General features: G+C 46.9%; 39 protein-coding genes (1 of these 39 running past the window's edge). 19 read left to right on the top strand and 20 right to left on the bottom strand.

Features of this window, described 5'->3' with window-relative positions:
- Positions 1–1,742 (bottom strand): phosphatase PAP2 family protein (locus ACL9RG_RS03405; RefSeq protein WP_422791146.1); only part of this gene is annotated, 1,742 nt, incomplete at its 3' end.
- Positions 1,743–2,338: 596 nt separating this feature from the next.
- A complete protein-coding gene (locus tag ACL9RG_RS03400) occupies positions 2,339–3,268 on the bottom strand; it encodes an AraC family transcriptional regulator (protein WP_422791145.1) in 930 nt (309 codons plus the stop codon).
- A 124-nt stretch (positions 3,269–3,392) separates the two neighbouring features.
- Here ACL9RG_RS03400 and ACL9RG_RS03395 point away from each other — a divergent pair, with 124 nt between their 5' ends.
- Positions 3,393–4,280, top strand: a complete 888-nt coding sequence (locus tag ACL9RG_RS03395) for an SDR family oxidoreductase (protein ID WP_422791144.1) — start codon at positions 3,393–3,395, stop codon at positions 4,278–4,280.
- Between the two features lie 271 nt (positions 4,281–4,551).
- Positions 4,552–5,817, top strand: coding sequence for an oligosaccharide MFS transporter (locus tag ACL9RG_RS03390; RefSeq protein ID WP_422791143.1), 1,266 nt, complete (start codon positions 4,552–4,554; stop codon positions 5,815–5,817).
- A 123-nt stretch (positions 5,818–5,940) separates the two neighbouring features.
- On the opposite strand, the gene ACL9RG_RS03385 is transcribed toward ACL9RG_RS03390, so the two are convergent.
- Both ACL9RG_RS03385 and dapF read right to left on the bottom strand, forming a co-directional pair.
- Positions 5,941–6,939, bottom strand: coding sequence for a LacI family DNA-binding transcriptional regulator (locus ACL9RG_RS03385; protein WP_422791183.1), 999 nt, complete (start codon positions 6,937–6,939; stop codon positions 5,941–5,943).
- 161 nt (positions 6,940–7,100) lie between these two features.
- Positions 7,101–7,943 carry a diaminopimelate epimerase gene (gene dapF / locus ACL9RG_RS03380; protein WP_422791142.1) on the bottom strand — a complete coding sequence of 281 codons (843 nt, stop codon included), beginning with the start codon at positions 7,941–7,943 and terminating at the stop codon, positions 7,101–7,103.
- A 211-nt stretch (positions 7,944–8,154) separates the two neighbouring features.
- Between dapF and ACL9RG_RS03375 the strand changes: the two genes are divergently transcribed.
- Positions 8,155–9,252 (top strand): AbrB family transcriptional regulator, encoded by a 1,098-nt coding sequence (locus tag ACL9RG_RS03375; RefSeq protein WP_422791141.1) that lies wholly within the window; start codon positions 8,155–8,157, stop codon positions 9,250–9,252.
- 205 nt (positions 9,253–9,457) lie between these two features.
- On the opposite strand, the gene ACL9RG_RS03370 is transcribed toward ACL9RG_RS03375, so the two are convergent.
- Positions 9,458–10,837: a glutamine synthetase family protein gene (locus tag ACL9RG_RS03370; protein WP_422791140.1), complete on the bottom strand. Its 1,380-nt coding sequence runs from the start codon at positions 10,835–10,837 to the stop codon at positions 9,458–9,460.
- Between the two features lie 343 nt (positions 10,838–11,180).
- Between ACL9RG_RS03370 and ACL9RG_RS03365 the strand changes: the two genes are divergently transcribed.
- The 7 genes from ACL9RG_RS03365 (at position 11,181) to ACL9RG_RS03335 (ending at position 19,925) form a co-directional block, all read left to right on the top strand.
- On the top strand, positions 11,181–11,534 hold the full coding sequence (locus ACL9RG_RS03365; protein ID WP_422791139.1) for a hypothetical protein: 354 nt from the start codon (positions 11,181–11,183) through the stop codon (positions 11,532–11,534).
- A 254-nt stretch (positions 11,535–11,788) separates the two neighbouring features.
- Positions 11,789–13,105, top strand: a complete 1,317-nt coding sequence (locus tag ACL9RG_RS03360) for a TolC family protein (protein WP_422791138.1) — start codon at positions 11,789–11,791, stop codon at positions 13,103–13,105.
- Entirely contained in the window at positions 13,095–14,675 is a 1,581-nt protein-coding gene (locus ACL9RG_RS03355; protein ID WP_422791137.1) for an efflux RND transporter periplasmic adaptor subunit, read from the top strand. Before ACL9RG_RS03360 ends, ACL9RG_RS03355 begins: the two co-directional genes overlap by 11 nt.
- Positions 14,672–17,869: an efflux RND transporter permease subunit gene (locus tag ACL9RG_RS03350; protein ID WP_422791136.1), complete on the top strand. Its 3,198-nt coding sequence runs from the start codon at positions 14,672–14,674 to the stop codon at positions 17,867–17,869. The genes ACL9RG_RS03355 and ACL9RG_RS03350 overlap by 4 nt, the downstream gene beginning before the upstream one ends.
- Positions 17,866–18,228, top strand: a complete 363-nt coding sequence (locus tag ACL9RG_RS03345) for a copper-binding protein (protein WP_422791135.1) — start codon at positions 17,866–17,868, stop codon at positions 18,226–18,228. Before ACL9RG_RS03350 ends, ACL9RG_RS03345 begins: the two co-directional genes overlap by 4 nt.
- Positions 18,229–18,462: 234 nt before the next feature.
- Positions 18,463–19,428, top strand: a complete 966-nt coding sequence (locus ACL9RG_RS03340) for a threo-3-hydroxy-L-aspartate ammonia-lyase (RefSeq protein ID WP_422791134.1) — start codon at positions 18,463–18,465, stop codon at positions 19,426–19,428.
- Positions 19,429–19,589: 161 nt separating this feature from the next.
- Complete coding sequence (locus ACL9RG_RS03335) at positions 19,590–19,925, top strand: hypothetical protein (RefSeq protein ID WP_422791133.1); 336 nt, start codon at positions 19,590–19,592, stop codon at positions 19,923–19,925.
- Positions 19,926–20,460: 535 nt separating this feature from the next.
- On the opposite strand, the gene ACL9RG_RS03330 is transcribed toward ACL9RG_RS03335, so the two are convergent.
- Positions 20,461–21,774: a deoxyguanosinetriphosphate triphosphohydrolase gene (locus tag ACL9RG_RS03330; RefSeq protein ID WP_422791132.1), complete on the bottom strand. Its 1,314-nt coding sequence runs from the start codon at positions 21,772–21,774 to the stop codon at positions 20,461–20,463.
- 542 nt (positions 21,775–22,316) lie between these two features.
- Between ACL9RG_RS03330 and ACL9RG_RS03325 the strand changes: the two genes are divergently transcribed.
- The 6 genes from ACL9RG_RS03325 to ACL9RG_RS03300 all read left to right on the top strand — a co-directional run bounded on the left by ACL9RG_RS03325 (position 22,317) and on the right by ACL9RG_RS03300 (position 30,607).
- Positions 22,317–22,487, top strand: coding sequence for a hypothetical protein (locus ACL9RG_RS03325; RefSeq protein ID WP_422791131.1), 171 nt, complete (start codon positions 22,317–22,319; stop codon positions 22,485–22,487).
- 166 nt (positions 22,488–22,653) lie between these two features.
- On the top strand, positions 22,654–24,090 hold the full coding sequence (locus ACL9RG_RS03320) for an SrfA family protein (RefSeq protein ID WP_422791130.1): 1,437 nt from the start codon (positions 22,654–22,656) through the stop codon (positions 24,088–24,090).
- A 3-nt stretch (positions 24,091–24,093) separates the two neighbouring features.
- The gene (locus ACL9RG_RS03315) at positions 24,094–27,081 is read left to right on the top strand and encodes a virulence factor SrfB (RefSeq protein ID WP_422791129.1); all 2,988 of its coding nucleotides are present in this window, start codon (positions 24,094–24,096) and stop codon (positions 27,079–27,081) included.
- On the top strand, positions 27,078–29,528 hold the full coding sequence (locus ACL9RG_RS03310; RefSeq protein WP_422791128.1) for a virulence factor SrfC family protein: 2,451 nt from the start codon (positions 27,078–27,080) through the stop codon (positions 29,526–29,528). Before ACL9RG_RS03315 ends, ACL9RG_RS03310 begins: the two co-directional genes overlap by 4 nt.
- A 169-nt stretch (positions 29,529–29,697) precedes the next feature.
- Positions 29,698–30,027 carry a hypothetical protein gene (locus ACL9RG_RS03305; RefSeq protein ID WP_422791127.1) on the top strand — a complete coding sequence of 110 codons (330 nt, stop codon included), beginning with the start codon at positions 29,698–29,700 and terminating at the stop codon, positions 30,025–30,027.
- A gap of 16 nt (positions 30,028–30,043) precedes the next feature.
- Entirely contained in the window at positions 30,044–30,607 is a 564-nt protein-coding gene (locus ACL9RG_RS03300; protein ID WP_422791126.1) for a glycine zipper family protein, read from the top strand.
- A 246-nt stretch (positions 30,608–30,853) separates the two neighbouring features.
- Here ACL9RG_RS03300 and ACL9RG_RS03295 read toward each other — a convergent pair whose 3' ends face one another.
- From ACL9RG_RS03295 to ACL9RG_RS03280, 4 genes are all read right to left on the bottom strand, one after another.
- Positions 30,854–31,303: a DUF943 family protein gene (locus tag ACL9RG_RS03295; protein ID WP_422791125.1), complete on the bottom strand. Its 450-nt coding sequence runs from the start codon at positions 31,301–31,303 to the stop codon at positions 30,854–30,856.
- On the bottom strand, positions 31,303–32,148 hold the full coding sequence (locus ACL9RG_RS03290) for a DUF3289 family protein (RefSeq protein ID WP_422791124.1): 846 nt from the start codon (positions 32,146–32,148) through the stop codon (positions 31,303–31,305). The genes ACL9RG_RS03295 and ACL9RG_RS03290 overlap by 1 nt, the downstream gene beginning before the upstream one ends.
- A 140-nt stretch (positions 32,149–32,288) precedes the next feature.
- On the bottom strand, positions 32,289–32,636 hold the full coding sequence (locus ACL9RG_RS03285; protein WP_422791123.1) for an antibiotic biosynthesis monooxygenase family protein: 348 nt from the start codon (positions 32,634–32,636) through the stop codon (positions 32,289–32,291).
- 2 nt (positions 32,637–32,638) lie between these two features.
- Entirely contained in the window at positions 32,639–33,586 is a 948-nt protein-coding gene (locus tag ACL9RG_RS03280; RefSeq protein ID WP_422791122.1) for a cytochrome P450, read from the bottom strand.
- A 139-nt stretch (positions 33,587–33,725) separates the two neighbouring features.
- Between ACL9RG_RS03280 and ACL9RG_RS03275 the strand changes: the two genes are divergently transcribed.
- Positions 33,726–34,403 carry an ArsR/SmtB family transcription factor gene (locus ACL9RG_RS03275; RefSeq protein ID WP_422791121.1) on the top strand — a complete coding sequence of 226 codons (678 nt, stop codon included), beginning with the start codon at positions 33,726–33,728 and terminating at the stop codon, positions 34,401–34,403.
- A gap of 146 nt (positions 34,404–34,549) precedes the next feature.
- The gene (locus ACL9RG_RS03270; protein ID WP_422791120.1) at positions 34,550–35,221 is read left to right on the top strand and encodes an NAD-dependent epimerase/dehydratase family protein; all 672 of its coding nucleotides are present in this window, start codon (positions 34,550–34,552) and stop codon (positions 35,219–35,221) included.
- A gap of 168 nt (positions 35,222–35,389) precedes the next feature.
- Here ACL9RG_RS03270 and ACL9RG_RS03265 read toward each other — a convergent pair whose 3' ends face one another.
- Positions 35,390–36,061: a GntR family transcriptional regulator gene (locus ACL9RG_RS03265; RefSeq protein ID WP_422791119.1), complete on the bottom strand. Its 672-nt coding sequence runs from the start codon at positions 36,059–36,061 to the stop codon at positions 35,390–35,392.
- A 240-nt stretch (positions 36,062–36,301) separates the two neighbouring features.
- Between ACL9RG_RS03265 and ACL9RG_RS03260 the strand changes: the two genes are divergently transcribed.
- On the top strand, positions 36,302–37,147 hold the full coding sequence (locus tag ACL9RG_RS03260) for a fumarylacetoacetate hydrolase family protein (protein WP_422791118.1): 846 nt from the start codon (positions 36,302–36,304) through the stop codon (positions 37,145–37,147).
- An 87-nt stretch (positions 37,148–37,234) separates the two neighbouring features.
- Here ACL9RG_RS03260 and ACL9RG_RS03255 read toward each other — a convergent pair whose 3' ends face one another.
- The 9 genes from ACL9RG_RS03255 to ACL9RG_RS03215 form a co-directional block, all read right to left on the bottom strand.
- Positions 37,235–38,050, bottom strand: coding sequence for a MetQ/NlpA family ABC transporter substrate-binding protein (locus ACL9RG_RS03255; RefSeq protein WP_422791117.1), 816 nt, complete (start codon positions 38,048–38,050; stop codon positions 37,235–37,237).
- 110 nt (positions 38,051–38,160) lie between these two features.
- Positions 38,161–38,829, bottom strand: a complete 669-nt coding sequence (locus ACL9RG_RS03250) for a methionine ABC transporter permease (protein ID WP_422791116.1) — start codon at positions 38,827–38,829, stop codon at positions 38,161–38,163.
- Positions 38,822–39,847 (bottom strand): methionine ABC transporter ATP-binding protein, encoded by a 1,026-nt coding sequence (locus ACL9RG_RS03245; protein ID WP_422791115.1) that lies wholly within the window; start codon positions 39,845–39,847, stop codon positions 38,822–38,824. Before ACL9RG_RS03245 ends, ACL9RG_RS03250 begins: the two co-directional genes overlap by 8 nt.
- Positions 39,848–40,146: 299 nt before the next feature.
- Positions 40,147–40,956: an AraC family transcriptional regulator gene (locus ACL9RG_RS03240; protein WP_422791114.1), complete on the bottom strand. Its 810-nt coding sequence runs from the start codon at positions 40,954–40,956 to the stop codon at positions 40,147–40,149.
- Between the two features lie 23 nt (positions 40,957–40,979).
- Positions 40,980–42,773, bottom strand: a complete 1,794-nt coding sequence (locus tag ACL9RG_RS03235; protein ID WP_422791113.1) for an FUSC family protein — start codon at positions 42,771–42,773, stop codon at positions 40,980–40,982.
- A complete protein-coding gene (locus ACL9RG_RS03230) occupies positions 42,773–43,630 on the bottom strand; it encodes an efflux RND transporter periplasmic adaptor subunit (RefSeq protein ID WP_422791112.1) in 858 nt (285 codons plus the stop codon). Before ACL9RG_RS03230 ends, ACL9RG_RS03235 begins: the two co-directional genes overlap by 1 nt.
- 10 nt (positions 43,631–43,640) lie before the next feature.
- On the bottom strand, positions 43,641–43,835 hold the full coding sequence (locus tag ACL9RG_RS03225; protein WP_422791111.1) for a DUF1656 domain-containing protein: 195 nt from the start codon (positions 43,833–43,835) through the stop codon (positions 43,641–43,643).
- Between the two features lie 266 nt (positions 43,836–44,101).
- A complete protein-coding gene (locus ACL9RG_RS03220) occupies positions 44,102–45,655 on the bottom strand; it encodes a methyl-accepting chemotaxis protein (protein ID WP_422791110.1) in 1,554 nt (517 codons plus the stop codon).
- Between the two features lie 144 nt (positions 45,656–45,799).
- A protein-coding gene (locus ACL9RG_RS03215; RefSeq protein WP_422791109.1) for an AraC family transcriptional regulator crosses the window boundary here: on the bottom strand, positions 45,800–46,636 show its 3' portion. The gene runs 12 nt beyond the window's last position; only the last 837 of its 849 coding nucleotides appear in the window; its start codon lies off the right edge, out of view — the gene reads right to left on this strand; the stop codon is at positions 45,800–45,802.

Genomic DNA, 46,636 nt, shown 5'->3' with positions numbered 1-46,636 from the left:
ACGCTGTCAAACTGGCCGCTTACCCCTTGTTGGGCGCTGAGGATATTGTACTGCTGACCCAGTAAGCTGCGAACGTCACTTTGCGATAACAGGTTGCTGCTGTTTTCCAGCGACACGGTTACGTTGCCGCCGTTAAGTGTCGCCGTACCCGCACTCTGAATCCGATCGCTGTTGCCATTGTTATCAACTTCTACCGCGTAACGAGAACCCGGATTAAACGTGATGTTATTTGTGATATGTAAATCGCCGACAGAATTACCTGGCGCGACTTGAGCACCAGGATTCACATTAACGTTCTTCAGTGTACCGTTACCAGAAAGTATACCTTTATCATTCACATCAAGATCTGAACCAAGAGTACCATTAACCACTAAATGACCGTCGTTCACTGTTGATTGCCCTTGGTATTGACTATTACCTTGAACAACTAACACACCGCCATTAACCGTCACACCGTTAAATGAGTCATTGCCATTTAATACTAAAGTACCATCGCCGGATTTCACTAATTGGCCAGGGCCAGAAATCGCATTATTCCAAGTATCAAAAGAACCGAAGTTGGCGAAATCAAGATCACCGCTATCCACTTGGTTGACGTACATGTCTTGATATAAATAGCTTGGGCCGTTATAAGCTTTCGGCAAATCAATTAATCCCCAATAACGGTCATTATCGGTGCGGCTAGCATCCCAAGCCGCTAAAGAGTTATTGGGATAGGCAGTACTAGCAATAATAGAAAGACGGTCTGCAGCACTAAGATAAGGGAAGCGTAAACGAAGCAGAGCCTCGGACTCTTTTGGCATATCCTCAACCTTAAGCTGAGTGGCCGGCATATCTTGACGCGTAATACCATAATAACCAATCCGATCATTTTCTGCTTTATACTGGTTATAAAGAACTTTTTTATTAAATGCTAAGCAATTTCTAACCGTATCGCCACACTCCTCTTTTAGCGCATCACGAGCAATACGAGCATTATTGGCAATATCTGCAACAATCTGATTATCAGAAAGTAATTCTGATAATAAGTAGTAATTAGATATTCTTGAGGCGATGGTATCCGTCGGGAAATGGGCGCCAACAATTACACGGCTTTCACCAAACTGTAGCGAACGTGAGATAAATTCATCACCAATTTCAGGAAATGCGAGGGCATAGCTAAGGCCGTTTTGAAATCCTCTCCATGTATGTCCACTCGGGTAGGAAGAAATTGAGTGTTTGGCATCCTTATATTTATTGAAGTTCTGTTTATATTCTCCATTTTCATCCACGATATCCCATGGGCGAACGCGCTTGTATAAATGCTTGATATAAGTAGATAAACTAGACGACTTGCCATTATCTTTAATATAAGAATTGCCTTTTTTAACATAGGCGTAAATGTTTTTAAGTCCTTCATTATCTAAGACATTGATCCTGTCTGCATAATGATTTAATCCTTGCTGAGAAAAGGTATTCGATAAATAAGGCTGGTTTTCATCTTGATCTTCACTCGCTAAATCATATCTTTTTTTATCTGTAACTACATAATTTCGCTTTTCATTACTGACCTTTAAATCACTTTTCGGCGCAAAAGAGTTATCACTGTATTCAGGTGCTGTAGAGAGTACATTAACTAAACGTGTCAGCCAGTCCTTACGCTGTTCTTTAGTAATGGTAATAATTGAATCATCAGATGCTGTTACTATCATGGGAGAACAAGTTCCAAGCAAGACGAGCGCTAGCGAAGATAGTTTAGACATGGATTTCCTTATTTAGTGAGGGTTCCGATTACTTAAATGTATATACAAATAATATGTATCACTACTTTAATCCATTAATAGTTTAATTGGTTTTCTTAATAAATCTAATTTTTATTAGAACTCCGATCAATCTTAATTTCATCGCAGCACATATAACCTCGACGAAATAACACACCCGCGCATCTAGGGTATGTTGTTAATACAAAAGGTAATTTATATATCGACAATAGTAATGTGCGGGCATATAAATGATGGTGTTTTATGGTGGTGTATGGGCATGTAAGCGTGTTATTTAATGATGGTGTGGACATACAAAGGTATTATTAATGTCTTCCATAACCACTGCAATTTTAATTCTGACGATTTTCGAGAACCTGTTGCCAAGTCACGAATATAGTATTGAAGCACAGCTCACAGGGAGAGAATACCAACCTCATGGCCTGGCGAGATTAACACCTCACGAGCTGATAATAGATGAGCTCTACTAACAAGGTCGGAATAGTTTTATTGTTCCTTTAGACACTTTGGCTGAGAACAGTATTATGACGGCTGTATTTCCGTGGCGGCTACTCGTTCGATCACCCCAAGCAGTATGGTTATGAACCGCGACTGATGGCACGGCGGTGCTGTCCGGGAGTCTGTCCTATCACTCGCTTGAAGGCTTTGCTAAAGGCACTTTCTGACTCGTAACCCAGTGAGGTCGCGATACGATAAATCGAATCGCTGCTGCTTGTAAGTTTTTCGCAGGCTAGCAACATTCGCCAGCGCGTCAAATACTCGATGGGTGTGGTCGCAATCACTTCTTTAAAGTGCTGTGCGAAGGTCGAACGCGACATCCCTGCTCGTTTTGCCAACTGTTGTAACGTCCAGGGATAACCGGGTTCATCGTGTATGCAACTTATCGCCGCGCACAAGGGTTTATCCGCGAGGGCAAATAACCAGCCGCTATTTTTTTTATTCCTGTCGGATAAATGCAGTCGCAGTGCCTGAACTAACATCATATAAGCTAACTGCTGGGTAATTAAAGCCCCTCCAGGCTGCGGATAACGAATTTCGGCAACCATACGTTCAATTGACCAACGCATAGCGGCTTTGTCTTGCTCTTTTTTGATATGGACAATGGCTGGCAGCGACCCGAGTAACATATCTGCATGGTGGCCGGTGAGAACAAAATGTCCTCCGGCTAACATGCAATCATTTACCGCCCTATCGTCAACAGCATCCAGCGTATTTTGCCCCCGACGCAATGTATCGCGAACAACCGTAAAATCAACGGGCTTTGCCAATGGGTCTGTTGCCAGGCAAAACGCTGGCCCCGGCGGCAGCAAATAACAGTCCCCCTTAGTTAACGGCACCGATTCGGCAATACCCTCAACAGATAACCAACACTGGCCAGACACTACGGCATAACATTTGATGCCGATATGCTGTGGCCATTGCACGGCCGTGCCAGCAGATATTGTTACGCCACCAGAAACATAGCTTTGTGGTTTCAGCAGAGATAACAATTCTGAGAGAGGATCCATGCAGACTCCGGACGATTAGACCAAAAATAGCGACGATATCGCATTGTTCGTATCAACAACAAAATCTACTGTAATTATCACCGTGATGCAAAAGCGGCTTACAAACCACTTTAAGGATAATTACATGCGTGTTTTTGTTACCGGCGCAACGGGCTTTCTCGGCTCCGCCATTGTCAGCCAACTTATTAATGCGGGACATCAGGTTCTTGGTCTAACTCGATCAGAGGCTGGTGCGCGATCTTTGCTCAAAATTGGGGCGCAAGCACATATCGGCGATACTGATGATCTCGATAGCCTGCGGCGCGGTGTGAGCCTGGCGGATGCCGTGATTCATACCGCGTTTAATCACGATTTTTCGACTTTCGCCGCCAACTGTGAAGCCGACAGACAAGCCATTGAAGCCATGGGTTCAGCGTTATATGGTTCCGATCGCCCGCTGATTATCACCTCCATTGCAGGTTTAGGAGCAATGATAAAGGGGCAACTGGCCAGCGAGGAGTATTTTAATGCCGACTCACCTAACCCACGTAAAGCCTCAGAGTTAGCAAGCATCTCATTGGCACAACGCGGCATTAATGTCTCGGTCGTGAGATTGCCGCAAGTTCATGACAGGGTGAAACAAGGACTCATTAGCCCGCTGATTGAATTAGCCCGTGAAAAAGGCGTGTCGGCGTATATCGGCGAGGGGGAAAATCGCTGGGCCGCGGTTCACATTAGTGACGCAGCGCGGCTTTATGTCCTGGTGCTAGAAAAGCATCTGGCAGGCAGTCGATATCATGCAGTCGCTGAGCAAGGTATTTCATTGCGCAATATCGCCGAGGTTATTGGGCGCGGCCTCAATATTCCGGTAAAAAGCCTCGACGCTCACGAAGGTGCGACACATTTCGGTTGGCTCAATACCTTCATTAGTCACGATATGTCCGCATCCAGTGCACTAACGCAACAGCGATTATCCTGGCGTCCAAGCGGACCCGATTTACTCACCGATCTTGAGCAAATGTACTATCTATAGCCTCTCATGATGGCTTCTGCGGTCAGAGAAGAGTGTCCATTTCTCTGGCCAACTCACACTGCTTTACTTCACGCCTGGCACCCTACCCAATTGACCCTATTTTTAGCCCATACCCGCTGCTAGCTTCCTTTTATTAATTGGCATCATACAGTAAAAATGTTAACGTTAACTTAAGTGATACCTCCGCAAAATGAAGTTTCAATAGCGTATTATCCTAAAAAGTTAATGTTAACAATGCACTTGTAGCAACTTACTGACATGGAATGAATGCATGAAAACACTTAGGGAAAATCCATACCTAATACTGAGTGGGTTGCTTTTTGCTTTTTTTTTCACCTGGTCATCAACTTTTTCTTTGGTCGCAATGTGGCTGAATCAAAAAGTAGGATTAAAGGGGGAAGATACGGCAATGATGCTTGCGGTTTGTGTGCTGGCCGCCCTTTGCAGCCAACCGTTATTTGGCATTATTCAGGATAAATTAGGGCTGAAAAAAAGCCTGCTGTGGTTTATTAGCCTATTGCTACTATGCAGTGGCCCTCTATTTATTTTTTTTGCGGTTCCATTACTTCGCTTTAATATTTTTATCGGTTCAGTAGTCTTGGGAACCTTTGTCGGCGTGACCTTTAATTCAGGCGTCGGCGTCGTCGAGTCCTACATTGAACGTATGAGTCGCCGGCTGAGTTTTGAATACGGCAGCGTGCGCATGTGGGGATCGTTAGGTTGGGCCATGGCAAGCTTATCCGCTGGCCTGTTTTTTAATATCAATCCTGATATTAACTTTTGGATAGCATCATTCTCAGCGGTGGTTTTTTTCTTATTGCTTTGCTTACTCAGAGATTGGTCACTCAACACGCTGAAAACAGAAACGGCCACTCAGTCGGTGTTCGATTGTGCCGAAAAATTAACGCTGGGTGATGCCTTATCTCTCCTGCTGTTACCCCGTTTTTGGGCATTAGTCATTTTTGTTATCGGCGTCAGTATTTACAACACCTACGATCAACAGTTCCCAACCTATTTCGCCTCAAAATTCAGTGAGGCTAATTTGGGACACCAGGTGTATAACTTACTTAATCCGCTACAGTTTTTTATTGAAGCAGTCGGTATGTTTATGGCGCCTTTCTTAATCAATCGCATCGGCGCAAAACAGGGGCTGATATTAAGTGGGTTGCTGATGTCGCTGCGTATCTTCACCTCTGGAGTGACCGACGATACGTTATATATTTCACTACTGAAGCTGTTACACGCAATAGAATCACCAATCCTTTTAATCTCATTATTCAAATATATCACCACGCGTTTTGATCCTCGTTTGTCAACGACGCTCTACCTGGTTGGTTTCCAATTCGCGACCTCTTTATCAGTCAGCCTTCTCTCTTCAACCATAGGTCACGGGTATGAACTATTCGGCTTCTCCGATACTTATATGGTGATGGCTGCCTTGGTATTCGCTTTCACTTTTGTTTCCGGTTTTCTATTGGAATCGGAATCACTGTATGAAGAGTCATCCTTCTCGCAAGCTTTACCAAGCGAGAAATAAGAGGCGAATGCAGAAGCTATTACCGGCGTTGTGATAATTCAATTAAACATGTAGCCGTATCTGTTTGGGCTTGCGAAACGGGGGGATTGGGCGCTCCCCCGTAGGATCAGGGAGCAGCCGTTATTACATTGATTGCCTGACCAACAGCGGGCAACACAGCGTTTGAATACCTTTGGATTCTCGCCCTTCGATCAGATGCAGTACTGCCTCTCGACCAATTTCTTGATGTGGCAATTGTACTGTTGTCAGCGGTGGCAAGAACAAATCACCGATACCCACCAGGTTGTCATATCCCAGCACGGCCACCTGTTGCGGGATGGCAATGCCTTTGGTCAACAACACTTGATAAGCCAAAAATGCAATACGGTCATTACCACAAATTAATAAATCAAAATCAGGAATATTCTGCGGGCAGTGTTGCTCGATAAACGGTACGACGTCAGGATAATGTTCATCGCCATTTTCCATATGAAATTGCCGTAAATCTTGCGGCGGTAACCCGGCCTCTCGCCAGGCTAATTCAGCCCCGCTTCGCCGACACTGGCTGGCAATCGCCGCTTCAGGCAGATAAAAACACAGAGGCCGACGATAGCCCATTTCAATGGCTTTACGCACCGCTTGATATTGCCCATCAAAATCATTGGGAACATACGCTGGAAAATTATTCTCTTTCGTTATGCAGTTGGCCAATACCAGATTTTGATCTTTCAGGAGTTCAGGAATAATGACCTGCCGCAAGCCCATTGAGGTATAAATAATGCCGTCTGGCCGCTGAGCTAATAGGTGATTTATAGTCCGTTTGTCGTCTTCATTTGAGGTGAGGTTGACAAAAAAAGCCGCCCAGCCAAACTCACGGGCGGTATCTTCGATAGAAAGTAGGATTTCAACAGAAAAAGGTGTCGTAGCGGTATCAAGCGATAAAACCCCCAGCGTAGAGACTTTTTTGCCACTATTATTACGTATCTTTCTGGCAGAGAAGTCCGGCACATAGTTAAGACTTGCTATTGCTTGCTGGACACGCTGTAACGTATCTGGCTTCAGTTGCTCGGGGTAATTGATCGCGCGCGATACGGTCATCAATGATACACCGGCGCGTTGAGCTACGTCTTTAAGAGAAACCATATCTTTAGGCGGACTCATCGTGTTATCTGGCGGAAAAATGTGCCGATGAAACTAATGTATTCACCGGACACGGCGTACTTACATAACCTATTAATTTCAATAAATTACTTCACGTAAAGTGCGTATTTGCCATTAAACATCTTACTTAACATAAAAACAACTTACATATCGAAAAAACAGTCCTCATCGAGTGTTGATGTCGATATTTTCTGCACCGGCCCTTCCATCTTGACCATGAAATCATCATAAAAGCTAATGTTTAGTGTGCCGCCAGGCATATGCACCGTGACGTTGTCACCGACCAAACCTAGCTTACGCATTGCACTGGCAGCGGCGCAGCTACTGCTACCTGATGCTAATGTGTAACCTGCGCCTCGTTCCCAAATACCAATATTAATATTGCTGTTGTCGATAACCTCAACGAATTGCACATTGCTACGCTTAGGGAAAATAGCCAGATTTTCAATCTCACTACCGAGTTGTTTGACCAACTCAAGGTCGAGCTTTTCTACGCGTATCACACAGTGAGGATTGCCCATCGATACCAAGGTGGCGCTCAATGTATGGCCGCCGATAGTCAATGGAAGCGCTAAGGCTGTATCACCATCGACCAATGCAGGTAAAGCGGCGGGTGAGAAATTCGCTCGCCCCATCTCCACGACCACTTGATGTGCACCGGCTTTAACTTCACAACGGACTTGCCCACCTAGCGTATTTACCAAGAAGGGATCGTGTGAAACTCGGCCGATATCAAATAAGTAGCGAGCATAAATACGCAAGCCATTACCGCTTTTCTCCGCTTCGGAACCATCTGGATTAATAATGCGCAGGGTTGCGATTTCATCCTCATCAATATCAATGAGCAATCCATCAGAACCGATACCGTAATGACGGTCACAAATACGCTGTATTTGCTGATTACTCAATTGTTTAGCAACGCTCTGATGACAGACAAGGTAGTCGTTACCCAATCCGTGGTACCGGTGAAAAGTCAGTTGATTCATTATTTAGTGGCTCTTTAATTATCTGCTTGCAAGGATAAATCTGTATGTAGGTTGCTATCTTTCCGTTACATCTGGATGTAACCCACTCATAAATCGCATGATATGATGCAGCCCTGTTTCTGGCTGCGTAAAGTAGAATTTAAATCTTGGGAAAATATTGCTTTCTACTCGCCATAAGCCTTTGATTATTCAGCTGCAAAAGGTATGCATAATGAGTCTGTTGAAAACCGCACCCTCCCCAATGCGCGTTTCACTCTATTGGTTATTGTTAATTGTTCTTTCGGTTGTGATGTTCCTGCTGCTGGAGAAAGCCAACATCCCCGCCGCCCCCTTGCTCGGCACCATGATAGTCGCCATTATTCTGGCAACCTGCGGCGGTAAAATTACCATCCCTAAACCTCCTTTTTATCTGGCACAAGCCGCCGTCGGATGTTTAATCGCCGGCAGCATTACCACCTCTATTTATAGTCAAATCGCTCGTGATTGGCCGATATTTATCGGGGGCGTCTTCTCAGTTATTTTTGCCAGTACCTTTTTAGGTTGGTTGCTGACTCGCCTCCAAGTCATGCCAGGATCTACCGCTATCTGGGGCACCTCGCCGGGTGCGGCAACCGCGATGTCTTTGATGGCAGAAAGTTACGGAGCAGATATTCGCCTGGTTGCGTTTATGCAATATTTACGCGTTGGTATTGTCGCGGTGGTAGCAACATTGGTAGCAAAAATTTGGACGCCTGCGGGTGCGCCGACCGCCGCGTTACATATCGAGTGGTTTCCGCCTTTTGAACTGGTTCCCTTCTTATCAACAATTGGCGTGGTGATAGCCGGGGCAACGCTTGGCAAGGTGTTACGCATCCCCGCCGGCCCCCTGCTGTTTACCATTGTGCTCGCCGCTGTTTTACAAGATACGCATCTGGTCACTTTGTTCCTGCCACCCTATTTACTGATCCCGGCTTATGCGTTAGTTGGTTGGAGCATTGGCCTGCGCTTTACCCGCGAGATACTCAAGCATGTGGCACACGCATTACCCCGCATTTTGCTCTCAACGTTTTGTTTGATTGCCATTTGTGGAGGGTTTGCCGTCATTCTGGTGCATGTAGCCGATGTCGATCCGCTCACCGCTTATTTAGCAATGAGCCCAGGTGGGGCTGATTCGGTGGCTATTATCGCCTCATCAAGCCACGTTGATATGCCGTTTGTGATGGCGCTACAAACCATGCGATTGATTTTAGTGATTTTGATCTCGCCAACGTTGGCCCGCTTGATAGCGAAACTAACGCTGCCAAAAAACGAAAAGAGTATGACTCGATAGACCAGCAGAAAAGGCGAATAAGATAATGTATCCCGTTGCTAAAGAGCCCTAGTGCGGCGGGATGCTGATTATCCTATCAGCCTGTATATAGCGTCGCCTGTCGGGGCGACGCTATATTTTTACTACCACTGCTTATTATTATTTACTGCTTGCGCACTGCTATCTTCACTACCTATTACAACATTACCCACTACTGCCTTATCTATTACAACATCCAACTCATTTCTTCATTGGTCACATGTTCTTCAAATTTTCTTAATTCCTGCGTCTTGCAGGTATACCAAAGCGCAGAAAATGCCGGGCCTAAGATCTCACGCAATGCGACATTCTGCTTAAATTGCGTCAATGCTTCTTGTTGGCTCAGTGGCAAAGGTGCTGCATGGGCATTTTCATAACTATTGCCGCTAGACACCGCCGGTAAAGGTACATTGTGCTCTAAGCCGTACAGCATCCCGCACAGGATAACAGCGACGGCTAAGTACGGGTTGGCATCGGCCCCTGCCAGCCGGTACTCGATACGCTGGTTAGCGCTGTCGGCACAAGGCAGACGCAATGCAACGGTTCGGTTATTGTGCCCCCAAGACGCACACAGCGGCACATGCATTCCCTGACGGAAACGACGAAATGCGTTGATATTCGGGGCAAAAACCGCCATTGATGACGGCATTAATGCCAACATCCCGGCCATCACCCGCTCCATACTTTCGCTCAGTTTTCCTGGCGTACTGGCCAGCACATTTTGGCCCAGATCATTTTGTACGCTGATATGAAAATGCAGGCCGCTGCCAGCAGAATGGGCATAAGGTTTCGCCATAAAGCAGGCGTGTTGGTGATGCTTTTCTGCTATTTGTCGTGTTAATCGTTTCAAAGCCAGCACGTGGTCACAGGCTTCGAGCACTTTTTCTGTATGGTGCAGGTTCAATTCATATTGACCAGAAGCGGCTTCGGCGACGATGCCGGTTAACGGTAGAGCCTGCAATTTGGCCTGTTGTTCTATCTCATTGAGCAGCAGGTTATGCTGTTCTGGCGCATCAACGGAGAAGCTCTGTGAACTGCTCGGTGCCTGAGTGACCGTCTGTTGCTGCGGATCGACTAAATAGAACTCCAGCTCTGCCGCAATGACCGGGTAATAGCCCTTATCATGCAAACGCTGTAACACGTTTTGCAGCACTACGCGCGGTTCCAGCTCACAGGCCTCGCCTTCGGCATTTTTCATGGTCAGCAGTAGCTGTGCATGATGTAGCGGATCTTTGGCACAAGGTTTTAAGGTTCCTGCGACCGGCACACATAACCGGTCCGGTTCTCCCGCCTGTTGGCCTAATCCGCTCTCTTCTACCACGCTACCGTGTAAATCCATGGCATAAATAGACAGCGGGAAGTAGCAACCTTTTTCCAGCGAGAAGATTTCGGCAATCGGCAGGCGTTTGCCGCGAAACTGACCGTTAAGATCGTTTAAATAAATATCGACATGCTCAGTATCTGGATAGCGCTGTAAATAACGCTCCACTTCTTTACGGAATGAATCGTTTTTTGCCACAGAAGGATTAATAAGCAAAGGATGAATATCAAAAATATTAGAATACATGATCATCTCCCTGCGACTGGCGGCAAATAGCAACCGAGCCAGTACATTGAAGCTGATTTTTCGAACACGAACGATTTATTGATGACTCATGGTAATTATTTGATAAATCAGATTTTATACACATGAACAACCTATCTCAACAAGCCATATTGGCAATGAGTAGATGTTATCCCTGCGCCGCTTGAGTGTCTGTAAAAAGCCCGTAAGTTTTATTCTGCGGTGAATAAAAATTTTATAAAAATAATCTTATCTGCGACTTTTTTCACCACTTACACTATCGCGGCAAAATTTTTTAACATTCAGACTCTTTGCAGCGGCGCAATTATCTGTATCATAAAGTCCTATGAAAATTATCCGAATCGTCATGCTGTTATGGTTATCGCTGATGCTGCCTATTACCGGGCTGGCAGGCAGCGGTTTGGCCGGACAGTGTCCGATTATGGATAGTAGCAGTGCCATGAGCAGCATGAGTATGGAATGCGGTGACATGGCAATGCACGATATGAGCAGTAAAATGCCAATGAAGAAAGCGCCGTGCAATATGGACGCGCAATGTCATTTTGGTGGCTTGTATCATCCGACCGTGGCACCAGAAACCCATTCTGGCCCGGTACTGTCATATCTCACTCATCTCTACTCTGATTCGCCTCAGGTCGGTTCTACCGACAGCAACTGGCGCCCTCCAAGACTTGTTTGACTCATCGCTGAATTAATCCGTGCCTGCGGTATTTATCGCCGTTAGCAGCCTTTAGCCAGAGTATGCCTGTGGCCTAAAAGCGGGATTATTGCAGCCGGTTTGAGTCAATACGATTGGGTGCCGATATTCCTGTTTATCTGACTCCCACTCAACTGCCTGCTATTTCAGTGCGTTAAGCGCTGTGGCGGCCACTCAAATCATGCTCAGTTTTCTTGCCCATTAGGATCACATGCATCGTCTCTTAGGAGTCGAACATGTCTTCATATTTCAACCGCCATTTTTTAAGTAATGGCTTGTCACCGCATGTCGCCGCGACGTTAGTCGCGTTGAGTTTATTGGGGTCGGGTTCTGCCTTAGCCGATTCTCTCTCTTTCAATACGGCGCTACAGGCAGCCATGAACCACTCGCCTGCATTGCTGGCCGATCAATCACTGATCAACGCCAGCCAGGCGCAGAGCATTATTGCCGGGCAGTTGCCCGACCCGGTATTAAAAGCCGGTATCGATAACCTGCCCGCCGATGGCGAGCATCGCTTTAGCGTTAGCCATGATGATATGACCATGCAGCGTATCGGTATTGAACAAGAGTGGGTATCTGGTGAAAAACGTCATCTGGCAACGGTAGCGGCAGAACGCAAAGTTAATAGTGACCATTCCAGCTATCTGGCTAACCTGGCCGCATTGCGGATGCAAACCGCCTCTTCCTGGCTGTCGGCTTACTACGCGAAGCAGACGCTGGACAGCTATAACCAGTTGATTAGCCAAATGGACAACGAGCTGGCCGCCACTCGCGCGGCTTATCGCGGTTCCAGCGCCACACCAAGCGATGTAGTTGATGCGCAATCACAACTGGCGCAACAAAAAATTCTGCGTTTACAGGCGGAACAACGCTACCAAGCCGCCCTGTTTGCCCTGACTCGTTGGACCGGTGTACCGACCGATGGCGTATTAGGTAATATCCCGGCACTGCAAAGTGATGCCGCCGCATTAAGCTCGCAGCAGCTCAGCCAACGCCAGCCGGAATTAATTGCCGCTTCGGCGGATATTTCGCTGGCCGATGCCAATACCGCCGTAGCAAACAGTGAACGGTCACCCAATTGGACCTGGGATGTTAACTACCAAAACCGCAGCGCGCCGAAAACCAATATGGTGTCAGTCGGCGTGAGCATTCCACTGCCAATTTATCGCAGTAATAAACAAGATCGCGCCGTAGAAGCCAGCGCCGCATTAGGCACCCGCGCCCGCGAGCTGTTCCTGGATAAACAGCGCCAAATACAGGCCAATATCGCCGATCTTTCCTCGCAATTAACGCTGGGCCAGCAGCGTATCGCCTTGTTACAGCAAGGACTTTTACCCTTGGCTGAACAAAAAGTTCGGTTAGCCGACGCGGATTATCGCGCCGGTAATGGCGCACTGAGCCGCGTTTTTGCCGCTCGTCGCGAAAAAATCGACGCCACCCTTTCCCTGCTCGCGCTGCAACAAGATGTAGCGATTGCCTGGGCACAAATGGAATACCAACTCTTACCACCTGCACTTATCACAACCTCAGGAGAAACAGCACATGCAGAATAAATCATGGGGTTTCAAATTATCGATGGTCGCCAGCGCCATTATTCTGACAGTTGGCGGTTATTTGGCCGGACAGCATGCCGCCCCGGCCTCGCAGAACGCAGCACCAACCCAAATATCCGCCGCCAACGCCGGCAAAAAGGTGCTGTATTGGCACGACCCAATGGTGCCGCAGCAGCATTTTGATAAACCGGGTAAATCACCCTTTATGAATATGGCGCTGGTACCGGTGTATGCCGATAGCGATCAGCAACCGGGGTTAAAAGTCGATCCGGCCATGCAACAAGACTTAGGCATCCGCTTTGCCACCGTGCGCCAGACAGAGGTGCATAGCCAGCTCTCAGTTATTGGCACCACGCAGTTTGATGAATCGCTGGCCGAGGTTATCCAGACACGGGCGACCGGCTATATCACCCATCTGTATGCCAATGCACCGCAGCAACGCCTGAAGCGCGGCGAACCGGTTGCCTCGCTGTTTGTCCCGGAATGGTTACCGGCGCAAGAAGAATATCTGGCGCTGAAACACAGTCATCTGGACGCGACAATGTTGAATGATGCCAAAGCTAAAATGCGTGCATTATCGATCCCTGAGGCATTTATTAGTACGCTGGATAAAACCGGCAAAGTACAAAACAACCTGCTGATTACTGCGCCACGCGATGGCGTAGTCAGTGAGCTAGACGTGCGTGACGGCGCGATGGTCGCGCCCGGTCAAACGCTGGCGAAAATTAACGGCCTTGGCAAACTGTGGCTGGTGGTTGATATTCCAGAAACGCTGGCCGACCAGGTGCAAGTGGGCATGCAGGTTACCGCCTCACCAAGTAATCAACCTAATCGCACTATTCACGGTGAAATTCAGCAAATTCTGCCGCAAATCAACGGCAGCAGCCGCACGTTACAAGCGCGACTGGTCATCGATAATGCCAACGATGAATGGGTGCCGGGCATGTTAATGCGCGTGCAACTCTCCTCCAGCGTCGGTAAGCCAGGCTTATTAGTGCCAAGCGAGGCCATTATTGCCACCGGCAAGCGCACCGTAGTGATCGTCAGAAATCAAGATGGACGCTTGCAACCTGCCAATGTGGTGGTAGGCCGTGAAATTGGCGATGACACAGAAGTGCTTAGCGGGCTACAGACTGGCGAACAAGTTGTCGCTTCCGGTCAGTTCCTGATTGATTCCGAAGCCAATTTGAAATCGGTTCTGCCGCGCATTGACGGCGCGGAAGCGATGGCCAGTCATGCGACCACCGGCAGCGACGCATCCACTGCAAATGCGATGCCAATGGCCGCGAATCAAACCACCGCGCCCGCCAATAGCGCTGCGCTAACGCAATATCAATCTACCGGCGTTATCGAACAGGTCACACCTGAGGATATCACCCTCTCGCATCAGCCGGTGCCTGCGCTGCAATGGCCCGCCATGACTATGGCGTATAAAAAACCAGCGGCGGCAAATAGCGCGGCGAATGTTGCCAAGTTCAAAGCGGGTGACAAGGTGAACTTCAGCTTCCAGCAGGATGGCGACGGCTGGCAATTGACCGGCATGACTGCTGCCAACGGAGGCCAGCCATGATTGCTCGTATCATTCGCGCCTCGATTAATAACCGGTTATTAGTGGTCATCGCCACGCTGTTTTTACTGGCGTGGGGCGTCTATTCCCTGAAACAAACGCCGTTGGATGCGCTGCCGGATCTCTCCGACACCCAGGTTATTATCAAAGCCTCGTGGCCGGGCAAAGCGCCACAGGTGATGGAAGATCAGGTGACCTATCCGTTAACCACCACCTTGCTTGGCGTGCCGGGAGCCAAAACTATTCGCGCCTGGTCCTCTTTTGGTGATGCCTTTGTTTACGTGCTGTTCGACGATAAAACCGACCAATATTGGGCGCGTTCCCGCGTATTGGAGTATCTCAACCAGGTGCAAAGCCGCCTGCCAAAAGGCGCAACATTGTCCCTTGGTCCAGACGCGACCGGCGTGGGCTGGGTATATGAATATGCATTGGTTGATAAAACCGGCAAACAGGATTTAGGCCAATTACGCGCATTGAACGATTGGTTCCTTAAGTTTGAGCTGAAAACGGTACCGGATGTCTCTGAAGTCGCTTCACTGGGTGGCATGGTACGGCAATATCAGGTGGTGCTCGATCCCGATAAAATGCGTGCTTTTGGTATCACCCAAAATGAAATCACCGAGGCACTCGCCAAATCGAATCAGGAAACAGGCGGCTCGGTATTGGAAATGGGCGAAGCGGATTACATTGTGAAAACCAATGGCTATCTGCATACACCGGAAGATTTCCGTCAGGTGGTGATCCGCAGTGATGCCAACGGCACGCCGGTGTTACTCGGTGATGTTGCCCGTATCCAGATTGGCCCAGAGATTCGTCGCGGCGTTGCTGAACTTAATGGCCAAGGTGAAGTAGCCGGTGGCGTAGTGATTATGCGCTCCGGCAAAAATGCCCTCGCGACGATTGAAGGGGTGAAAGAAAAGTTGGCCGAGCTGAAGAAATCACTGCCTGCAGGTGTTGAAGTGGTCACCACCTACGATCGCTCAAAATTGATCGACCGTGCGGTCGATAACCTGACCGATAAGTTGATCGAGGAGTTTGTGGCGGTCGCGGTGATCTGCGCCCTGTTCCTCTTCCACTTCCGCAGCGCCTTAGTGGCGATTCTCGCGCTGCCGGTCGGCGTATTGGCGGCCTTTATTGCTATGCATTATCAAGGGGTGAATGCCAACCTGATGTCACTGGGTGGGATTGCCATTGCGATTGGGGTGATGGTGGATGCCGCAATTGTGATGGTAGAAAACACCCACAAGCATCTGGAAAGGCATGAAGGCACAGAACTCACCAGTCAGCAGCGTTGGGCGGTGATTGCCACCTCAGCCGCCGAAGTCGGCCCGGCGCTGTTCTTCTCATTGCTGATTATTACGCTGTCGTTTATTCCGGTGTTTTCACTTGAAGGACAAGAAGGCAAGCTGTTCTCGCCACTGGCGTTGACCAAAACCTACACGCTGGCGGCGGCGGCCTTGCTGTCGATCACGTTGGTGCCGGTGCTAATGGGTTGGCTGATCCGCGGACGTATTCCTCATGAAAAATCTAACCCGCTCAATCGCTTTTTAATTCGGATTTATCAACCGATTTTGGATCTTGCTCTGCGCCGTCCTCGCGCAACGCTGCTACTGGCTCTGTTGCTGTTGGGACTCACCGCCGCGCCGCTATCGCGCTTAGGCGGAGAATTTATGCCGCCGCTCGATGAAGGCGATCTGCTGTATATGCCAACCGCTCTGCCCGGTCTTTCTGCAGATAAAGCCTCGCAATTACTGCAAGTGACCGACCGGCTGATCAAAACCGTTCCTGAAGTTGAAACGGTGTTTGGCAAAGCGGGCCGCGCCGATAGTGCAACAGACCCGGCTCCGCTGGAAATGTTTGAAACGATGATCCAATTCAAGCCGCGTTCACAATGGCGGCCGGGCATGACGCCGCAAAAACTGGTGGCTGAACTCGACCGTATCGTACAGGTGCCGGGATTATCGAACGTTTGGGTGCCACCAATTCGTAACCGTCTGGATATGCTCTCTACCGGGATCAAAACGCCGGTAGGCATTCGCATCTCCGGTCCAAGCTTGGCGCAAATCGATAAAATCAGCGAACAAGTCGCTAAAGCCGTGCGGCCGGTCGCGGGCGTCACCTCAGCCTTCGCTGAACGCTTGAACGGCGGGCGCTATATCAATGTCGATATTGACCGAACTCAGGCCGCACGCTACGGCTTGGCCGTCGGCGATATCGAAGATGTCGTCTCTTCAGCTATTGGCGGTGAAAACGTTGGTGAAGTGCTCAACGGCCGCACCCGTTTCCCGATCAACGTTCGCTATCCGCGTGAAGTGCGTGATTCGGTAGACAAACTGCGTCAGTTACCGATGGTGTTAAATAACGGTGCACAGATCCAGCTTGGCGATGTCGCCAAATTAACCATCGACGATGGACCAACGATGATCCGCAGCGAAGATGCGCGCCTGGCCGGTTATGTCTATGTCGACTTGCGCAATACCGATTTGCAAACCGCAGTGCGTAATATGCAGAGCGTGGTCGCCAAAGAAGTGGTGTTGCCAGCAGGGTATTCGCTGTCGTGGTCGGGTCAGTTTGAATATCTGCAACGGGCCGAGGCCAAGCTGAAAACCGTTATCCCGGCAACACTGGCGATTATTTTTGTGCTGCTGTATCTGACCTTTAGCTCTGTTTCAGAAGCGGTCCTGCTGATGCTGACCATTCCTTTTGCGCTGATCGGTGGCTTCTGGCTGATCTGGGGATTAGGGCACGCGATTTCTGTCGCGACCGCCGTCGGGTTTATCTCGCTGGCCGGCGTCTCGGCAGAGTTTGGCGTGGTGATGCTGATGTATTTGAAAGAAGCCCTCAACAAGCGCTTACAAGCCGGTGAAACACTGAGCAATGAGCTGCTGCTGGCGGCAATTCGTGAAGGTGCGGTACAACGCGTGCGGCCAAAAGCGATGACCGTTGCGGTCATTCTGGCCGGTTTATTGCCGATTATGTTAGGCCACGGCACAGGTTCTGAGGTGATGCAGCGCATCGCTGCACCTATGGTCGGCGGCATGATCACCGCCCCGCTGCTTTCTATGCTGGTTATCCCGGTCGCCTGGTTGCTGCTTCAACGCCGCAATATCAAACGCCAGCCAGATTTAGAACAACAACATTCCACTGAAACTTCGGTTTCATCATCAACAACAAACCCTCATGAGGAATTACCATGAAAATTAAACTTGCTACCCTGATCGCCGCGACTTTTAGCTTGAGCCTGAGCGCAGCAGCCTTTGCCGATAGCAACATGGGCAATATGAAAATGGACGGTATGAAAATGGATGCCACTTCTTCTAGCGCAAAAGCCGCCGATCTAAGCGATGCCACGGTAGAAAAAGTGGACAGCGCCAGCGGCATGATCACCTTAAAACATAGCGCATTAGCCAATATTCATATGCCAGCGATGACCATGGCGTATAAAGCCAAGGATGCACAGATGGTAAAACAGGCCGCCGTGGGTGAAAAAGTAAAAGTGAAAGTTGAAAACGTAGGCAATACGTTGGAGATCACGACACTGGAGAAAGCGCAGTAACCCCTGGTAAATAAATATCCGGGCAGTGATTAGCGCTGCCCGGATAAACGCAGATGCCTCTCAATTTTCGTAACTCCTGCTATATCTTTACTGACCAATCTATTACATGTAAAACGCTGCAAAACCCGATCATTTTGGTGTAGGTTGGTAAACAGGCTATCCCGGTGAGCCATCCATTGGCCGATAATACAAACCTGTTTTAGCATCCACCCATTAAAGACTATGAGGTTGTCAATGAGCGATTTTCCCCTGCCGGAGTATAACGATGTTGCTGCTGCGAGCCATCGTATCAATGAATATGCGCATAAAACTCCGGTTTTGACCTCACGAACAGTCAATGACATGTTAGGTGCAGAAGTCTATTTCAAATGTGAAAATTTCCAGCGCATGGGTGCCTTTAAATTCCGCGGCGCAATGAATGCCCTGTTGCAGTTCAATGACCAACAGCGCAAAGCCGGTGTGGTGACTTTCTCCTCCGGCAATCATGCGCAGGCTATTGCGCTGGCGGCGCAAATACTGGGTATTCCCGCCACGATTCTTATGCCAGAAGATTCACCAGAGGCCAAAATCGCCGCCACCAAAGGTTACCAAGGTAAGGTGATCTTTTTTGACCGTTATAAAGACGATCGTCAGCAACTTTGCCGCGATCTGGCTGAAAAACAGGGCATGACGGTTATCCCGCCTTACGATCACCCACATATCATCGCCGGGCAAGGAACTGCCGCGAAAGAGCTGTTTGAAGAAGTGGGCGAACTCGATGCGATTTTTGCCAGCTTTGGCGGCGGCGGCTTGTTATCAGGTACCGCGCTGGCGGCACGTCACCTCTCTCCAGATTGCAAAATCTACGGCGTAGAACCCGAAGCCGGTAACGACGGCCAACAATCGTTCCGCAGCGGAAAAATTGTGCGTATTGATACCCCTAAGACCATTGCCGATGGCGCACAAACCTCTTACATCGGCGAGTTAAACTTCGCGCTGATCCAAAGATTGGTTGACGATGTACTCACCGCAACTGACGAAGAGTTAATCAGCTGTATGCGTTTCTTCGCCGAAAGAATGAAGATGGTTGTTGAGCCAACCGGCTGCCTGGGCTTTGCCGCCGCGCGTAATATGAAAGCCCAGCTGGCAGGCAAACGCATTGGTATCATCATCAGCGGCGGTAACGTTGACCTTGGTAATTTTGGTCGGTATTTGGTGTAAGCCCATACACTGGTCTTAAGCATATAAATATCGTATTGCGTATAACGTTGACCCGCGCCTAGTTTCACCAACGCGGGTCAACGTTATAGAAAATTGAAAAGCTAACAACTAACGACGCTTAAATTATGATTTCTAATATAAAACCAATACACGATGGCATCTTGGAAAAATTAATCCCTGACCTCAGAGATTTAGTTATAAACGGTATTGATGATAGTAAAAGAATTATTTTTATATGTGGAAAAGATAAAACTGATACTGAAAGTTATAGATTTCGTGTGTCAGCATTTTTAGAGACTTTTAGTCACTATCAATTAGCTTTTCCAGAAGACCTCTTTGAAGATTTACTTGAGGGGCAAGCAAACCATAGTTTATTATCTCTTGAAACACAACTTGCTGATGCTGTGGATTTAATTATATTAATCCCTGAAAGCCCTGGTTCATTTGCTGAGTTAGGAGCATTTACGACGCTTCCAGGCCTAGCTAAGAAAAAATAGTTAGTTAGCCGCATTATATTAATTCTATTTTTCAAAAACACTTACCACTATAAATACTTTCATTAGCTCTACTGAGCATTAGAATTTTTTTATTTTTCTCTATAGTATTAGATTTCTAATTTCAATTATTAATTTATTTTAAATATTAAATACTGACCAAAGGTTTTTTGCCAGTGCTTATTATACATAAATGTTCTTTTGCGAATTTTTTGTCATGAATAATACATCAATGGCATCACCCCCATTACACTTAAGCTTGCTAGCAGCTAACAACTTCTTCTCGATTCTAAAACTCTCAGTTTCAGTAGCTAATAATCGGACTGAACTGTTCCCTGTAACACAGGCTCCAGTTCAGAGGTTTAATAAAGTTATTAACTCAAAAACATAGTTTGTCTTAAGTGAAATATCATTTCAAAACAATGAGTTAACGAGTGCATTTGACGTAAATCATTTGTTTTCAGCCTTAACAAATATTAACTCAGTCAAGATAAAAAATTTTCAATTCATTAAAAATACCACTCATTGATTTAAAAAATTATTTTGCGGACCCGGAAATTTGCTTCGCAATATATGTAGCATAGTTATCAGTCATGCCAGAAACAAAATCAACAACTCTTAAGTAATTATCATAGTGACCAGCGTTAGGATTGAGAGGTTCATCGAGCAATTGAAGAATTCGTTGAGATTTAAAAGATATTCTTTTTGGATCTTCAATACTTTCATTTACTGCTGTTATAAATGCATCAAGTAATATCTCTATTGTAGAGTATGAACCGACTTCTAGCTCAATCTTCCTTCTTGTTGTAAAAATATTTTTTCTAGTCAATTCTTTAATACTATCAATTCCTATTTTGACATCACCATTTATGCAACTAAAAAGATCCCCACTAAAATCACCATCCATAATGGAATTGTAATTATTTAAAAAAGCATTACTTACTTCATTAATAAGTGATTCTATAGCTGATGATCTTAATGGAATAAAGCGCCTCCTAGTAAATACAGCCTCACCATATTCATCAACATCTGCATTTGAAGTTATTTTTTTAAAGCACTCTAAAACATCATCAAACCTCAAAATGCCTAATTCTATGGCATCCTCTATATCAATTATTTTGTAACATATATCGTCAGCAGCCTCCATTAAGTAAGACAGTGGGTGCCTACAATATTCGTCTTTCCCTAAATTAATCAACCCCAATTCATTAGCAATTTCATCAAACGTCATCGCTTCAGATTGCAATATATTGAACTTACCATGTTCGATAGCATAAGAATGTTCGGAAGACCAAGGGTATTTAATCAATGTACCTAACGTTGCATAAGTCAACCTTAACCCACCGTTATCTAAATGATTCTCAAGTTTTGAAACAACACGGAAACCTTGTGCATTCCCCTCAAAACTAGCTAAGTCATGTATTTGTCTTTTATTTTTAACTAGAGATATTTTAGAGGCATTCTCTGTAAACCACTGCCTTATTGCATACTCTCCAGCATGCCCAAAAGGAGGATTGCCAATATCATGTGCTACACAGGCTGCCTGTATTATCGAGGCGATCGTAGATGGAGTAACGCCTGACGGTAATTTTTCTTGTATTTTTTGCCCTACAGAATAACCTAAACTTCTACCAACACTACTTACTTCAATAGAGTGAGTAAGTCGATTATGAACATGGTCATTAAAAGATAAAGGGTGTACTTGCGTTTTTCTTGCCAATCGTCGAAATGCAGATGAAAAGACAATACGATCATAATCTCTAAAGAACTCGCTGCGTATATCCTTACGTTCTTTATCATTATTACCATGTCTTTTATCTGATAATAATTTATCCCAACTCATTCTTGTCATTTAAAATTTCCTTTTGAAGTTAAGTAATTACAGTAATGGGAAAATAATAATCCTTTAGAAAACTTACTTATGAAGAAATGGTTACTATATATACCTTTTGCACGTAAGGGCATCGGGCCATTGGCTGTCCCGATCACTTAGTTATATCAATACCCAGAAATCATCTCGATCACTGACTAACTGTATCTTGAAATTTATTTGGTATAGGTTTATGAAACAAATTCAACTCATGCATTAAGATGCAACATTCGTTATTCCAACTTTATTTAGCATGATAGCTTTATATCATAAATGCAGATTGGAAATATACATTAATATATCATACATATTTTAACCCAAAGAATACAATACCTGCATATGATTTAAAATGATCCTTTTTCAATTTAATGACGTGTTGTTTGAAATGCCACTAAACCTCATATACTCGTTCAAGCCGTTATTTTAGCCGTAATACCAAGCACTATTACTAGGCTGGCGTTTCTTGACTGGTCACCATAACCTTTACTCCAGCGGAAAAAGGTATCGCTCAAGCGGTCAACGATATGACAATTTTTATCGTAGGTTTAGCCTGTTCGTTAAGTGCAGGTAGCCTGCTGCAATATTTCGGTTGGGCGCACCTTAACGAGATATTGCTGCCTTGGATTGGCCTCACTGCGGTGGCGTTGATTTGGCTCTCATTGCATCAAGGAAAACCAGCTTCACCAAAACCCTGATTTACGCCGATAACCACACGATTCTCTGGTTGGACGGCTATAACTCAAACATTTACTACTTTACCCGTCTATTCGTCCGTTTGATTACTCATCTAACCCTTTACAGTAGGGATTATAATAAGGCCGTTTTTGGCCTTACTCCTTCATCAAACAGGGTCTTTTGGGCGTGGCTAAATCATTTTTACGCAGTGGAAGTTTGGAAGATATTCTCGCCCTTGGTGAGAACGGTCAGCCGGTTTACGCTTCTGCACTTCAGTTACGAGAGACATTGCGTCTGCGCAAACAACAGCAACTTGTTGATTGCCTAGCGATCCCACAGCCGAACGAAGACGGGACGCGATTGGACTGGTATGCGCCAATTGCCGGTAAGGTCACCTCTTGGATTGCTGCCAGCCAGACTCAGCGCAACGCGGCAATTCGCCAGTTAGAAACCGTGCAGCAAACCGTCGCTGAGATAAGCCAGCGTGCTCAAACCTCGCCGAAAAGCGCCCAACAACTGTTTGGCGTATTGTTGGCGAAAGCCATTCAATTCCCCGACCAAAACTATGTTTATCTGGTCGGTGGCAAACCTGTTCTCACCTTCTGGGGCTTTACCAAGCTTGATAAGAAACCACATCCTGACGCGTTAGCATGTTTGCGGCAGGTAGAGGAAGAAGCCGAGCCGCTGCCTTTTATTCCGGCACAAAAAGCCATTACGTCAACGGCTGCGCCGGTAAAGATTACGCCGCCTGAACCTGCGCCATCAGAAGCTATCGCGCCTAAAATCATTGAGCCTCAACCTGCTGCGCCTGAAACTACGCCTGTATCTACGGCGAGTAAGCCGACGTTTTGGCGGCTCTGGTGGATGGCACCGGCAGCCGTGCTGGTCGGTATTTTAGCGATACAAACTTATGGCTATTTTTCTACAGCGCCTAAAACGCCACAGCCAACGGCCAAGGTCGCTGCACCGGCTACCCCGGCGACAACAGAGCCAGAAAAAAGGCTGGTTGCGGCTAAAAGTCAGTCAACAGAACAAGATTTACCGCTCAGTGGGGCGACGGTTAAACCAGAAATAGTGACGCCGTCACTTATCGTTGCCACCTCGGGCAATAGAGCGCCAACAGTGAAAGTCGCGGATCATGCCGAGAATGAAGCCAATAAACCGCAGGCAACCGAACTGACTCCCCCTGCCGTTAAAACCGACGAGGCGCCTACTGAGGTCAAGTTAGCACCACCGGCTAAAAATGCGCTTATCCTGCCTGCTGATGAAGTCAAAATAGGTTCCACCAAGTTCCTTAATGGTAAATGGCGCGCGGTGCTCGATAACAAAGATCCGATTACCGGCAAACAACCTATCCTGCACTATCAATTTAAAAACGGTGCTGGCACGCTGCGTGCGGTGATCGGTAATGGCGTCATCTGCCGTGCATCGGTTAAAGCGGGCCTGATGAAATCGGGCAGCCTGGCGTTGGATCGCGCAGGCAAAGGAACGTGTAGTAACGGTTCCCGCTTCCAGGTTCCCGATGTGCTCTGTGTCCAGGCGGCAAATGGCGCTGCTGAGTGTAAAGGCCGTTATGACGCGAATACGGTTATTCCAATGACGATGAAGTACGAAGGTAAATAACGGATGCTGGCGACGATCACCCCTTTTAAACAGAAAATTTCTCTGATTCAGAACAGCGGCGTCCAGTTCTTAGACTTCGCCTTAACGCCAACGGTTGACCATGAGCAACCGGGCAAATTTGTTCGTCAAACGGCCAATGGCCCGCTGCTGCGCCTGATTCATAACCCGCAAACGGATAAATATTTGCTGCCGATAAACAATGGCGGCACGCCGGAAGTAGTTAAACCTGAGTTTAGCTTCCCCTTAGAGCACTCATTATCGTTGTTCAGCAATCTGTGGTTGCCGCTGCCGTTTCTGCGCTTTAACGCCCCGCGCACTTTTATGGGCAGGCCGGAAAACTGGGCGCGGGTGCAGATTTTAGCGCTTGAAACCCCGGACCAAGATGGCAATAGCTATCGCATCTGCCTGGCGTTTGATACCAAAGTTTATCCAGAAGGCAGCGAGAATGAAGCGCTGGCGCTGAGTGAAGAAGATATCAATACCGGCGGCGGTTTTACGCTGGCTTATAACAGCGATGAACTGGCCGAGTTTCTGGATCTGACCTGGGTGAACGGCTGGCTGCGTGAAGCCTTTAGCGAACAAGCCGTAGCACTTGAAAACCGAAGCGCGGTACAGCTCAAAAATGCGTTGAGAGAATTTGAATATCAGGCCCATTACCTGAATATTTTGCAGATGTTGGGCACGCAACTGGACTTGCCTGAAATTAAAATCAGCGCCAGCACTTTGCAAGAACCGGCCGTCAACGTCGATTTAATTCTCGATGTCGGCAACTCACATACCTGCGGTATTTTGGTCGAAGATCACGCCGATGAACACAACGGTTTAAAGCAGAGTTATGAGTTGCAACTGCGCGACCTTAGCCGCCCGCATTACGTTTATAACGAGATGTTTGAAAGCCGGATTGAATTTGCTGAAGCCAAATTTGGTAAATCAAGCTACTCGATGGAAAGCGGCCGTGAGGATGCTTTCATTTGGCCGTCAATCGCGCGCGTAGGACGTGAAGCTAGCCGCCTGGCGCAAGCTCGCCAAGGCACCGAAGGCTCAACAGGTATTTCCAGCCCACGCCGCTATTTGTGGGACGAAGAGCTTTATGCGCCGGGCTGGCGCTTTAGCCAGTCGAACAGTAAAACTATCAGCGAGCCGCCAGCGATTGCGCTGCCGATGTCACATCTTATCGATGATGAAGGTCAGCCATTATATAGTCAGCCGCTTGACGAACGTATGCCGGTATTTTCGGCGCATTACAGCCGCAGCTCATTGATGGCATTGATGCTCTCGGAGCTTCTCTCGCAGGCGTTGATGCAAATTAACAGCGCGGCACAGCGTCAGAAAATGACCCACAGTTCGGCGCCGCGCCAGCTGCGTAATATTATTTTGACTTTGCCTTCGGCAATGCCAAAACCGGAGCGTGAGATCTTCCGCCGCCGGATGGTTGAAGCTATTGGCCTGGTGTGGAAAGCGCTCGGCTGGCACCCTGCCGATGATGATTTCACCACCTTGGCCGATAAAGAAAAAAGCCAAATTCCGGTGCCAGAAGTGCATATGGAGTGGGACGAAGCGACCTGCGGCCAATTGGTCTATCTGTATAACGAAACGCAGGTGAATTTTGCCGGTCGTACTGCGGAGTTTTTTGCCAGTATGGCGCGTCCCGACAAAGCCTTGTCTGAGGGCGAGATCCCCGGTAGAACGCTGCGTATCGCCTCAATTGATATCGGCGGCGGCACCACCGATATGGCCATTACCCAATATCGTTTAGACGATGGCATTGGTAACAACGTCAAAATTATCCCACGCCTGCTGTTCCGTGAAGGCTTTAAAGTGGCCGGTGACGATATTTTGCTGGATGTCGTTCAACTTTACGTCTTGCCTGCGTTGCAACAGGCGCTTAAACAGCGTGGTGTGGTAACACCAGAAGGCCTGATGTCCCGGCTATTTGGCGGCGAAGGAAAAATGGATGCGCAACTCACCCAGCGCCAGCAAATTACCCTGCAACTGTTTATTCCTATCGGCCATGCGGTATTACAAGCTTACGAGCAATTTGACCCGCTCGACAGCGCCGCTGAAATCGATGCCACCTTCGGTGAGTTGCTCGCCTCGGCCCCAACCGACAAAGTACTGGCGTATATCAATAGCGAAATTCAGCGCGAATTGCCCAAGGATGCTGCCGAGTTTGATATTTTGCAGGTGCCGTTGATCCTACGCCTGACCCAGCTGCACGCGGAGTTTTTATCTGACCGTATGAATATCACTCAGCATTTGCGTTCGCTGTGCGAAGTGGTGTCTTTGTATGATTGTGATGTGCTGTTGCTCACCGGCCGCCCCGCTCGTTTCCCTGGTATTCAGGCGCTGTTCCGACATTTGCAGCCGTTGCCAATCAACCGTATTTTGTCGCTCGATGGTTATCACACTAATCAGTGGTATCCGTTTAATAAAGACGGTGCGATTGAAAACCCGAAATCAACCGCCGCCGTGGGGGCGATGTTATGCTTACTGGCGTTGGATCTACGGTTGGCCGGGTTCTACTTTAAAGCTGGCGATTTCAAACCTTATTCAACCGTGCGCTATCTTGGCATGCTCAATAGCAGCCATTCGCTGGCCGGAGAGAACGTCTATTATCACGACATTGACCTTGATGATGATAAATTCCGCCTGCCTGCAGAAACCTATTTCCAAATGCGCGGCTCCCTGTGTTTGGGATTCCGTCAATTAGATAACGACCGCTGGCCAGCCTCACCGCTTTATACCTTGTCGATTATCGACCAGCAGCTGGCCAGAAAACTCACCGCCGACAGTATTTTGCGCGTCCGTTTATCTGTGGAGAAAGGCGACAGCCACAGCGGGCCAGAGCGCTTTAAAATCGCCGAAGCGTTATTAGAAGATGGCAGCCGCGTTCCCGCTCATCACCTTTCGTTGAAATTAAATACGCTGCCCGGCAGCGGCGCTGGCGAAGCCCATTATTGGATCGACAGTGGGAGTATTTTTAGAAAATGACCGTTATAAACTCACAGCTTGATTCGCAACCAGTCGACTCACAGTTAGTCGATTCACAGTTAGTCGATTCACAACTACAGACCCTCGCCGACGGTATTAGCCAGGCGATAGAATGGGTCGAGGTTTCACGCCAGCAGGCGCATCGTCTGGATATTGAAGCCGATGAGGTGATGCTAAAGTTGCGGCGCAGCCGTAATAAAGCCGCAAATCTGCTGCAAGCAGCATCACGCCGTTGCGCCATTGCATTTTATGGTATGCAGCAGGCGGGAAAATCTTATCTGATTTCTGAATTGGCGGGTGACGAAGGCCGTTTAGAAACCACATTAGGTAGCGAGACTTTCGATTTTTTACGCGATATTCACCCGGCAAAGCAATCTGCGCATTTCGTGACGCGCTTTACTTATCATCAACGCGAGCAACATGCTGACTATCCAGTGCGCGTAGAGCTGCTTGATGAAGCCGCATTGATTCAATTGGTTGCCACGGCCTTTAGCCAGGAACCGCATCCCGTTGATAACGCCTACTTACTTGATGAACGCAGCATTAGTCAGCATCTCGCCAGCGTCTCTCTGCACCGACAGCCGCAAATTGTGGCGGGCCTTTCTGGCGACCAGACGTTAGCACTGTGGGATGCACTGGCTCATCAACAAAGCCTCGCCACACAGAGTAAACGTCAACATTTATTGGCTACTGCCTTCTGGCCAACGGCAGTAGAACTGGCGCCTTATTTGAATATCGACCAGCGCGGACAGTTGTTCTCGCTGTTATGGGATGGACGCCGCGAGCTTACCGCAGCCTATTGTCAGTATGCCCACGTTTTACAACAATTCAGCGGTGCGCAAACTCTGCTTGCGCCGCTGAATGCATTGTTCGATGACGCCACGCCACAGGCTTATGGGCTGATGAGTGCCCAGCCGAGTCATTTGCAGATTGATGTGTGCCCGCTGCACGATGGCGTTCTCGCTCCTGTTCGTCAGCTTTCGCTGGATGAACTGATGCTCTTAACCCGCGAAGTGACGATCCCACTAGCGGCATCGGCAACTCACCAAGCGCTCTCTCACGTTGATTTCTTAGACATGCCACCGATTGGCGATCAGATCTCAATCCTTAGCAGCGATCAAGCGAATTTGAGCTCTTCTTTGCTGGCGGCAAAACGCATTGTACTGCTCGATAGATATAGCGAAGAGCAGCAGATGAACTGGCTGCTGGTGTGCAACGCCGTTGGTAAACGCGACGATGTAAAAACCTTAGGTGCGGCGCTGAAAAAATGGGTGTTGCTCACCCAAGGTGAGCAGGCAGCGTTACGTAAAAATAGAAAACCGGGGCTTATCTGGGCGATTACGCCTTACGATCGCGAAAAAGGTTTTGATGCGGCCGTGCAACGTTATGTCGGTAATCCCGGCGATACCTGGGGCGCGATGACCGCCCTTGACGGCAGCAGTTTGCAACGCATGGCGAGCTGGTTGGTGGAAAACGCACAGGAACGAGTGAAATCAACGCGTTTAAGCGAACAGCTGCATGAATTACAGCGGGAGTTGGTTGAAAACCAGCTTGGTATCTGGTGCCTGCCAGCGGCGGGTGAAGAAATTGAACGTAAACAGCATATCGCTAAAACGTTACTGAAAGCTTTGCAGGCCAGAACCGGTGTCCACGGCGAACTGTTGGAGCGTTTGTTGCCAGAAAGAGGCATTATTCGCCGCCTGTATTTGCAACAGTATCGCCCCGAACTGTCTGCGCATAAATCGCTAGCAAGTGTAGACGCTCAGCCTTTTGGTATCGGGGTTGAGATAGATCTATTAGCCGATCTCGATGAGGATATCTTTACCTCTGACGGCGTTGATACTCAGCGTCTGAGTGAAAAAAAGCCGGTGGAAGAAAAATCTCTCGAAGAGAAGTTTGCTGACAATGTGCTGCGTTACTGGATCAATCATCTGCGCAACCTGCCAGAAAATGCCCCATTGATTCATTTATTGGGTGTCAGCAAAGCCAGCATTGAAATGCTGATGGAGGAGTTGATCACCGCCAGTATTCGCCTTGATATTGGCAATAAGCTGACGGCCACCCTCACTCAGTCTGCCCCAACGGTCGATCCGCAAAGTCATGCCGATAGCCAGGTATCTCGCGTGTTAACCGTGCTCGGCGATTTTGTTGCCTGGCTTGGTTTCTTGCAGATACCGGAAGAGGAACGCCCAGAAAGCCGTATCAATCGTGGTTATAAAATTTTTGTCCAACCGCCTAAACCTGCGGTTAATTGGGCGGAGGGTCAACGTCTTACCAAGCTGACTTTAGCCCCTATCAACAATACGGCGTTCTATATTTACGATTGGCTCGTTGGACTCAATCGTATTATTGTCTTGAACGCAGGTTACTCCGCGGCAACAGAAATTGCCCCTGAACAGCAGACAAAATTAGAGGCAATTATTAAGAAAATACGGCCGGTAGCTTAACCGGCTTTACACTCGCCAAGTGGGTAATAACAGTACCAATATTTTCATACAAATACTGGCGATACCTTAGCAGTTCCCTCCTAATATCCATCCTAAAACGCCGCTAGCAGCGGCGTATAGTGATCCTCGTTACCGCGCGCAAGGCGCAATGCGGATTGAGGGGTGTGATATGAAAAAATTGATGCTCATCGTGGCAGCAGCGGCGTTAATGTCTGCGAGTTCTGCCTCATTTGCTTATGGCTATGGTTATTACCACCACGGCTTTTATGGACCTCGGGTTGGCGTGATCATCGGCGGCCCATGGGGACCACCGCCACCACCGGTCTATTATGCACCACCGCCAGTGGTTTATGTGACGCCGCCAGCACCGCAGACCTATGTCGAGAAAACGCCAAGCTATGTGTATTACTGCCCACATCCAGCGGGATATTACCCGCAGATCCCGCGCTGTCCAAGCGGTTGGATGAAAGTGGTTCCTGGCGATTCGGCTCCTCGTTAATTCAGGCGGTTCACTCATGAATATTAAATATGCTATCGCTGCGATGGCCTGTATCACTACGCTTGCAGGTTGTGTGTCACCACCGACTCGCTCAAGCGTGATGGTATTACCTGGCACCGGCAAAAGTTATCAGCAGTTTCGCTATGATGAAATGAACTGCCGCACCGAAGCTGAAAACAGCACGAACGGTAGCGCACAGGCGGCAAATAATTCGGCAACCAATACCGCGGCTGCCGGTACGGTGATTGGCGCAGCAGCGGGTGCTTTGATTGGCGCGGCATCCGGCAGAGCCGGTGCAGGTGCCGCTATCGGTGCAGGCAGTGGATTGCTGATTGGCAGTAGCGTCGCCAGCAACTCAAGCTCGATGAGCAGCGGTGATTTACAAGATCAGTTCGATACTATTTATACGCAATGTATGTACGCCAAAGGTAACCGCGTCCCAGTTTCCGGCAGCTTTAGCCAAACTGATAGCGATCAAGGCGCACCGCCGGATTACTATCCGAACGCAGGTGCCAGCAGCGTACCACCGGATTACACCCCAAATAACAGCGGCACACCGCCAGATTATGTGCCACGTTAATGTGAGTGAGAGTTAGCGTGAAACCGTTGTCTTGAATATCGAGGTAATCAGGCATAGTACGCCTATGGGCGCCACGGCGGGCAAGCCCGCTACGCCCCATACGGCGTACTCTCTGTGATAGTTAACGTTACCGTTGCCTGAATTATTTTATCGTATTAGCGCTGATGGTGCCGTTTACTATCAATTTGGGCGCTGATTGTGGTTTTTCATACTCATTCAAGCAATCGTCAACTCTTTTTCACAGCCTTACTGATCTGTTTCTATGAGCTTACCATCGTTGGTTATGATGTAGGTTGAGCGTTCAAAGCTGAATCGACTCTCTCCATTACGATTGCTGCTAATGGTCATGAGAATATCTTTATCAATGCAATTAACAGGTGCTTTTATATCATCGAAACACAACCTATCTTCTTTACCCTCTTTTTTATAACCATCACCAAAAGCAAAAATCGTAATATAATCAGGACCACCATTATTTTTTGAAATAATATTACTTTTCGAAAATATACTATTCTGGTTTTCTACCCACCATTTGATGCTAGCTGATGCCGATATTGGTAAATGGTCAACTAAAACCTCAACAGTATAATTATCGTGATGTACAGCAATCACCCTTACCTCTCGATTATTCAGGTAACTATATGTTCCTGCAGCGAATATCCCAACGACAGCTAGTATAAAAAGCCACTTCCTCATTACAAACTTCCTTCAATATCAACTGTCGCTTCTAAGCTAGTTAAAAAAGGACGAAAACCAAATTTATCATAACGTTGCAAGACGAACCAAATTCTAAAGAATTGAAATTGATTAAATTTTGGCTTACAGATGTCATCAATATCCAAACCAAAATGATCTTGTCCCGTATATTTTATTTGCGCTTTCCACCCACTGCTATTTACTACCAAGTCTACAATATCGATACGAGTAGCGTGAACATCATGAATCGTGATCCCCATACCATTAATGTTATCCATTATTAGGGAGTCAAATTTCGGTAGAACCCTACTGCTAATTATTTTTGTAAGTTCAGAGAGCCTTTCCTGCGGATATCCGCAATTTTTATAATCAATGTGATCATTTATTTCCTGCTGAATAGCTAGTTTTGTGCTGTTAGGTGAATTATCATTAACGATTCTCTGTTTATATGCATCGTTTAGTTGCATATCTTTAAATGGAGCACCGGTCGACTGCTCGAAATGTCTTAGCATTTTGTTAATCAAATATTTGTATGGACCTACACATGCAAAAGGAAAAGATGTTACTTGCATTTCTTCGAATAGTAATTTTGTGCATTCTTGAACACTTATTGAATTTTTCGCTTTTCTTTTTCCATATACGCCTGCAAATCTTGATTGAGGATTGTTAAATGCGGTTAATCTGGTGAGATTGTAGGGATCTACTAAGTTGGAGATGTTAGTGAGCCTAAACTCATTCTTCAATCGTGATTCAGAAATATCCCCAAATTGCATATCAGCTGCGCCATAATCATTGAATGTACGCTGTGTGGTATAGAGCCTCTGGGGGAATGTCGCTATTGCCATAACACTGTTACTCCTTCAACAAGTTATCCTAACCTTCTTATGAGGTTAATTCCTTTCCACATACTACTCTAATTGCAGCTTAACAAAAATTCATCAACAACTCGCCCCGCCCTTCAGCAATATTAAAGGAGTAGGTCGTATCAGCGCTGATGGTAATGCCGGCTATCAACCGGTGCTTCCGCCCTTTCCTTCATACCATAATCACGTATCACGCTTGCGACACGCAGTCGATAATCGGCCAGGATTTGTCCCCTTCCTACGGCTTGCGCCAGCCGGTGAGATTCCAGATTACGCCACTGTTGAATGGCGGCCTCATCGCGCCAGAATGACAGAGACAATAATTTCTCCGGCTCGGTCAGGCTTTGAAAACGCTCAATCGAAATGAAACCGTCAATTTGTTGTAATAACGGTTTAAGCGCCTGAGCCAGTTGCAGATAAGTGTCTTGTTGTCCTTCGGCAGCTTGTAATTCAAATATCACGCACAGCATGGTTATGCTCCTTTTGGTTCTTCTACCACGAAAGTGAAAAATTCAGCGACGCGAGCGTTCAGCGATTCGCGCCAGCGATAATGCTGTATTGCCTTATCAATAGCGCCGCGTGAGGTAAGAAAACGGATAGCACTTAAGGCCAGTAAGCTCGCCCAACGTTCACCCGGACAGGCGTGTGCGCCGCTGCCAAAGGCATTGCCTTGTGCAAGTGATAACACCAGCGGCTCAGGGCTTTTATGGTTAAAACGGCGCGTGGTCATTATTGGCGGTGTCTGTGATAACACCCGTTCGATGACGTTTTGCAAGCCATGGTTGTAATTGTCGCCAAGCAGTAAAGCCTGGCTTATCAAGCCTGCCGTTCCCTCACAAGTTTGAAATAGCAGCCCCATTGCATTGGCAATCACCACATTAGGATCGGTAATCTCCTGCTGATGACATGCCTGCTGCAAATGTTTCAACAACGGCCCGGGAACTTTCAGTAGTAATGCAATACGTTGAAATAGACGCTCGCTGGCGGCCACGCCTAAGGCCAACTGTTCGGCGTTGCTGCCCGGGGCAATACAGCGGATAAACGGTAATACTTCGTTGAGTAACTCGCGATGAGATTCTGCGGCAACACCCAATAATTGGGCCACCGCGCAAACCGGCAGTGCGTAGTTAAAATAGGTCACATTCTCCGCTGTCATTTCGGCAGGAAAATCGGCACAGATGTGCCGTGCGCAATGCTCAGCAATCTGCGAAATTTCATCCGGGGTAAAGGCCGCTAATGCAGCAACAATGGCCGTTTTTAACGCCTGATGAAATGCCCCGTCATTCATTCTCACCAAGTGGGAAAATACCTCACCGGCCCGCGTGTTTTGTAACGCGTGCGGTATTGGCTCATCGATGGGTCTGACAAATAAATCGGTGCGATTGAGTTGCTGCTTAACGGCGTGCGGACAGCTCTGCATAGACTCCCTTTCGTTTATATCTGGCATAAAGTCGTGAAGCTCTGAATGTAGAGTTATCACTTCGCCGATACTTCGATTAATCTCGAAGTATTGATGGCGTGACGCCGAGTAAAATAGCCTGATGAAAACGATAAACTCCATGAGCCTTGAAGAGAGTCTGGCGACATTAGCCGCCGCGATTGCAGACCGCACCAGAGCGCGCATGCTCTGTCTGTTAATGGATGGACGCGCTTATACGGCAACCGAGATAACGGCGGCAGTAGATGTTGTTGCCTCTACTGGCAGTAGTCATTTGGCAAAATTACAGGAGCAGAATTTAATCACTTGTGTAAAACAGGGGCGTTATCGCTATTTCCGCCTGTCTGGTCAGGAGGTCGCGCACTTGCTGGAAACTTTAATGGGATTCGCTGGCGTGGAAAAACCCCAGGTCAAAAGTTCAACGCCAAAATCCCTGCAATTCGCTCGCACCTGTTACGACCATATGGCTGGAGATGTCGCGGTAAAACTGCATGACTGCTTTTTTGCTCGTGGTTGGCTCAATGGCGACGTTGACTATGTACTGACCGATGTCGGTAGAAAGGGGTTCAACGAGCTGGGTGTTGATATCACCCCGCCATTATCGCGCAGACAATTTGCCTGTAGCTGTCTGGATTGGAGCGAGCGCAAATCCCATCTTGGCGGCGCATTAGGCGCGGCCTTGCTCGTTTCATTCGAAAAACAAGCCTGGGTACAACGTCGTTTAGACAGCCGGGAATTGGTGTTCACCGCGCGCGGCAAACGAGCACTTTTGCGGCATTTTCAGCTTCATTTATCGTAAGAACGCTGAGTCTGCTCATTCATTGTTGGCTTTATCGTGATAGGAAAATGTTTAGCGGCTAAAACGATAATACTATCTATATTGGATAAGGTACCATTATAATGATTTCTTTAAATGACTGACCACTCAGACAATAAAGGTGAACCATGAAAGTCCTGATCTTCGGCGCTACCGGTATGCTAGGCCAAGGCGTTTTACGCGCTTGTCTGGCAGATAAAGATATTACACTGGTGCAGACAGTTGGCCGCACGACGACCGGACAGATTCATCCCAAATTACGTGAAGTGGCGCATGCCGATCTGTGGAATTATGCCAGCATTGAAGATCAGTTGGCGGGTTTCGATGCCTGCTTTTTCTGCCTAGGTGTCTCGTCAAACGGCATTACGCCTGAGCAGTACGAACGCATGACTTATGATCTGACCTTAGCTGCAGGTACGACGCTGGCGCGGCTTAATCCCGAAATGCGCTTTATCTATATCTCTGGCAAAGGTACCGATGCCAACGGCGCGAGCCACTGGGCCAAAGTGAAAGGTCGTACCGAAAACGCGCTGCTGGCACTGCCCTTCCAAGCCGTCATGTTCCGCCCGGCTGCTATCGAACCGGTGCATGGTGAAGTCTCCAAAACGCCGTCCTATCGTTTGTTCTATAAGATAGTCCAACCCTTAAAAATACTGACGCTGCTGCGCCGTTTGCTTCCGGCACAAATCACCACAACTGAAGAGTTGGCGAAGGCGATGATTGCCGTAGCTCGCTACGGCTCGACGCAGAAGATTATCGAAGGCGGAGATTTTGCAGCGCTGGCAAAACAAGTGAACTGAGCCAGTTTTTCTCACTGGCTACCACAGTGCGTAAACAGGAGCGCTACGCGCTCCCGTTAGATTTAATGATGCAATAACATTATTGAGCAACTGGGAATTTTCTCCCGATTATCGGTAAGAAATCATTTTCACCCACATCAGTAAAACAATCACTGCATTGATAAATAACTATTTTTTATTAAATAAGTTAACAAGCACATCCGTTGTCAGTTGAATATGTTCTTTAATCAACGCCTGAATTTTTAAGCTATCTCTTTCCAGGGCCGCGTCCATAAGTGCCTTATGCTCGGTATTCAAATCTCTTTCGGCATAGGTGAGGTTTATCGACAGCATCCGATAACGTTCATACTGTATAAAAAGGCTGCGCTGCATCCGTAACAGCCAGGTATTCGGGCAAGCGGCTGTCAAAGCATCATGAAATCGATTGTGTCTCTGGTTCCACTCACTGCTTCCAAGTTCATCATTTCCGAGCGTTCCACAGCGGCTTAGCAGATGATGAGAAGAAATAATTTCACTCTCCCAATTTTCATCTCCATGTGCCACGGACTCGCTCAAGCACTCTCTTTCAATCAAGATACGTGTCGCCGTAAGATCGCATAAATCCTGCAATGATACCGGAGTGACACGAAAACCTTTTTGAGGTTCGGCGATCACCAGATTTTCAGATGTCAGCCGAGAAAGCGCTTCGCGGATAGCCCCCACGTTCGTCCCAAAATTCTCTGCCAACTCTTTGGTATTTACACGCTCTCCCGGTGCAAGTTTACCTGAGACCAGAGTCTCCCTGAGGCGGGTATAGGTGGTTTGTGTCAGGCTGTCTTTTACAGCAAGATTTTCTTTCATAGAATTACACTTTGGTTTAATTAAAATTTACTTTTAAATTGAAAAACTATTTTTAACCAATAAAATCTATTTTTGAAAATAAAGTTTATTTTTCATAAAAATTACTACTTTTTGCCAAAACATTCCTAACACTAACTGATTTTTGTAAAGAGGCCAACGTGAAGCGCTGATTGCATGAAAACAGCAACTCCCCCCAACGTTGGCAGCTTTTCCCCATCTTAACTATCCCAAGAGGTCAATATGAAAATTTGTCGATATGGTGAAACGGGCAGCGAAAAGCCCGGTATATTCGATGAGAACTTTCAACTCTATGACTTATCAGAAATTGTTGATGACATTACGCCTGATACCCTGCCTAAAGTACTTGCATACCTCAAGGCAAAAGTTGATCTTCAGACGCTGCCTAAAGTCACTGGAAACCCAAGGATTGGCGCTCCGCTGAAGACGGTCTCAAAGTTTGTTGCCATTGGTCTGAATTACCTTGATCACGCCAAAGAGGCCAACTTACCCGTGCCTGACGAACCGGTGATCTTTTTTAAAGCACCAAGCTGTATTAATGGGCCTGATGACACCATTATCGTGCCACCACACTCAACAAAACTCGATTGGGAGGCCGAACTTGGGATCGTTATCGGCCAGACGACCAAACAGGTAACCCCAGAAGAAGCGATGCGCCATATTGCTGGATACTGCATCGTTAATGATGTCTCTGATCGCGGATTTCAGTTTCAGAGTTCTCAGTGGGATAAGGCCAAAAGCTGTGACACTTTCGGTCCCATTGGCCCTTACATCGTCACTTGCGATGAAATTGAAGATCCTCAGTCACTGTCCATTTGGCTGGAAGTTAACGGTGAAAAACGCCAGGACAGCCATACCTCTCAAATGATCTTTTCTGTCGCTGAGATCGTGTCATACGTTAGCCACTATATGACGTTATATCCTGGTGATTTGATAGCAACAGGAACACCTGCTGGTGTCGGTCTTGGTATGCAGCCTGAACCGGTCTGGCTGAAAGATGGCGATACTATACGTATCCATATTGAAAAACTGGGATATCAAAACCAGCGGGTAAAAAGGCAGCGTTAATACTTCCATGTAAAACCGAGCACGATAACCGACCTATGAAAAAGGAGCGCCATGCGCTCCTTTTTCAACAACCATTAACACGATTTATTATTGGTTAACTGGGATCACCGCACCGTGGTACTTAGCCAGGATCCAGTCTTGAATCTGTTTAGAGTGCAGCACTTTTACCAACTCAACGATGTCATGTTTGTTCACATCAGCGCGGTGAACAGTGATGATGTTGGCATACGGGTTGTTCTCTGTGCTTTCAACGGCGATCGGATCTTTAATTGGGTCCAGACCTGCGTCTAACGCATAGTTGGCGTTGATAACAACCGCCGCACCTTCGTCATTGTTGTACATCTGTGGCAATAGAGCGGCTTCAATATTAGGCTGGAATTGCAGGTGCTTTGGGTTCTCAGCAATATCGGTAATACGCGCGTTAACTGGTTTAACGCCTGGCTTGAGTTTAATCACGCCTTCACGCTGGAAGATAGCTAAAATGCGCCCTTCTTCTGCAACAGAGTCACGCATGATGACTTTGCCGTTCTCTGGAAGATCTTTCAGGCTTTTATATTTCTTGGAGTAAATACCGATAGGCTCGATGTGAATAGCACCGGCGCTAACGAAATCATAATTCTTGTCGCCTTTATGATCTTGTAATACTGAATCTAAATACGGCTGATGTTGGAAGAAGTTAGCATCGATTTCGTGCTCCGCTAAGGCGGTATTTGGCAGAATATAATCTTGGAAAGGTTTGATCTCCAGATCAATGCCTTCTTTTGCCAAAATAGGTTTAGCCTGCTCCAAAATTTCTGCGTGTGGCACGTTAGAAGCACCAACAACAAGTTTATCAGCGGCGTTGGCATTAAGCGCTAACGCGGTTAAAGACGCCAGGGCTAACATCATAAATTGTTTTTTCATTATTTTATCCAGTCGATTGTGAGTAGTTAATAATTAATGATTTAAAAGACATCCCCGAGAGGCTTCACCAGACAGGCTACTTGTCTGTCTGGTGAAAGATGTCGGCATAACTAACGTTTATCGAGCAATGCGGTAATACGATCGCCAATAAATTGAATGATAAAAACAATCACCAATATCATCGCGGTCGCCACTAATGTGACGTCATTGTGGTTACGCTGGAATCCTTCCAGATAGGCCAGATTTCCTAATCCGCCCGCTCCAATCACCCCCGCCATTGCGCTATAGCTCACTAACGCTATTAGGGTCACGGTGATACCAGAGACCAATGCGGGCGAAGATTCAGGGATTAATACGCGAAAAATTAGCGTATGCGTTTTTGCGCCCATCGAACGGGAGGCTTCGATGACGCCTTTATCGACTTCTCGCAGCGCGATTTCCACCAGCCGCGCGTAAAAAGGTGCGGCGCCGACAATCAGGGCCGGCAATGCTGCATTAGTCCCCAATATGGTACCGACTATGGTTTTGGTGAACGGGATCAGTAATACAATCAGGATAATGAATGGGATAGAACGAAATACGTTAACCAGCACCGTGATAATTGAATACAGCGTGCGGTTTTGCAGTAACTGTCCACGCGAGGTAAGAAACAGCAACACGCCCAGTGCAATCCCAAAAACTAACGTTGCTAAACCAGACCAAGCCGTCATATAGAGTGTTTCACCCGTTGCCGCCCACAATTGGTCTACTTTTAAGTGCGGGAAGAATTGCTCAAGCATGCTGAATGACCTCAGTTTCTACCCGCTTTTGATTCAGGTAATTCACAATATTTTCGAGTTGGCTGGCATCACTATCGATATGGACATAAAGCTCGCCAAAAGCACCGTCCACCGTTTGGGTTATTTTTCCATGCAGGATATTTAGCGCGATATTAAATTGCTGAATCACCTCTGCAATCACTGGCTGTTGCGTTTGCCCGCCAAGGAAAGTCAGTTTTAGAATGCCGCCATTTAAGCCTTGCACCCACTGCGGGTTGAAAGGATCCCGGGCTTCGTCATGATGCGAGACCTGGCGCACAAAGGTTTGAGTAATAGGCTGCTGTGGGTGGGTGAAGACATCCAATACCGGGCCTTCTTCCACTATTCTGCCGTTTTCCATCACCGCTACGCGCTGGCAAATTTTACGCACTACATGCATTTCATGAGTGATCAGCACGATAGTTAATTTGAGTTGGCGATTAATATCGAGCAACAGCTCGAGGATAGAATCGGTGGTTTGCGGATCTAAAGCCGACGTCGCTTCGTCACACAGTAAAACGTCAGGGTTATTGGCCAAGGCACGCGCAATACCAACACGCTGTTTTTGGCCACCGCTCAATTGCGAAGGATAAGCCTGTTCGCGCCCTTCTAACCCGACTAATTTAATCAGTTCAGCTACACGCTGTTTAATTTGACGCTTATTTACCCCGGCAATCTGCATTGGAAAGGCGATATTATCGCCAACCGTACGTGACCACAGTAAATTAAAATGCTGGAATACCATGCTGACTTTTAAACGAGCCTGACGTAGCTTCTCACCTTTTGCACCGGCAATATCTTGCCCGGCGACAATAATAGAGCCGGATGACGGTGTTTCCAGGCCATTTAATAGTCGAATTAACGTGCTTTTACCGGCTCCGCTATAGCCTACAATGCCGTAAATCTGCCCTTTTTCGACATTGAGATTTATATTATCCAAGGCAGTAATATTGCCGCTTGAGCTGGTAAATACTTTCGACACGTTCGATAGAACGATCATCTTTACATTTCCTATACTGCTTAAACCTTCCGTACCAAATCAGCACATTGAAACAGCATAAATTGCTGAAAAAATGACAATTAACACGGTGTTTTTTGATGGTTTGAGGGCTTTATCATGCTGATGTTAACCCGCAATCGTCTTTAGCAGAAGAATGTAAAAAGTATTACTTATAGCGATTGGAAATAAAAAATATCGTTGATTTTACGAAGATTCTTTATGCTTTTTTGTATATTTAACCTCTATTAATTTGATATGACTCCGTTACTCTCCTTTATCACACTTCTCTAACAAAACCGTTAATAATATCCTGATAAGGACTCTGGTTTACGTCGATATCTTTCTGGCGTATTGCCGGAGAATTTCTTAAATGTTTGGATAAAATTTGAGGGGTTGTTATATCCCAACATGAAGGCAATTTCTTGGATGGATAAATCCGTTTTGAGCAAAGACAAGGCGCGTAAAAACCGCAGCCGCTGCTTCCATTCGCGAAAAGAGAGATTGAGATGTTGCTGGCAACGCCGCGCTAACGTTCTTTCTGTGGTATACACTGCGCTGGCCCACTGCGCTAACGTCTTATTATCACCAGGATTCTGCTGTAAAAAATCCAGGATAGGTTTTAGGTATTTATCCCCCGTCGTCGGTAAAAAGTCGCTCAATGGATGAGAAAGCGTAAGTTGTTCGATGACCACATTAGCCAAATTACGGTCTTTGGGATCGGTTAATAGATGTAATCCTCTGGCAATAAAATCATCAATAATCGCACGAACAATATTAGATAGCTCTAGCATGCAAGGCTCTGCGGGCAAGGATTTTGCCCTATCATGACGAATAGATATCGAACAATAATCCAGCGTTTTTTTGTTAAAGCTTGAGTGCTCAATACCTGCCGGGATCCAGATACCATATTGCCAAGGGGCAATAATCGTATCGCGGTCGCGAAATCCCACCTCCATGACACCTTGATTGATAATATTCAGTTGCCCCCACGCATGGCTATGCGGTGCAACCTCCGTATTAGCGATCATCGCCAGTTGGTTTATCCATAAGAAGTCTGGCGGTGTTTCAATGTTGCCAAGGACCGTATAGTTTTCTATTTTCTTATTCATTATTTCCCTAGCCTATTTTTTGACTATGCCCAACGTAAGCCTTTTGATTCCGCACTAATCCTCATTAACAGAGTATAAAGCGATGCAGAGAGTTCATATTGCCGTTGATCTACTAAAGCCTGTTTGGCAACACAATAGCGAAATGCGATCTGTTCTTGGGCTGAGAATAAAAAACTTTTTTTTCTCTCCCAGTTGGTTAACTGTTGGTGCAGCGCATTCAATATGCTGCTTTCTCGCGGCTCGCAGCTGAGTTGTTCAATATAGACATACAGCGTTGCCACATGAGTCAGAAATTCAAATTCGTTTCCTTGGCTAAAAAAACGGCTGGTTCGCGCCTTATAAATTCTATCCTGGAAAACCAACAGGCTATGCTGAACGCTAGCGGCCCCTTGTTTAGTGGCTTGCTGTAAATCATGTAATGTTTGTGATAACAGGCTTTTTAATTTCAAGGCTGAATTTTCAGGCAGGATAACTATCAGCCCAAGTCCTGCAGCCAGCACGCCACAAAGTGCACCCGCCGCGCCATTAATAAACCATTCATAATTAAACGCTATTTGATTTTGTGGGTTAAGTAGGTAGTAAAACGTTGTTAATAACGTAATCCCTCTGACCATCCATTTACCTTGAGTCAGGAAGATACCGCCATAGATAATGAGTGGTATTTGAATGATAAAATAGAGCCACGGCGTGTTGTTCACTAATGCGCTACTAAACAGCCAATGTTCATAAACATAAGCGAGCACGATGCCTTGTAAGGTACCGAATAGTGATTCGATGGTAATAGCAACAGGCGTTGGCAAGTTACAAAATAGGATGATGTAAATCATACTAAACGTCAGCATCGCTTGCCCTCCTTGCCAACCGCTTAAGTACCACACGGCCAGCATCGCTACCATCACAATGCCAGTACGCAAAGCGCGGCGTAAAGCTTTCAGATAATAGCGATGAGGTAACAATTTAGGCAATCGACGTGGCACCTTGCCCCTTAAACCCTCTATTTTTATTGCCTGTAATTCGCCCTGTAATTGACTCAGCTTGTCACGCATCCCAGGCGCAAGCACCGGTTCTAAGCGTTGGGCATTAAGATAAAATAAACTTAATATGGCGACGGATAAGAAATGGTCGAGTTTATTGGCCTGAGCAAGGTTAAGCCCCGCCTCATGACGTAGCGTTATGCGGTTGTTAATCAATAACGACAAATGGTCAAAGGTCATTTTTAGACGAGCGGCATAATCGCCGCTTCTCTTTTGCGCCATTTCGGGCCGCTGGCGTAAAACACGATATATAGCAGCAATTTTGTAATCGATATTCAATGCGCCGTAATTTGGAAACAGCAGCGCAGATGTCACTACCATCGCGATCACACCAATGATTACATCGGTTGCACGAAAAAGGATGGAGTGAAAAGCCTGGTCAGGCGTAACCAGTGATGAAAAGCCTACAAAAGCAAAGGTATAACCTGCTAGCAAAAAGATATAACTAGATTCTTCCTTCACCAGACTGCCAAATGCCGTCGTTGCCATACACCATAATGTCCCAACAACCAGATAGGTCAGCGGGTTCTCAACAAACAGGCTGATTAGCAATAGTGAGAACAGCAAACCAAGCAGTGTGCCGATCACCCGGTTGGTGGCCTTTAAATATAATGATCCTAAAAAGGATTGCGTGACGACAACCGCACTCATAATGGCCGTTGATGCATTATCAATCGATAATGAAAAATCCACCCATTGAATGCTCAGGATCACCAGGCAAAATTGTAAAACACGTATGGCGCTCACCTTATGGAGCGCTAGATTGGCTAATATTGTGCCCATTATTGCAAACTCACCGTACATGTCATCCCAGAAACCAGAACCGTATTCTTGATGCTTTTCGCATCAATTTTTATTCTTACTGGAATACGCATTGGCAACCGTACCCAATCAAATGTCGGATTGACATCATGCAGTTGTCCCTCTTGGGCACTATTACTGTAATCGGTGATCCCACGGGCAATACTCTCTACTCTGCCCTCGAGTTTAGTATGATGATTATTTAATAAGGTAATATCTGCTTGCTGCCCCGGATGAATATCTGGAATTTGATTTTCTTGGAAGTAACCATAAATATAGAAACTATCTTCATTGACCAACGTGAGATTACTCTCACCGACTTTAAGGTAATCTCCCTGTTGAATAATTAAATTGGTCACATAACCATTCACCGGTGAGTAAACCTTTGTTCTTTGTAATTGTAATTTCGCTTGAGCAACATCTTGAATAAGTGATTGATATTTTTCCGCACTACTTTGGTAATCCAGTGTCGCGTTTTCAACATCTTCTTTGCTGATTGCCTGCTGTCCAAGGCGCACACGCCTGGCCGCCTTTTGTTGAAGCTGTATCATCTGATATTTTGCTTCCAGAAGCTGCTTTTCGCTTCTTTGCAGGGCAATGCTGTAGTCATTTGCATCAATTTCCCAAAGTAGCTCCCCCTTTTTGACTCGCTGATTATCGATGACATGAAGTGATACTACTCTGCCTGACACCTCGCTAGACAAGGTTACGATATCGGCTTTAATTCTCCCGTCACGTGTCCAGCTCTTATTAATTTCAAAATGATAGGTATAAATAACCGCAAAAATAGCCACGGCAAATATAACCATTGTAAAAATAATACGATAGTATTTATGCATGTGATACCAATTAATAAAGTGTTATATAGACTAATGATGTCATCACAACAAATAAGGATAAATTAAATAAAGGGCGGTGCCATATTGTTCGTGATATTTCAATTTTTGAAAGTAAATAACGCAGGCATCGATAACTACAGTAACCAATGAAGACTGGCGCTATATGATATGGAAATGACAACCCATAAATTAATATATCGTCCATAATTCGTTACCTTTCACTTTTTCTTCAAACATCAGATTTAAATATTTCCCTATCGAACCCTGAGATTAAGTCTTATTATCACACGTCTTAATTCTTGCAAATAATCGAAATCAGACATCCGATAATCGTTTTCGGACAGCCAGGTAGCCATAGCTGCAGATATCAGGCAATAACGCACTTTTTGAGTAATAACATCAGTATTTATAAGGAAATTGTAGAACTTGATACGAGCCGCCCAAAGCGGCGGCTCGTGAAGATGCGAGGGATTAAGGACGGTGGCGGAAAACGTTTAATGCCAATGCTAAACGGCTGGCCTGCTCTTTCATCGATTCTGAGGTGTCAGCGCTTTGATGAACTTGCGCAGCGTTTTTCTGGATAATTTCTTTAAGTTCCGCCACGGCCAATGAAACCTCCGATAGGCCTTGCCCTTGCTCACCTGTAGCCTGACTAATTTTACCAATCAATGTGGTGACTTGGTTAACCTGCGAGACAATATCATTCATCGTGCTGCCAGCATCATGAACCTGATTAATACCAAACTCGATATTATGGGTACTGGCTTCGACCAGCAATTTAATCTCAGCAGCAGATTTGGCGCTGTGCTGAGCTAAATTACGGACTTCACTGGCGACCACGGCAAAACCTTTCCCTCCTTCACCGGCACGAGCGGCTTCAACCGCTGCATTTAACGCCAGGATATTGGTCTGGAAAGCGATGCTGTCGATCACACTGATAATAGTGGTGATTTTCTGCGAGCTGGCTGCTATCTGGTCCATCGTGTCGATGACAGCTTCAACGACTTTACCACCTTTGCTCGCCGCATCGCTGGTAGACAGGGACAAGCGATCGGCCTCTGACGCATTTTCGCTATTAAGCTGAATAGCGGCCGTCATTTGGTTCATCGCCGATGCCGTTTGCTGAATATTGGTCGCGGTTTGATCCGTCAACTGGCTGAGCTGTTGATTACCTGCCGCCAACGCTTGGCTGGCCGATTGCACCGTAAATACCTGTGAACTGACATCATCAATCAACCAACGGAACATTAATCCTAATTGCCCGACTGCGCGCAGTGTCAGGCCTAATTCATCCACTCGCTGTTGGTTATCAACGCTTAAGCTGGCACCCGTGGCAATATTAATAGCCTGTTTGGTGAGATGTTCCACAGGCCGAACAATCTGCTTTTCGATCCAGAAATTCGTTAATCCAAACAGTAACGCTGATACTGCGCCATATTCCAGCAATCCAATACCTTTGACGCCAGCAAACGCAGCAGACCCCAGGGAGAGAATAAACAGCGCCAATATAGGTAAACGAATACGCCAGCGCAGAGGCAATATTTTTCCGCTTGAGAAGATAGCACCCATCCCCTGACGGACTAATACGCCTTTGTGCATCTTGAATTTTTTAAGCTTACCTTGATTGATCTGCTCATAGAGCGCAGCGGCGCTTGCCACTTCTTCACGCGTTGGCTTGATGCGTACCGAGATAAACCCCACCATTTGCCCGTTGCGTACCACTGGATTAACGCTAGCCCGAACCCAATAATAGCGGCCATCTTTACGGCGATTTTTAACAATACCGGTCCAAGGTTCGCCATTTTTCAACGTCGCCCACATATCGGCAAAAGCTGCTTTCGGCATATCAGGATGGCGGACCGTATTGTGCGGCTGCCCTTGTAGTTCTTCTGGGCTAAAACCACTCACTTCGAAGAAAGAATCATTGCCATAAATGATATTGCCGTGAATATCAGTCGTTGACATCAACGTGATATGGTCGGGGTAATGGTACTCTTCCTGGATAACAGGCTGGTTATTTCTCATTGCAACGGATTCCTGCCGGGGAATGACCCAAATCAAAGTAGGGATGTTGAAAGACCTGTTTTCGGCAGAAATCTGTTTTTCTTTATAGTGCTGCTGTTAAACCTGATGATTACAGTACTTATTTTTAGTTAAATTAGAGACCGATCACACCAACGTGCTTAACCCCTGATATTGAGGCGCAGTGCAATTTCCGCAGTCAGATAAATACTTAGCCGGAGGTTTACCCTGTGCTTTGCGGAACATGGTGACGAAGCTGCTGGCGCTCTCATAACCAAGGTCGAATGCCACCGTCTGTACGCTTTCACCTTTAGACAGGCGTTCAACGGCAATGAGCACATGTAATTGTCGTCTCCAGCGATGTACGCTGGTGCCGACTTGTTGGCTGAAGATACGGCTCAGGCTACGCTCGCTCATACCGATTCGGTGCGCCCATTCAACCAATGTTGATTTATCCGCAGGGTTAGCCAGCAAACCCTCGATTAGCTGGCGCAGACGATGATCTTTAGGCATTGGAAGATGCAGGTTTTCGACTGAAGCCATAACCAATTGATCTAACAAGGCTCTGATGATATTTCCCTCTGGACCTTGCTCATCATAGAGCAAAGGGAAATGAGCCGCGTAAGTCAGCAGTTCGCGCAATAACGGAGAAACAGACAAGGTGCAACACGTTGTAGGTAGCCCTTCGATCGCATCGGCGTCGACGAAGATGCTATACCACATATTAATGTCGAGACCTCTTATGGTATGAGGTACACCCGCGGGGATCCAAATAGCATATTGCGGAGGAACAACCCAAACACCTTGATCAATCTCACAATTTACAATCCCTTTTGTGGTATAGATCAACTGCGCTTTCTTGTGTTGATGTTCGCCCTTCTCCCAATATTTGCTCAGTATCCGCGCACCCACGACCACTACAGGGCGATTGATATTGTCAATATCATCGCATTCTTGGTTTTCGTCCGGTGGGTTTAGCCTGTT

This window comes from Rouxiella sp. Mn2063 (assembly GCF_049319665.1).
Lineage (GTDB): Bacteria > Pseudomonadota > Gammaproteobacteria > Enterobacterales > Enterobacteriaceae > JBMOUD01.
The sequence above is the reverse complement of the archived record's forward strand: the minus strand, read 5'-3'. Positions and strand labels throughout refer to the sequence as shown.

What these genes read in the sequence shown, in the direction of transcription:
- ACL9RG_RS03400 (WP_422791145.1), bottom strand. Translation starts at nt 3,268, where the DNA reads ATGGATCCTCTCTCAGAATTGTTATCTCTGCTGAAACCACAAAGCTAT.
- ACL9RG_RS03395 (WP_422791144.1), top strand. Translation starts at nt 3,393, where the DNA reads ATGCGTGTTTTTGTTACCGGCGCAACGGGCTTTCTCGGCTCCGCCATT.
- ACL9RG_RS03390 (WP_422791143.1), top strand. Translation starts at nt 4,552, where the DNA reads ATGAAAACACTTAGGGAAAATCCATACCTAATACTGAGTGGGTTGCTT.
- ACL9RG_RS03385 (WP_422791183.1), bottom strand. Translation starts at nt 6,939, where the DNA reads ATGGTTTCTCTTAAAGACGTAGCTCAACGCGCCGGTGTATCATTGATG.
- dapF (WP_422791142.1), bottom strand. Translation starts at nt 7,943, where the DNA reads ATGAATCAACTGACTTTTCACCGGTACCACGGATTGGGTAACGACTAC.
- ACL9RG_RS03375 (WP_422791141.1), top strand. Translation starts at nt 8,155, where the DNA reads ATGAGTCTGTTGAAAACCGCACCCTCCCCAATGCGCGTTTCACTCTAT.
- ACL9RG_RS03370 (WP_422791140.1), bottom strand. Translation starts at nt 10,837, where the DNA reads ATGTATTCTAATATTTTTGATATTCATCCTTTGCTTATTAATCCTTCT.
- ACL9RG_RS03365 (WP_422791139.1), top strand. Translation starts at nt 11,181, where the DNA reads ATGAAAATTATCCGAATCGTCATGCTGTTATGGTTATCGCTGATGCTG.
- ACL9RG_RS03360 (WP_422791138.1), top strand. Translation starts at nt 11,789, where the DNA reads ATGTCTTCATATTTCAACCGCCATTTTTTAAGTAATGGCTTGTCACCG.
- ACL9RG_RS03355 (WP_422791137.1), top strand. Translation starts at nt 13,095, where the DNA reads ATGCAGAATAAATCATGGGGTTTCAAATTATCGATGGTCGCCAGCGCC.
- ACL9RG_RS03350 (WP_422791136.1), top strand. Translation starts at nt 14,672, where the DNA reads ATGATTGCTCGTATCATTCGCGCCTCGATTAATAACCGGTTATTAGTG.
- ACL9RG_RS03345 (WP_422791135.1), top strand. Translation starts at nt 17,866, where the DNA reads ATGAAAATTAAACTTGCTACCCTGATCGCCGCGACTTTTAGCTTGAGC.
- ACL9RG_RS03340 (WP_422791134.1), top strand. Translation starts at nt 18,463, where the DNA reads ATGAGCGATTTTCCCCTGCCGGAGTATAACGATGTTGCTGCTGCGAGC.
- ACL9RG_RS03330 (WP_422791132.1), bottom strand. Translation starts at nt 21,774, where the DNA reads ATGACAAGAATGAGTTGGGATAAATTATTATCAGATAAAAGACATGGT.
- ACL9RG_RS03325 (WP_422791131.1), top strand. Translation starts at nt 22,317, where the DNA reads ATGACAATTTTTATCGTAGGTTTAGCCTGTTCGTTAAGTGCAGGTAGC.
- ACL9RG_RS03315 (WP_422791129.1), top strand. Translation starts at nt 24,094, where the DNA reads ATGCTGGCGACGATCACCCCTTTTAAACAGAAAATTTCTCTGATTCAG.
- ACL9RG_RS03310 (WP_422791128.1), top strand. Translation starts at nt 27,078, where the DNA reads ATGACCGTTATAAACTCACAGCTTGATTCGCAACCAGTCGACTCACAG.
- ACL9RG_RS03305 (WP_422791127.1), top strand. Translation starts at nt 29,698, where the DNA reads ATGAAAAAATTGATGCTCATCGTGGCAGCAGCGGCGTTAATGTCTGCG.
- ACL9RG_RS03300 (WP_422791126.1), top strand. Translation starts at nt 30,044, where the DNA reads ATGAATATTAAATATGCTATCGCTGCGATGGCCTGTATCACTACGCTT.
- ACL9RG_RS03295 (WP_422791125.1), bottom strand. Translation starts at nt 31,303, where the DNA reads ATGAGGAAGTGGCTTTTTATACTAGCTGTCGTTGGGATATTCGCTGCA.
- ACL9RG_RS03290 (WP_422791124.1), bottom strand. Translation starts at nt 32,148, where the DNA reads ATGGCAATAGCGACATTCCCCCAGAGGCTCTATACCACACAGCGTACA.
- ACL9RG_RS03285 (WP_422791123.1), bottom strand. Translation starts at nt 32,636, where the DNA reads ATGCTGTGCGTGATATTTGAATTACAAGCTGCCGAAGGACAACAAGAC.
- ACL9RG_RS03280 (WP_422791122.1), bottom strand. Translation starts at nt 33,586, where the DNA reads ATGCAGAGCTGTCCGCACGCCGTTAAGCAGCAACTCAATCGCACCGAT.
- ACL9RG_RS03275 (WP_422791121.1), top strand. Translation starts at nt 33,726, where the DNA reads ATGAGCCTTGAAGAGAGTCTGGCGACATTAGCCGCCGCGATTGCAGAC.
- ACL9RG_RS03270 (WP_422791120.1), top strand. Translation starts at nt 34,550, where the DNA reads ATGAAAGTCCTGATCTTCGGCGCTACCGGTATGCTAGGCCAAGGCGTT.
- ACL9RG_RS03265 (WP_422791119.1), bottom strand. Translation starts at nt 36,061, where the DNA reads ATGAAAGAAAATCTTGCTGTAAAAGACAGCCTGACACAAACCACCTAT.
- ACL9RG_RS03260 (WP_422791118.1), top strand. Translation starts at nt 36,302, where the DNA reads ATGAAAATTTGTCGATATGGTGAAACGGGCAGCGAAAAGCCCGGTATA.
- ACL9RG_RS03255 (WP_422791117.1), bottom strand. Translation starts at nt 38,050, where the DNA reads ATGAAAAAACAATTTATGATGTTAGCCCTGGCGTCTTTAACCGCGTTA.
- ACL9RG_RS03250 (WP_422791116.1), bottom strand. Translation starts at nt 38,829, where the DNA reads ATGCTTGAGCAATTCTTCCCGCACTTAAAAGTAGACCAATTGTGGGCG.
- ACL9RG_RS03245 (WP_422791115.1), bottom strand. Translation starts at nt 39,847, where the DNA reads ATGATCGTTCTATCGAACGTGTCGAAAGTATTTACCAGCTCAAGCGGC.
- ACL9RG_RS03240 (WP_422791114.1), bottom strand. Translation starts at nt 40,956, where the DNA reads ATGAATAAGAAAATAGAAAACTATACGGTCCTTGGCAACATTGAAACA.
- ACL9RG_RS03235 (WP_422791113.1), bottom strand. Translation starts at nt 42,773, where the DNA reads ATGGGCACAATATTAGCCAATCTAGCGCTCCATAAGGTGAGCGCCATA.
- ACL9RG_RS03230 (WP_422791112.1), bottom strand. Translation starts at nt 43,630, where the DNA reads ATGCATAAATACTATCGTATTATTTTTACAATGGTTATATTTGCCGTG.
- ACL9RG_RS03225 (WP_422791111.1), bottom strand. Translation starts at nt 43,835, where the DNA reads ATGGACGATATATTAATTTATGGGTTGTCATTTCCATATCATATAGCG.
- ACL9RG_RS03220 (WP_422791110.1), bottom strand. Translation starts at nt 45,655, where the DNA reads ATGAGAAATAACCAGCCTGTTATCCAGGAAGAGTACCATTACCCCGAC.